Here is a 54197-nt window from a genome sequence, read left to right as displayed (position 1 = left end):
CCTACGGTGGCTTCATTGGTGGCGGCATGCACAATGATTATGGCGATAGCGACGAAGTGATGACCTACGGCTACATCGGCGCCGAGATTGCGGCAAAGACTTCATTCGGCAGCTACTACGGCCAAATCGGCTACCTCGACAGCTATGACGAACACGTTGAAGGCACCCGCGAAGCGCCATTCATCAATGTTGGTGGTGCTTTTGATATTTCCGACAACTATTCACTGACAGGTAGCCTTGGCTACGCGGGCGGGAAAAAGTACAGCAAAGACCTTGACAACCGCATCATCAACCTGAGCGTCGGCGTAGAACGCGCCGTGGGCGATTATTTGGTCAGTGTCGGCTACGAGGCGACCCAGATCAGCTATGAAGCTGCGGACCGCAACGGCGACACCTTTGGCAGCTTTGTCGTCGGGGCGACCTATGCGTTCGGCGGCACGGCAAACCATGGATCGCCACTGCCCAACCTTGCAAACTGGGTATCGTACAATGCCAACGAAATCGAATAATCGGTTTCGGTCCTGAGTTTTCGACAAAGCGTCCCTTTCGGGGGGCGCTTTTTACGTTCCGGGGGCGCAGTCACCCCAAATCATCGCGCGGCACATCAACCCGTGGTATCCCCGCCCTTTACGCCCCCCGCTACAAACCCTATATGTTTGGTCAGGAATAAGGGAAAAGGCATCATGGCAGACACCAACACCCAGCTTGAAGGCGCACCGCTCATCGCGCCATCCACCACCGACCATCCCTTGTACGAAGACATCGTGCAGGCCTGCCGGTCGGTATATGATCCCGAAATCCCCGTGAACATCTACGACCTTGGCCTGATCTACACCATTGATATCAGTGAAGATAACGCAGTCAACATAACCATGACACTGACCGCGCCCGGCTGTCCGGTTGCGGGCGAAATGCCCGGCTGGGTCGCCGATGCCGTCGAACCGTTGCCCGGTGTAAAACATGTCGATGTCGCGATGACCTTCGAGCCGCAGTGGGGCATGGACATGATGTCAGACGAGGCGCGCCTCGAACTGGGCTTCATGTAAAACCCGACGTCATGCCCGTGCTTTGGCAGACCGTCCTGTGACCTCCCCACGGCATAGGGCGTTACGTCGCAGGGCGGGCAGCCACTTGTGTCAGCCTCATGGCGCACCTATCTTTGGATAACAAAAGGAGAAACCCCCATGTTCGGCATTCCCGGTAAGCAAGCGGTCAGCATCACCTCCAAAGCGGCAGGTCAAATCGCCAAGCTTATGGCAAAAGATGGCCATCAGGGGCTGCGCATCGGCGTGAAAAAAGGCGGCTGCGCTGGCATGGAATATACCATGGACTATGTGACAGACGTGGACCCAATGGACGAAATCGTCGAAATCGACGGCGCCCGCGTCATGATCGCACCGATGGCGCAAATGTTTCTCTTTGGCACGGAAATCGACTACGAGACCTCACTGCTCGAATCCGGTTTCAAGTTCCGCAACCCCAATGTCGTTGACGCATGCGGCTGCGGTGAATCGATCAAATTCGACGAAAACCTGACGTCAAACGCCTAAGTCGTCCGTTCCGTGCGCAAGTGCACATAGGTTTCATCGAACCGCCTTTGTAAATGATCAACGGCCCGCACGGGCGGCGATCCGGCTGGCGACACATCGGTGTCGTGGTCGGGGTTGAAAAACAACGGCACAGAAATACGCGCCGCCGGGGTGCCCTTCACCCGATGCGGTGTCGCCTTGATCCGCCCGGCTGTCCACATTTCCAACATCTCACCGAAATTGATGATAAATTCCCCCGGCGGCGCTGATAATGGAATCCACCCACCACCGCGCTTGCGCACCTCAAGCCCCGACGATCCATCCGTGGCCAGCAGGGTCAGACACCCGTAATCGGTATGTGTGGCAATGCCAAAATCCTTCGCCCCCGCCCAGGCCGGACGCTCGGGGTAATGGTTGCCGCGCAAAAGAGCCATCGGAAGGTCAAATTTGTCACGAAAATATGCCCCGTCCTCTCCCGCGGCATCCGCAATGGCACACAGTAAATCGCGGGCGAAATCCGTGGCTGCCGCGTAATATGCCTGCAGCGTTTGCGCGAACCCCGGTGGGTTTTGGGGCCACTGGTTCGGCGCATAACAAGGCAAAGCCGTCAAAGGGTCACTCTTGGGCAGTTCCAGCCCGCAATCAAAAACCTGCTTGTAATCGGGGTTCGCATCGGGATCGACCTGTTCGGAACCCGGCGCGCCCCAGCCGCGGTTAGACCCGGTGCGTGCCATGTCAAAGCGGGCTTTTTCAGCGGCGGGCAGCGCAAAGAAATCGGCATATGCCGCAATGACAGCGCGCATATCCGGCGCCGTGACAGGTGTGTTGTAAACTGTCAGAAACCCGATATCCGTGGCACCAACCGCTGCGGCATCAACGGCTGCAGGTGCACCCGCCAACAATGCCTGCGCATCAATCCGTGGGATCATGTCGCCCTCCTCCCAAAACCAATGAAACCCTGATGCGCAATAACGCCCGTCAGGGCAAGACCCTTCCCCTACCGCCCGCAGGTTGCTACCTAACAGGCCAACGATCAGCCGAAAGGAAACAAGATGCGCCGTAAACTCGCCGCCGGAAACTGGAAAATGAACGGCCTGCGCGCCGATCTGGCAGAGCTGCAAACGCTCGCCGAACGGCATTCCGACGCCACCGTCGACATCCTCATCTGCCCACCTGCCACGCTGATTTGCGCGTGTCAGGAGACTCTTTTCGATATCGGCGGACAGGATTGCCACGCCGTGACCGCAGGGGCGCATACAGGCGATATCAGCGCCCAGATGCTGGCGGATGCCGGCGCAACCTACGTGATCACGGGCCATTCAGAACGCCGCGCCGACCACGCAGAAACAGACAGTATGATCGCTGCCAAATCCATGGCCGCCTATGCCGCCGGGCTTTCGACTGTGATATGCATCGGTGAAACCTTGGCCGAACGCGATGCAGGCACGACACTGGATATCATTGACCGCCAGCTTGCCGGCTCTGTTCCAGCCAACGCCACCGCCTACAATACCGTGATCGCGTATGAACCGGTCTGGGCCATCGGCACCGGCAAGGTCCCGACGCTTGCCCAGATCGGACAGGTCCACGCACATATACGCGCACGGCTGACCGCCCGTTTCACGGACGGCGATAATATGCGAATTCTTTATGGCGGCTCGGTCAAAGGCAGCAATGCCGCAGAGATTTTTGCCGTTCCGGAGGTCGATGGCGCGCTGGTGGGCGGTGCCAGCCTCAAAGCCGATGATTTCTCGCCAATTATCACGGCACTCGCCGCAAGCTGACGCTTCTTGTGTCCACCAAATACTCCCGCGCGGCGCGCATCAAATTTCCAGAAATTTGATCGACCCCACAAAAAAGGCGACGCTTTGTACAAAGCGTCGCCTTTCGTCGTTCCAACGCAGATCGCTTGGCTACCTCACGATAATTTCCGGCCCCATAAACAAGGTTGGCAAATAGGTCGAGATGATCGGGATATATGTAATCAAGATCAGGAAAACGAAGAGGACCGCCAGGAACGGCAGCGCCGCACGTACCACGGCCATCATCGGCATACCCGCCACACCCGAGGTCACGAACAGGTTCAACCCCACCGGCGGCGTAATCATCCCAATCTCCATGTTGACCACCATGATGATACCCAGGTGAATCGGATCAATGCCCAGCTGGATCGCAATCGGAAACACCAGCGGCGCGACGATCACGATCAGGCCTGACGGCTCCATGAATTGCCCGCCAATCAGCAGGATCACGTTCACCATCACCAAGAACATCACCGGGCCCAGACCCGCGCTCAGCATCGCACCTGCGATGTGCTGCGGAATCTGCTCATCCGTCAGCACATGCTTCAACAGCAAAGCGTTGGCGATAATGAACATCAGCGTGATCGTCAGCTTGCCACCCTCGAATAATGTTTCGCGGGTATCTTTGTGAAAGAACGCCGTGACCAAGACCCATGGCTTTTGCAGGACGGTCGCGCGCTGCGGCACGGCCGCCGCTGACAGACTCTGCGCGCCGACAGGCAAAGTCCCATCCTCCGCGCGTGCGGCCAGCGGCCCCATGTCACGATAGATGAATGTCGCCACGATGAAGGCATAAACTGCCGCAACGGCTGCCGCCTCAGTCGGGGTAAAGGCACCGCCTTGCCAGTAAAACAGGCTTAAACCTTCTTCGATGCGGATCCAAGGGTGGCCATAAATACCCGCCATGATGATCACGATCAGAAAAAGCCCCCAAAGCGCATCACGGAAACTGTCAAACACCTCGCCCCAGCCCAGCCATTCGCCCTTGGGCATATTCTTGAAGCGGGCAATCACATAGATCGTGATCATCAGCATCGCGCCTGCCATCAGACCCGGTATGACACCGGCCAGAAACATCCGGCCCACCGACACGTCAGTGGCCGACGCATAGACCACCATCACGATGGACGGCGGGATCAGAATACCAAGAGTACCCGCGTTACAGATCACCCCGGCCGCGAATTCCTTGGTATAGCCGACCTGTGTCATGGCCGCGATCACAATTGACCCGATAGCAACCACCGTCGCCGGGGATGATCCCGAAAGCGCCGCAAACATCATACAGGCAAAAACACCCGCAATCGCCAGACCGCCCTGCAAATGCCCGACACAGGCAATGGCGAAACGGATGATCCGCTTGGCCACGCCGCCGGTGGACATAAACGATGACGCCAGCACAAAGAACGGAATGGCCAGCAGCGTATAATGCCCGGCCATCGCCTGATACAGCGACTGCGCGACAGCGGCCAAAGACGTATCCGAAAACACCAGTTGAAAGATGATCGAGCTGATGCCAAGGGCCACCGCAATCGGCACCCCCAATAGCAGAAGGCTGATAATCATCATGAATAGCAGTGCAACTTCCATGACCCTCAGGCCTCCTTGTTCAGCTTGGCGGCTTCTGCGACCGCGTCTTCAGCTTCGTGGCTGACAATCAGGCTCTCGCTTTCGCCTGTCCAAATCCGCCAGACGGCCTGGCAAATCCGGAACAGGATCAACGCTGAAGCAATGGGCAGGATCATATAGGGGATCATCCGGGGCAGCTTGTTATAGCTTTCACCATAGTTGATCCAACCCTCCAGAAACCGCAGCCAGTCGGGCATCGGGATCTGGTCGGTTTCAAAGAAACTACGGCCACGTGCCGCAGTATCAAACCCAGTGGGAAACCATGTCCCGGTGGTCGGCGGCAGATCAGCAAAGGGGGCCCATTGGTCCCAGGCGCCTTTCATGATCAAAATGCCATAAAATATCGTAATGACCCCGGCGATCAGGGCGACCACCTTGCGCGGACGCGGTGCCAATATGTTGGTAATCGCGTCGACGCCCAAATGGGCCGTCACCTTGAAACCATAAGAAATGCCAAACAAAACCAGCCAGGCAAACAGAACCAGCACGACCTCAAGGCTCCAGATGATCGAGCTGTTAAAGCCATAGCGCAGGATAACATTCGCAAACGTCAGCATGGTCATCAGACCAAGCAACCCCGCAATGGCATTTTCCTCTAATCCGTGAACGGCACGGCCAACCGGCCCTTTGGGCGCATATTTACTGCTCATGGTCCCCTCCCCGGGATGGCAGGAATGCGGCCCGGAAATATGTCCGGGCCGCCCGTGTCAGCGACTTACATAGAGTCGTTGATCGCCTGTGCCGCGTCGATGTTGTCTTGACCGACTTCTTCCGCGAACTGCGACCAAACCGGCTTCATCGTCTCAACCCAGACCGTACGCTGCTCTGGCGTCAGCTCGACGATCTTGCCACCAGCGTCCAGAATGGACTGACGGGCAGCAAGGTCCACCTCTTTCACGGCCGCGTTCCGCGATGTTGTGACATCATTGAGGATCGTCAGGAACTGCTCGCGCACTGCCGGGTCAAGGCTGTCAAGGAAATCGACCGACGACACGACCATATAGTCGATGATACCGTGGTTGGTTTCTGTGATACCGTCCTGCACTTCAAAGAACTTCTGACCATAGATGTTCGACCAAGTGTTTTCCTGACCGTCCACAACGCCCGTCTGCAAGGCACCATATACTTCCGAAAAGGCCATCGGCTGCGGTGATGCACCCAGCGCTTGCATCTGTGCGACCAGCACGTCAGACGGCTGCACGCGGAACTTCAGGCCATTGGCATCAGACGGCGCGTTCAGCGGTACATTCGCACTGATTTGCTTCATGCCATTGTGCCAGTAGCCAAGGCCCTGCACACCGCGACGCTGCATGGCGTCCAGCATGTTTTGGCCAGTCTCAGACGCCTGAAACGCATCGACGGCATCAATGTTTTTGAACATGAACGGCAAGTCGAACAACCGGTATGCTTTGGTGATTGATTCAAACAGTGACAGCGAAGGTGCCGCCAGCTGCACGTCGCCGCGCAACATCGCTTCGATCACTTGCTCATCGGTGTAAAGCGTGGAGTTCGGAAAGACTTCCACGCACATCGTGCCGTCCATCTCGGTATTGACCCGCTCCATCAGCAGCGTGGCGGCGATCCCCTTTGGGTGACGGTCCGTGTTCGTCACATGGCTGAACTTCACGACGATCTCGCCGTCGTCACAGCCGCCGGTGTGGGCATCGGCCTGCGCCATTGTTGCAGTGATTGACAGTGCGGCCATTGCAGCTGCAGCTTTCAGAAATGTCATAGTATCTCCTCCCTAGAGAATGCTCGTCGCCCTGTGCGGACGGACGTGGACAACTGACAGCGGCAAACAGCCGCCCGCAAGCATTTTTAAGCGGCTCTGCGAAATGGGCGTATGTATCTGAAAAGGAACGGGAATTCCAAAAAGCGGCAAAACCATCGCCAAAATTGGGTGAAATCCCACACAAATGTTTACGCCATCAGTGCGGATCTCCGCACACTCTAGCCGGCAGCAGCATCCCCGATGACGCCTCTGAGTGTACTAACAGCCGTCTCGAGACTGGTAATGGTGCCATCAACGCCGGTGATCTCTGCCAGATTTGGTAGATGATTCAGGATTTTTCCCGCCACGACGATATGCGCCAGCGGTTGCGTGATGCGCAGTGCCACGATCAGCCGGGTCAGCGTGTGCAGCATCAGATCAGAATTCGCAACCAGCACAATCGCCCCGTAATTACGGTTCTCGCTTTTGTCGATCAATGCGTCATGCGACATGCCAACCGCCAAATCAACGTCCCAGCCTTCGCGCCGAAACAGATCCGTCGCGATCTCGATCCCCAGCGTGTGGGTTTCCCCGGGAACCAGCGCGAAAAGGGCGGGGTGGTCTTCGCGGCCCGCCGTGAAGTCGGATGCAATCACATGGCGCAGGCCCCGAATGATTCGGTACAGGCGCCCACAGGCGATTGTGACCTCGACAAACGATGCGGAATCTTCATTCCACATCTCACCAAGGCGGCGCGCGGCACCCGCAATATAGCCCAGATAAATCGTCTGATCTTCCAGACCCTCGCGTTGCGCGTCAAGAATGACCCGGTCACCGGCAGTGGAATCTGATGACAAAAGCGCGTGGCATAGCAGATCTATTTGCGCCACCGACGGCAGCCGTTTCGACGCCGATGACTTTGGCACGCGAAACGCAAGGCGTCTCACAACTTCGCGGGCAAGCCCTGACACGGCGTCTGGCGGTAATTCGCGCCCAACAAGCCGCAGCTGGTGACTGGCGCGCTCATACTCAGAACGATCAAACACGTCTTCGCTCAGTGGCGCTTGAGCCATGAACGCCCCTCCCCTTGTTCACGCATTGAACGTCCGGGTCCGAATACTTACCGGTTCGGTTACGGTATCCAACTGCATGCAGGCTAACACACAAAACCGTTAGATCTGCGCGGCAGAGTGTCGCGGTTTCACGTCTCGGTTGCTCGCCATCTAATTGCGAAAATCGTCAGGACGCAACCCGTATTTGTTCAGCTTGTCATAAAATGTTTTGCGCGGCAGTTGCAGATCACGGGCGACCTCGGACGCGCGGCCTTCGTGCCGCTGCAAGGCGGCCACCAGCAGCGACCGTTCCACCTGGGCCATCTGCGCCGCCAACCCAGCCCCGCGCGGCACATCGCTTTCGTCCAGACCCAGCGCAAAGCGCATCGCGACATTCATCAAGGCCCGCGCGTTTCCGGGCCAATCCTGCGCCATCAGCCGGGCTGTGTGTTCTGCGGTTACGATGGGCGGTGTCAGGTTCGCCTGTTCGCTCGCCTGTGCGACATAGTGCTGAAAAAGAACCGGAATATCGGCAGGGCGTTCGCGCAGGGCGGGAATACGGACGCGTATCAGGTCCAGACGATAGAACAATTCTGCATTAAAGCCGCCATCGGCCAACGCAGCCTTCAGATCGCGGGTCGTCCCCGCCAAGACCCGCGCCGCGCCGCCCTCCTCCAGCCGGTCCAGCAGATAAAGCTGGGTGGCCGGATCAAGGCCCGTGACCTCATCCAGATACAGCGTGCCATCCAACGCATCCGCGAATGCCCGCGCCAGCCCCGCCTCGTTCAGCGATGATGCTGCCCGTTTGACAAACGGACGTGACGCCTTGGATGACAGCAAATGGATCACCTCGGCGATCTTGGACGTACCCGACCCCTGCTCGCCGACAATCAGCGCCTCGGTGCCCGCACGGGCCGCCGCACGGGCCTGATTGCGCAACTCGTTGGCCAACCGTGACTCGCCAAACAACAAACGCGATGCGGCATCACCGGCTTGCAGTTCGTGTTTCAGACGGCGGTTTTCCAAAACCAGCGCGCGCGCCTGCAAGGCTCGCTCGACCACGGCAACAAAATCCCGCGGCGCACAAGGCTTTTCCAGAAAATCATAGGCACCTGCCGACATCGCACGCACCGCCATGGGGATATCCGCCTCGCCGGTCAGCAAGATAACGGGCAGGTCGACGTCCACATTACGCACAAAATCAAGCAGGAAAAATCCATCGCGCCCCGGCATCCGAATATCGGTCACCACCACGCCTGCGAAATCAGGGGTCAGATGATCCTTGGCTTCCACGAACGACCCCGCCACCGTCGGCAGCAGTTCGGCAAGCTCAAGCGTCTGCCCCAGCGCCTCGCGGATATCGCGGTCGTCATCCACCAAAAGAACCCGTCGGGTCATGCCGCCACCTTCCGCGCTACGGTGTCCAGCTCGACGGTAAACACCGCCCCACCATCATGATGGTTGCGGCCCCGGATCGCGCCACCAAAACTTTGCACCAAGCCATATGATATCGACAACCCCAACCCCATGCCCTCGGCAGCCCCCACCGCCTTTGTTGAATAAAACGGATCGAATATCTTTTCCGGCTCCGCAATCCCCGGCCCGGTATCGCGCACGGAAACGGTGGTGCGCGCACCAGCCTGCACGACCGCAAGGGTCACGATTTTGGGGTCGCTTTCCTCCATCGCATCCATCCCATTGGTGACCAGGTTAAGGATCACTTGCTGCAACCGGACCTCTCCACCGCGCACGATCACCGGAACGTCAGGACGATCCCAATGCAGGGTCACACCATCCTGCGCAGCACGCGGGCCGATGATCTCCAGCACCGCATCAATGACCGCGACAATATCAACATCCATCGGTGGTTCCGCCTCTTGCCGCGCAAAGGCGCGCAGGTTGCGGATGATGCGACCCATCCGGCGGGCCAGTTCCGAAATCCGTCCCAAATTCTGGGCCGCAATCTCGGGCTTGCCTCGCTCCAGGAAACCTTGCGCGTTTTCAGCAAATGACCGGATCGCGGTCAGCGGCTGGTTCAGCTCGTGACTGATCCCCGCAGACATCTGCCCCAATGCCGACAGCTTGCCCGCCTGCACCAGATCATCCTGCGCTTTTTGCAGGCGCAGCTCCGCCGTGGTCCGCTCAGCCACCTCGCGGCGCAGATCTTCATTGAGCTTTGACAACTCGGCCGTGCGGTCCCGGACCCGCGCCTCAAGTCTGGCATTCAGCGCGGCAAGCGTGCGCCGCCGCCCTGTCGCCAAAAACAGCAGCGCCCCAAAGGCCAGACAGACAGCCGCCACGACAGCCGCCTGCAGTGACGCAAGCTGCCGCGCTGGCGCGGTATCCACCAATACCTCGCCCGTCATCCCGATCACCGGCAAATCCAGCGTCAGATGCAACGCATGCGCCGGCAAATAACGGCCCCCGTCCACATCCCAGACTTCATAGCCGTTCAAAGCGCCTTCGGTATGCGCGACAAAGGGGGCGATCTGACCCACAGGATACCCGACAATCTGGGGCACTTGCGACGGATCGGTCATCCGGGATCGGAACACCAACTCGGACCTGCTCGACAGAAAAATAACCCCCTGATCGTCGGTAAAGAACAGTGCCGGGCGGGCGCCGCGCCATGATGCTTCGACCGCTTCGACGTCCGCATAAACCACCAGAGCGCCCAGCACCGGCCCGGCTTTTGAAAACACCGGGGCCGCAAATACAAACGTCCGCCGCTTGTACGCCGCGCTGTAAAAATGACCCAGCCCCAAGGCCCCGTCCATCGCCCGCTCAAAATAGTCACTGCCCGCATGTTCAATATCCGGCGCACCACTGGTCGTCACGATGGAATGGCCATTGGCATCAACCAGCATCATGTCCAGCGATCCGGTCTTGTCTGCGATCTGTTGCAGCACGGGGCGGCCCATCACGGCCGGCGTCAGCCCCGCCAACAGTGGCGGCACAATCGGGTGATCCGCCGTCAGCACCGCCAATTCACGAAACCGGCGCAACTCTCCGGTCAGACTATCCGACGCCAGCGCAAGGTCCGCCCGCGCGCGCTGCTCAAGGGGGGCAAGCGCGGCCAGATAGCCATACCACCAAACCGCCCCGGCAAAGCCCAGCACAGCCGCCAGAAACCCGGCAACGACCAATAGACGAGGCTGAAAAAAACGTCCCATGACCGCTTGTTTATCCACCCGCGCTTGCATTGGCCAGACAGGCCGGTCAAAGCTGCGATCATGCAACGCCTGTCTCAATCACCCACTGACCCCGCCTTTGTCCAAAACCCCTACCCGTTTTATGATCGGGCGCGGGCAGCGGGCGATTTCATCTGGTGGGACGACTACAACATGGCCTGCGCGGTATCGCATCACGCGGTGCACGCGGTCCTGCGTGATCGGCGCATGGGCCGCGAATGCCCAGCCGAACGGGCCCCCGACATCCCCGACCACCTCGCACCGTTCTATGCGGTCGAAGCGCACTCGATGCTCGAACGCGAACCCCCGGTCCACACGCGCTTGCGGTCACTGGTGCTGCGCGCCTTTACCAGCCGCACGATTGCCGCACTGGACCCCCAGATCACCCAGCTTTGCCATGACCTGATCGACCGTTTTCCCGATGCGCCCTTCGATCTCCTGACCGCCTACGCCCAGCCGGTGCCCGTCGTCATCATTTCCCGCCTGCTTGGTGTGCCCGAAGATCGCGCCGATGATCTGCTGCGCTGGTCAAACGCGATGGTCGCCATGTATCAGGCCCGGCGCACCCCCCAAATCGAAGCCGCCGCCATCGCCGCCACAAACGATTTCACGGCCTTCATGCGCAGCTATATCGCCAAACGCCGCAAAACGCCCGCCGATGACCTCATCTCGACGCTGATCGCCGCCGAACAAGACGGCGACCGCTTGACCGAGGACGAGCTGATCACCACCTGCATCCTGCTTCTGAACGCCGGACACGAGGCCACGGTGCATACGCTGGGCAATGGAACCAAAACCCTGCTGGAACAAAATATCCGCACCATAACCGCCCCCTGCATCGAAGAGATCATACGCCACGACCCGCCGCTCCATATGTTCACCCGCTGGGTTTACGACGATGTGACGCTGGGCGCGCACGGCTTCAAACGCGGCGATCAGATCGCCTGCCTGCTGGGGGCCGCCAACCGGGACCCAGCCGCATATCCAAACCCCGACGTCTTTGATCCGGCCCGCAAAGGCCCCCAAAACACCAGCTTCGGCGGCGGTATCCATTTCTGCGTCGGCGCACCACTGGCCCGGCTGGAATTGCGCATCGCACTGCAAATCCTGTTCGCCCGCTGCCCGACCCTGCGGCTGGTCCAGCCCCCCCAATATGGTGACGTCTATCACTTCCACGGGCTCAGCCGGTTGATGGTCCGCACGTAAATTCGCAGGCCGCACCGACAGCCACGTTTTCGCTTGAACTTCCCCCGCGACCAGCTACCCAGCGCGCAACGGCCATGCCGCAATTCCGGTGGCATAGGGTCAATTGCCAGGTCAAACCAATCACCCCTCCAGGAGGCATCCGACAGTGCAAGATTTCAAACTCGGCTGGGAAGAGTGGCTCGCCCTGCCGCAATTGGGCCTCCGGGCGATCAAGGCAAAGGTCGACACCGGCGCAAAGACATCCGCGCTGCATGCCTCCGTGATCGAACCCTTTGGCTCGCATGCCAAGCCACAGGTCAGGTTTTTGATTCAGCCCAACCCCGAACAGCCCAGCTATGAAATCACATGCTCCGCCCCCGTGATCGACCGGCGCAGCGTGACCAGTTCGAATGGCGAAACAGAACTGCGCTATGTCATTGAAACGCAAATAGAAATGGCCGGTCGCCGCTGGCCAGTCGAGGTCACGTTGACCAACCGTGAAAACATGACCTATCGGATGCTGTTGGGGCGCGCGGGCATTGCCGACGACATGATCGTCGACCCCAACCATTCCTTTCTGCAACCGCAGTTGTCGTATGACCTTTATAAAAACGTCCCCACCGGCCCCGCAATCGACCGCCCGCTGCGTATCGCACTTCTCACGCGGGAGCCGACCAATTACAGCAGCACCCGCATCATGGAAGCCGCGCAAAAACGCGGCCACACGATCGAGGCGATCAATACCCTGCGCTGCTACCTGAAAATGGGTGGAATCGACCCAGAGATCCACTACGACGGCGCGCCCCTGCCGCGATACGATGCGGTTATTCCCCGGATTGGCGCCTCGACCACGGCCTATGGCATGGCGGTTCTGCGACAGTTCGCCAACACCGGCGCCTACTGCGTGAACACCGCCGACGCCATCGGCGCATCGCGTGACAAACTGCTGGCCCACCAGATCCTTGCGGGGGCTAATATCGGCACCCCCGTCACCGCCTTTGCCCATTCGCCCAAAGACACCAAACACCTGATCGAACTGGTCGGCGGCGCGCCCGCCGTCGTCAAACTGCTGTCCTCAACCCAAGGCCGCGGCGTCGTGCTCGCCGAAACCAGGAAAGCCGCCGAAAGCCTTGTGGATGCGTTTCGCGGCCTTGACGCAAACTTCCTGATCCAAGAGTTCGTGAAAGAGGCCGCAGGCGCCGACACCCGGTGCCTTGTGATCGGCAACAAGGTCGTCGGCGCGATCAAACGCCAGGCCGGCGACGGCGAATTCCGCTCAAATCTGCACCGTGGCGGCACCGCAAGCAAAGTGCGCATCTCAAAAGAGTTGCGCGACGTCGCACAGCGGGCGTCCCGGACCCTGGGGCTGTCTTTCGCAGGCGTCGATATTCTGGAAAGCAGCACCGGCCCCAAAGTGCTCGAGGTAAACTCCTCTCCCGGTCTCGAAGGGATAGAAAAGGCGACCCGCAAAGATATCGCCGATATGCTGATCGCCTATGTCGAAACCCGGGTCAGGCCGCTGGCCCGCAACCGATGATCCCCGGATCGGGCTAAAGCGGCAGCGCGACCGTCGATTTGATCTCTTCCATCGACAAAAGTGCGGTCACATTATGCACCTTCACCTCTGAAATCAGCGCCTGATAAAAGGCGTCATAGGCCCGCGCATTCTTGACCCGCACTTTCAGGATGTAATCAATATCCCCCGCCAGCCGATGCGCCTCCTGGACTTCTGCACGCGATTTCAACGCCTTAAGAAACCGCCCTTGCCAGTCCGCATCATGTTCCGATGTGCGGATCAGCACGAAAAAACACGCCTCGAACCCCAGCGCCTCTGCATCCAGCAAGACCGTCTGCTGGCCGATGATACCCGCCTCGCGCAGCTTGCGGATTCGGTTCCAAACCGGCGTCTTTGATGACCCGACAGTCTTGGCAATTTCATCCAGTGACTGCGCCGCATCCGCCTGCAAGGCCGCTAAAATCTTCCGATCCGTGGCATCAATGCGCACTGACATTCTCATTTCTCCAATTTCACAGGACGGGCAGTCCAAATTCACGCCAAGTCAGAACAATCATCCTTACTTAGCCGCAGGGGGCAGCAAGTAACAGAATAATATTCTATATTGAAGAGAAGAAATCAGAGGTTCGTCATGCAGCACTTTCCAATTTTCCTCGCCGTAGCAGGCCGCCGCATTGTCCTGTCGGGCGGTGGCGATGCCGCCATGGCCAAACTGCGCCTGCTGATGAAGACGCAGGCGCACCTCACTGTTATTGCAGCGCAAATCGCGCCTGAAATTCACCGCTGGGCGGCCCAGGGCAAGCTGCGGATCATCACCCGCGCCATGGAACCCGGCGATGCGCTTTGTGCTGCACTGTTTTATGCGGCCAACGAAAACGCCACCGAAGACGCCCGCGCCGCCGCCATCGCCCATGCCGAAGGTGCGCTGGTGAATATCGTCGATAACCTTGCCGACAGTCAGTTCATCACCCCCGCCATCGTGGACCGTGACCCCGTCACCATTGCGATCGGCACCGAAGGTGCGGCCCCGGTTCTGGCCCGCGCCATCAAGGCCGACCTAGAAGCGCGCCTGCCGACATCACTTGGCGTGCTGGCGCGCATCGGCAAAACCTTCCGGCACGCGGTGGACGTGCTGCCGATGGGTCGCAAGCGGCGCGATTTCTGGTCGGAATTTTACTTCAATACAGGACCAAAAGCACTTGAAAATGATGGGGAAAGTGGCGTTCAAAAAGCGTTGGAAATCCTTCTCGACACCCATACCACGGCCACTCACACCGCCGGACATGTTGACCTTGTCGGCGCAGGACCGGGGGACCCAGAGTTACTGACACTCAAAGCCCGCAACGCGCTCGACAAGGCCGACGTCGTTATCCACGACCGCTTGGTCACCCCCGAAATCCTAGAACTGGCCCGCCGCGAAGCCATCATCATTGACGCCGGCAAGGAAGGGTTCGGCACCGCCATGGCCCAATCCGACATCGACGCGCTGATCGTTGAACATGCCCGGAACGGGGCCTATGTGGTCCGCCTCAAGGCCGGTGATCCCACCGTCTTTGGCCGCCTCGACGAAGAAATTGCCGCGATAGAAGCCGCTGGTCTGACCTACCGCATCATTCCCGGCATCACCGCCGCCTCGGCCGCAGTCGCCAACATTGGGCAAAGCCTGACAAAGCGGAACCGCAACTCTGCCGTCCGCCTAATCACCGGCCACGACACCAAAGGCTATGCGGATCACGATTGGAAAGCACTGGCGCAACCCGGCGAAGTTGCCGCGATCTATATGGGCAAGAAATCCGCCCGCTTCATTCAGGGCCGCCTGCTGATGCACGGCGCCAATCCCGCGACCCCCGTGACGATCATCGAAAATGTCAGCCGGGCCGATCAACGGGTCATCGCCACGACCCTGGTCGAAATGGAACCCACCATGAGCCGCGCCAATCTCACGGGTCCTGCCATCACATTCTACGGCCTCGCCCCGCGTCATGCACAGCAGGCCGCGCGCCAAACACCCCTGACCCAACCGCTGGAGGCCACATCATGAGCCGCGCATTCAAGCCCAAAGTTGTCACCGCAAACGCATTGCTCGAAGGCGATGCCGTCTGGCTGACCATTGACGACCGCTGGACCCGCGATATCGCCGAGGCGGAGCTGATGACCGACGAAGCCCACGCCGACCTGCGCCTACTCGAGGCACTGTCCCGGCAAAGCGAAATTGCAGGGGCCTATCTGGCCGATGCGGCAGCTGGCGCTAACGGCCCCCAACCCACCCACTTCCGCGAGGCGTTCCGCACGCGCGGCCCCTCAAACTATGCTCACGGCAAACAGGTAGACCTTTAATCATGTATGTTTACAACGACTTCGACGAAGCTTTTGTGCGCAACCGCGTGGCCCAGTTCCGTGGCCAGGTGGAACGCCGTATCGACGGGTCCCTGACCGAGGACGAATTCAAGCCGCTGCGCCTGATGAACGGCCTTTATCTGCAACTGCACGCCTATATGCTGCGCGTCGCTGTCCCTTATGGCACGCTCAACGCGGTCCAGATGCGTCAGCTGGCCTATATCGCCGACCGTTGGGACAAGGGCTATGGCCACTTCACGACCCGCCAGAACATCCAGTACAACTGGCCCGAACTGCGCGATGTGCCTGACATGCTTGCGGCGCTGGCCGATGTGGGCATGCACGCGATCCAGACGTCCGGCAACACGATCCGCAATGTCACCGCCGACCATTTTGCGGGTGCTGCCGCCGACGAAATCGAAGACCCGCGCGCCATCGCCGAACTGCTTCGCCAGTGGTCGACCGACCATCCTGAATTCCAGTTTCTGCCGCGCAAATTCAAAATCGCCGTGACCGGTGCCACCGAAGACCGCGCCGTGACGCGCGCCCATGACATCGGCCTGCGCATGGTCCGCAACGCCGCAGGCGAACCGGGGTTCGAGGTGATCGTCGGCGGTGGCCTTGGCCGCACGCCTATGGTCGGCAAGGTCCTGCGGGATTTCCTGCCCAAGGCTGATCTATTGCCCTATTGCGAGGCGATCGTCAGCGTCTACAACCTGCTGGGCCGCCGCGATAACAAATACAAGGCGCGGATCAAGATCACCGTGCATGAAAATGGGCTCGAGAAAATTCAAACGCTGGTCGAAGACCGTTTTGCCGCGATCCGTCCCACGTTTACCGGCCATGATCAGGCGCTGCTGGCCGTGATCGAAACAGCCTTCGCCCCGCCCGCTTTTGCCGTGAAATCCAGCGATGGATATCAGGCCGCCCGCCTTGCGAACCCCGCCTTCCGGTCATGGACCGACACGAACCTCGCCGCCCACAAGGCGCCCGGCTACGCCATCGTGTCGATCAGCATCAAGAAACACGGCGCCACACCCGGCGACGCGACATCCGACCAGATGCGCGCCATGGCCGATATCGCCGAACGCTACGGGCACAATGAACTGCGGATCAGCCACGAACAGAACGTGATCCTGCCGCATGTGCATCAATCGGACCTGCCCGCCGTCTACGCCGCCTTGCGCGCCGCCGACCTTGCGACCGCGAACATCGGGCTGGTCAGCGATATCATCGCCTGCCCCGGTATGGATTACTGCGCGCTGGCCACGGCCCGTTCCATCCCCATTGCCCAGGACATCGCGACCCGCTTTGACGCTCTCAAGCTCGAACATGAAATCGGCCCGCTCAAGATCAAGATCAGCGGCTGCATCAATGCCTGCGGCCACCACCATGTCGGCCACATCGGTATTCTAGGGCTGGACCGGGCGGGCGTGGAAAATTATCAGATCACGCTTGGCGGCGACGGCACCCAAACGACAACCATCGGCGAACGCGCCGGGCCCGGTTTTAGCGCCGCCGACATCGTGCCCGCCATCGAACGGCTGGTCACCGGCTACCTCGACCTGCGCACGGATGCCAACGAGACATTTCTACAGGCCTATCGCCGTCTTGGCATGGCGCCTTTCAAAACCCTTCTCTACCCTGCCGAGGACCAAGCAGATGCCGCTTAAAGAAATCGCAGACCGCCGCAACCTGCTGCACCGCCACAGCGATGCGCAAACCGTGCTGCGCCACGCCCTTGACGACACCGAAATCGCCAAGATCGCACTCGTCTCCTCTTTCGGCGCCGAAAGCGTTGTGCTGTTGCACATGGCCGCCCAAATCGACACATCCGTGCCCGTGATCTTTCTTGATACCGAAATGCTGTTTCCTGAAACGCTGACCTACCAGCGTGATCTGTCCGAACAGCTTGGGCTCGGGGACGTGCGCGTGATCACGCCGTCGCGCGATGCGCTGCTGACGATGGATGTGGACGGCTTGCTGCATCAGGCCGATACCGACGCCTGCTGCGATCTGCGCAAGACCCGCCCCTTGGAAGACGCCCTGCAAGGGTTTGATGGCTGGATCACCGGGCGCAAACGCTATCAGGGCGGGCAACGTGCCGCCCTGCCCCTGTTCGAAAAGGAAGCCCGCCGGATCAAGATCAATCCGCTGGCCAACTGGGACCGCGACGACCTTCAGTCCTATATCACCGCCCACAACCTGCCCCGGCATCCGCTGGTCGCCAAAGGGTATCCCTCGATCGGCTGCATGCCCTGCACCACCCGCGTCGGCGAACACGAAGACCCCCGGTCCGGGCGCTGGCGGAACAGTGAAAAAACCGAATGCGGCATCCATTTTGAAAATGGCGCGATGGTCCGTGAAGGAAAAGCAGCATGAGCGTGATTGTCACCGACACCGGCTTTGCCGCCGACGATTGGACCGGCGGCTTCATAGGCCATGCCGCAAATGACTGCGGCTATGGCGTCGATCTGCCTTCTGACACGGACCCTGCGACCTTGGGTCAGCTCGCCAATGCCCCCATGATCCGCATCGACTTTCCGTCCTCCGCCGATGGGCGCGGCTTTACGCTGGCAAACCTGCTGCGGCGTCTGGGCTACACGGGGCGCCTGCGGGCGCGCGGCCACGTGCTTGCCGACCAATACGCCATGGCGCGCCGGTCTGGCTTTGACGAGGTCGAAATAACCGACGCCCTTGCCGCACGCCAACCCCAAAACCAATGGCTCGCCCGGTCGGATTGGCAAAACCACAACTATCAGGCCCGCCTGCGCGGCTAGCCCCTTTCGCAATTCCCCATCAAAGACTAAGACAGAGGGCGGCCCAAGAGGGCTGCAATGACACTATGACAAAGCAGACACCCGTGACCCAAGCCAACGCCAAACCCGTGCCGACCCTGCCAGACGCGCAAACCGTGACGCAGGTCCAGCACTATACCGACCGTCTTTTCTCGTTTCGGGTGACCCGGCCGCAATCCCTGCGATTCCGATCCGGCGAATTTGTCATGATCGGCCTGATGGGCGATCCGAACCCCGACACAGGCAAGCAAAAACCGTTGCTGCGGGCCTACTCCATCGCCTCGCCCAGTTGGGACGAGGAACTGGAATTCTACTCGATCAAGGTCCCCGACGGGCCGTTGACATCGAAATTGCAGCACATACAGGTCGGCGATGAGATCATCCTGCGGCCAAAACCCGTGGGCACGCTGGTGCATGATGCGCTGCTGCCGGGCAAGCGGCTTTATTTCTTTGCGACCGGAACCGGCTTTGCCCCCTTCGCATCATTGCTGCGCGAACCGGACACCTATGAAAATTATGACGAAGTCATCATCACCCACACCTGCCGCGACGTGAACGAACTGACCTACGGGCGCGATCTGATTGCGGGCATCAAACAAGACGACATGATGATTGAACTGCTGGGTGTCGAAAACTTGGCCAAGATCAAATATTACCCGACCACGACCCGCGAACAAAGCCCCAAGATGGGCCGGATCACGACCCTGATCGAAAACGGCGACCTGTTCACCGATCTTGGCGTGCCGCCCCTGAACCCCGCAACTGATCGTGCAATGGTCTGTGGCTCGCTGGCGTTCAACAAAGACATCAAGGCGTTGCTGGAAAAGGCAGGCCTGCACGAAGGCGCCAACTCAGAACCCGGCGAATTCGTTATCGAAAAAGCATTCGTCGGCTAAGCACCTGCCGCAAAATGCAAAAAGGGCCGCGTCACAACTGACGCGGCCCTTTTTTTGTTCTACTCGCCCAACACCGTACGCAGTTGCTCCAGCACGGGTGCCAATAGCTCAGGATTGTCCTTGGCGGCGGTGACCGCACTGCCCAGCGTGGTCTTTTCCAGCATCGAAATATCGGCGTTCTGGATCACTTCCATCACCTTATCGACATCGAACCCGTCCACAGTCAGCAGCGCCATCGGTGCATCATCGGTCGCGTCCTCGGGCGCGGCGGCGGTGACCTCTGGCTCTGCCACGGTAACCTCAGCCTCGGCAGCAACGTCGCCGGTTGCGGCCTGTGTTGCATCTTGCACGGCCTCTGCGGCGCTATCCATTGCGGCTTGCGCAGCGGCAGCGGCAGCCTGTGCCGCGGCCTCAACTTCGGCAGCCGCCGCTGCAGCGGCCTCTTGCGCAGCAGCAACCGCAGCGGCGGCAGCTTCCTCGGCGGCTGCGGCCTGTGCGGCAACCGCGTCTTGTGCGGCAATCGCTGCGGCTTCCGCTTCGGCAGCCGCCGCCGCTTCGTCAGCGGCGGTCTGTCCGGTCAACACGCCGATAGCTTCGGCGGGCGAACGTCCATTGGCAGCATACTCGTAGCCGAAAAAGCCCAAAACGGCCAAAACGATCAAGATGGCAATAGCTCTCATTTTTATATCCTTCAAATATATGCGCATATGGCCCCCAAGGACCTTGGCTTTGCTATGCCAGATTGCGTGTAGAAGGGGAAGCGCACACCGTTTTGAAATTGGCGGAAAACCGCATCTTTTGCGGGTTGAAGCCGCATCGTCAGCGGTCTAGTTTAGCTGCTACGCACACGGAATAATTTAAGGATAAAGACCATAGGACGCAGACCCCACAACGCGCCACCACCGCGCGAAACAGGCCCCCGTATTAATGACCGTATCCGCGACAGCGAGATCCGTCTGATCGGTGCTGATGGCGAAAACGTTGGTGTTGTGACACCCGAACGCGCAATGATCATGGCCGAAGAAGCCGGTCTGGATCTTGTTGAAATTTCGCCTAATGCAACGCCGCCGGTCTGTAAGATCATGGACTTTGGCAAGTTCAAATACGAGACTCAGAAAAAAGAAGCTGAGGCCCGCAAGAAGCAGAAGATCATCGAAATCAAAGAGGTCAAGTTCCGTCCGAACACTGACATCAATGATTACCAGGTCAAAATGCGCAATGTTTTCAAATTCTTAGAAAACGGCGATAAGGTCAAGATCACCCTGCGTTTCCGGGGCCGCGAGATGGCACACCAAGAACTGGGGCGTCAACTTCTGGAACGCGTGGCCGAAGATACCAAAGAGACAGGGCGCGTCGAAAACTTTCCCAAGATGGAAGGCCGTCAGATGGTCATGTTGATCGGGCCGTTGCCGAAATAGCGACTTCGCCCAGCCGCAGCCGGTTTGGTTCCTGCCAGATCGCGCTGCCGCTCCGGCATCAGCGTGATCGTGAAACCACCTGTTTTCGGGTGCGGGCCGCAGCAAAGACACCGCACCGCACCCCAAAATCGCGATTAACGCAACGAGACGCCGCAGCGCATAGCCGTGGCCGGACGCGAATCATGCGCCCTTCAGCATCGCCAAGAAATCACCCTACATTTCGACGGGTAAAACCGGCCCATGTCGCTGCGCGGACCGGTTTTGTTGCAATATCAACCGGCTGCGGTTACGGCACGGCCTGTCATCACTTTGACCAAATGCGCCCGATACGCCGGCGTGCCGTGCAGATCGCCGATCATACCTTCTGCGCTGACGCCAAGATCGCCCAGTGCCGCAGCCGAGAAATCGGCAGACAACGCAGCCTCTGCCTCGGTCCAACGGAAAACACCGCTTTCCGATGCGCCGGTGACGGCCACACGGACACCATCGGCATATTTTGCAACATAGACACCTACCAAGGCAAAGCGCGATGCGGGTTGCACAAATTTCTGGTAATTTGCCGCCTGCGGAATTGGCAACCGCACTTCCGTAATCACTTCCCCCGCGTCCAGCGCCGTGGCGAACATGCCCTGAAAGTAATCGTCGGCAGCAATCGTGCGGGCATTGGTGATGATCGTCGCGCCCGACCCAAGGGCCGCCGCCGGATAGCAGGCCGATGGATCATTATTGGCCAAAGACCCCCCGATGGTGCCCCGATTGCGGACCGCCGGGTCCCCGATATGCCCCGCCAACGCCGCCAGCGCGGGGTAAAGCGCAGCCGCCTCTTGGGCGACCGTGCCATGGGTCGTGGCACCGCCAATGCAAAGCGCGCCTTCATCGCTCAGACACACGCCTTTCATCTCGCCAATGCCGGTCAGGCTGACCAATGTCGCGGGCATCGCCAGCCGCGCCTTCAGCGTCGGGATCAGCGTTTGCCCCCCACCCAACGCCTGCGCATCTTCGTCCTGCAACGCAGCCACGGCATCGGCGATGGTCGCAGGCCGTTCAATCTCAAAAGCATACATATCGCTTCTCCCTTACGCGTTGTTCATCGCTTCCCAGACGCGCACAGGCGTCAGGGGCATATCAATATGAATGACGTTCTTGCCGCCAGATTGCAGCGCATCAATCACAGCGTTCACAACCGTCGGCGGCGACCCGATCGCCCCCGCCTCGCCACAGCCCTTCACGCCCAGCGGATTGTGCGTGCAAGGTGTGGCACACGAATGATCGACCGTGTAAAATGGCAAATCATCGGCACGCGGCATCGTGTAATCCATATAACTGGCTGACAAAAGCTGCCCGTCGCTGTCGTATTGCGCCTTTTCAAGTAGGGCCTGCCCAATCCCTTGGCCCAGCCCGCCATGCACCTGCCCGGTCACAATCATCGGGTTCATGACATTGCCGAAATCGTCCACCGCCGTGAACCGATCAATGCGCACCTTGCCGGTTTCGGTATCCACCTCTACCTCGCAGGCATAGGCCCCCGACGGATATGTGAAATTGGCCGGATCATAAAACGCGGTCTCTTCCAGACCCGGCTCAATATCCTCAATCGGGAAATTATGCGGAATATAGGCCTTCAGCGCGACCTCGCCAAAGCTCACCGAACTGTCGGTCCCTTTCACAGTGAACTGACCATCCACGAAATCCAGATCATCCACTGCCGCCTCAAGCATATGGGCGGCAATCTTTTTCGCCTTCACGATGATCTTTTCCGTGGCACGCACCACGGCAGACCCACAGACCGCAAGGCTGCGCGACCCATAAGTCCCCATTCCAAAAGGAATTTTCGATGTATCGCCATGCACGATATCAATAGACAGCGGATCAATACCAAGCATCTCTCCGACGATCTGCGGGAACACGGTTTCATGTCCCTGCCCGTGACTATGCGCGCCGACCATCACGCTAAGATTGCCGGTGGCATTCACCCGCACGGTCGCGGCGTCATACAGACCAACCCGGCTGCCCAAAACCCCAATCAGGTTCGACGGAGCAATCCCGCAAGCCTCGATATAGGCATTCACGCCAAAACCGCGCAGCAGACCCTTTGCTTCGCTTTCACGGCGACGGGCGTCAAAACCGCCGCGATCGGCAAGCGTCTCCATCTTGTCCATCAACGCATCATAATTGCCGGAATCGTACTCCAGTCCTGCGGCGCTGGCGAATGGATACTGATCGGGCTTCACAAAGTTCTTGCGCCGCATCTCGACCGGGTCGATCCCCAGTTCGCGGGCGGCCATGTCAATGACGCGCTCGATGGAATAGGTGGCCTCGGGGCGGCCAGCCCCGCGATACGCATCCACCGGGGCCGTGTTCGTGAACACCGTTTTGACGTTCACATAGACATGGGGCACGGTATAGTTGCCCGCCATCAGCGTCCCATGCAGAAACGTCGGCGTTACCGTCGAAAAATTCGACAGATAGGCACCGACATTGGCAAGGGTTTCGGTGCGGAAGGCAATGAAACTGCCATCCTTTTCACAGGCCAGTTCGATCTTGGTCACATGGTCACGACCATGGGCATCGGTCAGAAACGCCTCGCTCCGGTCCGCCGTCCACTTCACCGGACGGCCCACCTTCTTGGCGGCGGCCAGTACCAATGCTTCTTCGCCATAGTGATAGATCTTAGACCCGAAACCGCCGCCCACATCGGGGGCAATCACCGTCAACTTGTTCTCGGGAATCCCCATCACAAACGCCGAAATCAACAGCCGCGTCAAATGCGGGTTCTGCGAGGTGGTGTGCAATGTATAGGCATCGGTGCCCTGATCATAAGACGCCGTCGAACAACGTGGTTCCAACGCGTTGGGCGCCAAGCGGTTGTTGACCAACTCCAATGTGGTGACATGCGGTGCCGCCTTGATTGCGGCGTCTGTCGCAGCGCGGTTATCCTCGATCCAGCCCCAGTCAAAACACTGGTTGGTGCCAATCTCATCATGGACAAAGTGGTCGGCCTTCAGCGCGGCGGCCATATCGACAAGCGCGGGCAGTTCTTCAATATCTGCGATAATTTCTTCAGCCGCATCGCGGGCCTGCTTTTCCGTTTCGGCAACCACCGCGGCATAGGCATCGCCCACATGGCGGACCTTGCCGTGGGCCAGCACAGGGCGTTTTGGCTCCTTCATTGGCGTGCCGTCGCGGCTGTTGATCAGCCAACCTGCGGGGTTGCCGCCCACATCCACGAAATCCGCGCCCGTAAAAATAGCCAGAACACCGGGCATGTTTTCGGCGACAGAGATGTCGATCCCGTTAATCTTGCCATTCGCCACGTTTGAACGCACGAAAACCGCCGTCGCCTGACCATAGGTATTGATGTCGTCCGTGTAGTGCCCTTGCCCCTTCAGAAACCGCAGGTCTTCGCGCCGCTTTGTGCTGGCACCTATTCCACTATTCTTTGGCATTTTTTCCTCCCTGGAGGGTGGGTCAAGACCCACCTCGAACATCACGCAGCCGCAATGGCGCTCACATCCTGGCCCGATGCGGCCATGATCGCCTTGACGATGTTATGGTAGCCTGTGCAGCGGCAAATATTCCCTTCAAGATATTCACGGATTTCGGCTTCCGTGGGCGTAGGGTTTTCTTGCAGCAATGCCGCCGCCGACATCACCATGCCCGGCGTGCAGAAACCGCACTGCAACCCATGATGGTCCTGAAACGCCTGCTGGATCACGTTCAACGACCCGTCGGCATTCGCCTGCCCTTCAATCGTGCCCACCGCAGCGCCATCCGCCTCGATCGCAAACATCGTACAGGCCTTTACGGCGGCACCATCCACATGCACCACGCACGCCCCGCATTGGCTGGTATCACAGCCCACATGCGTGCCTGTCATCCGCAGATCGCTTCTTAGAAAATCGACAAGCAGCGTCCGGCCTTCGACATCGCCAGACACGGCTTTGCCGTTCACGGTCATTGTGACCTTTGTCATGAAATTCCTCCCGGTTTCGATGTGCCTTGGCCCGAGTAAAACATGACTGACTTGATATGAGAACCATAATTTTTCGCGCAACAATCAAATCGCGCGCCGATCAGCCCCCGACATCCGCACGTGGTCTGGGCCGGGTCGGGATCTCCTTCAGCAACCCGCCCACGCCCATGAGCGCAAAATCTGCAGGGGTCAGTTCCATGCCGCAAATCACCCGTTCCAGCACCCAATCAGCCCCATTCAGCGCTAGGGACCGCGCGCAACCCGGCAATCCAATCACCGGCTTCGCCCCCAAATACCCCAGGAAAAGCAGGTTCCCCGGATCAACAGGCATCCCAAATTGCGTCAGCCGACCACCCGCGCGACATAGCGCCGCAGGCCCGACATCTGCGGCATCAGACGTGGCCGAAGCAGTGAGGACAAACACGACATCACCGGTCGCCTGCCCAATCGCATCGGCAAGATCGGTGACCGCGTGGGCGACGACAACCCGGTCGTCCAGCACCATGGCCAAACGATCCAGCCGCCCACGCAACGCATCCCGGCCCTTGACCGTTGGCATGTCGTCAAACCGCGTCTCAATCAACGTGGCCGTTTTGTACTGCGGTGGTGCCACGCCCAAAAGATCGCGCCCGGCGGCACAGGCCTGCGCCAAATCCGCCTTTGGGACACCATATGCGATGATCTTTATCGTGGCGATCATCGTGCCACGGTCCACCCGATGATACGGTGGCACCGTGGCGACCGTGATCATCGGATTGACCGCATTCACCGCATTGATCCCCGCGACAGCGATCCGGGCAATCCCCGGCCCTTGGGCCATCACATTCACCCGGCCCGTCGCCGCGGCCGTCAAACGGACACCGCTGCCCGCAATCGCCGCCGCCAGACGCGCCGCCGCGTGGTCTTCATCGACGTCACCGGGACCCAGCTGTGCGACGGTCACGACATCATGACCACTGGCCATCAGCAGGCCCAGATCGTCAGCCTGCAACACCTGCCCCTTGCGCAACCGTCCACCGGCGATCACGACCGAATGCGCCAGAATGGCGCCCAGGGCATCCGCCACCGGAACCGATCCGAATTTCATGCGCCATGTCGCAAGATATAGGTGATTTCGGCCATGATGCTGACCGCAATTTCACCCGGTTGCCGCCCACCAAGGTCCAACCCGACCGGGGCATGGATCCGGCCGATCTCAGCCGTCGAAAACCCCGCATCCTGCAGCCGCACCACCCGCTTGGCATGTGTCCGCGTGGACCCAAGACAGCCCAGATAGAACACATCGGATCGCAACGCGGTCATGATCGCGGGATCATCCAGCTTGGGGTCATGGGTCAATGTGATCACCGCAGTGCGCGCATCGGGCATCAGCGCCGCCAGCGCCGCATCGGGCCAATCATCCACGATTGTCTCACCGGGGAAACGCTCAGCCGAGCCGAACGCACCGCGCGGGTCAATGATCACCGGGGCGTAGCCGCACGCGCGCGCCATGCCAACCAAAGGCTGCGCGATATGCACGGCCCCTACGATAATCATACGCAAGGGTGGTTTGTGGACCGCCACAAACGTCCGACCGTCATCTTCCACACCCGACCGATCCAACCGAAAGCGCTCCGGATACGCGCTGGCCCCAGCCAGCCGCGCGCCCCCGCCCTGCAAATCCGTGACACAAGCAACGGGCTCCGCGCGGCCGCGTGCATCGACCAACTGCTCGAGCAACGCCACCGGCATCGCGGTGCCCACCGGTTCGACCAAAACACGTATCCGCCCGCCACAGGCAAGCCCGACGGCAAAAGCCGCGTCATCGCTCACGCCATAATCCAGCAACCGTGCCTTGCCATCCGCCAAGGCGTCAATCGCCTCGATGATCACGGCGCCTTCGACGCAGCCCCCGGATACCGACCCTTCCATCGCGCCATCGGCATCAATCACCAGCTGACTGCCCACCGCCCGCGGCGCCGACCCCCACGTCTCGACGACGGTCGCCAATGCCACGCCGCGCCCCGCGCGGTGCCATTCCAGTGCCAGCTTGGGCAAATCGACGATTATTTCGGCCATTTACTGTCCTTCCAACCCGTAAGGTGGATTAAAATCCACCCTACCCCAACATTGCCATAAAACGCGCCTTTTGTCCGGTATCATCGGGCCGTGACAGCGCCGCCGCCAGCCCTTCGAGCGAGGCGATATTATGCCCCGCATGCAAACTACTGCAACGGGGCAGCATCTGCATGATCCCTCGGGCCTTGGGCGCAAACCCATCCCAGCGCAACAAAGGATTGAGCCAGATCAACTGCCGTGACGCCAGCCGCAGCCGTTCCATCTCGTGGCCCAAATCAGCGTCACTGTCCCGATCAAGCCCATCGGTAACCAGCAACACCACAGCACCCTGCCCCATGACCCGGCGCGACCAGTCGCGGTTGAAATCATGCAGACAGGCCGCGATCCGGGTGCCGCCTTCCCAATCCTGTGCCTCCGCGCCGGCCGCGCTCAGGGCGGCATCGACATCGCGGGTCCGCAGGTGGCGCGTGATATTGGTCAACCGGGTGCCGAAGGTAAATGCCTGGACCTGCGCCCACCCCTGCCCTTCGCGGTTCGCGACAGCGTGCAGAAAATGCAATATAGCACGTGAATACTGCGACATTGACCCCGATATATCGCAAATTACCACAAGATTTGGATAACGCAGGCGCCGCCGCTTTGTCGCAAAGTCGGTGACCTCACCGCCCCGGCGCATGGCGGCGCGCATGGTCCCCGGCCAATCGGGCAAACGCCCCGGCAGGCGCTGTGTCCGGCGGCTCAGGATGGGGGGGACCGGCAAACGCAAGCGCGCCAACATCCGCTTGGCCGCCGCCATTTCAGCCGTGCTCATCTGTTCGAAATCCAATGTGCGCAGCCGCTCCTGGCTGGACATCGTGCGCGCGGCGTCAATCTCGATTTCGACCTCATCGTCCGCGTGTTCGGGCACCGGCAAATCCCGATCATGGCCATCCAACAACGCCTCAGCAGCGCGCCGTTCGGCAGCCTGCGCGGCGCGTTCTTGCTGCACCCCACGCACCATGGGCGACAGCAGTGACATCATCTGCTCGAGATACTGTGGATCGCGCCAATACAGGCGGAAAAGCTGCGCAAATACCGCGTGTTCCTCGGGCCTTGAGACAAAACAGGCGTGCAGCGCCCAGAAAAAGTCCGCCCGCGCCGTGAACCCGGCCTCCTGCACCGCGCGGATCGCGTCGATCACCCGGCCGGGGCCAATCGGCAACCCTGCCGTGCGCAGGGCCCGTGCGAAATATGTGATGTTCTGCACCAGTCTAGGATGGTCGGGCAGCTCCAGATCAGGAAGTGCGGCCATCATTGCCACCCAAAGACCGGGGATTTCACATCCCCGGACCCCTGTGGGATATTTCCACTCGGAAGATGCATCGGGCTACACAAGGCCAGCCTTTGCCGCATCCAATATCCGCTTTGCCTCGGAGCCTTCCAGCTTTTGAATGTCGTCTTGGTATTTCAGGATCGCGCCCAGCGTATCGGCGATGACAGCAGGCGACAGGCTGATCACATCCAGCGCCAGCAGGCACTTGGCCCAGTCGATCGTTTCGGCGACACCGGGTTTTTTGAACAGATCCTCGGAACGTAGTTTTTGCACGAAGGCCACGATTTCACGCGATAGCGCCGCAGACGCTTCGGGCGCGCGGGCGTGCAGGATTTGGATTTCGCGGTCGAAATCGGGATAATCGACCCAATGATACAAGCACCTCCGTTTGAGCGCGTCATGCACCTCGCGGGTGCGGTTGGATGTCAGAATGACAATGGGCGGTGCCGGGGCTTTGATGGTTCCCAGTTCGGGGATGGTGACCTGAAAATCCGACAGCGCCTCGAGCAGGAACGCCTCGAAGGGGGCATCTGTCCGGTCGATTTCATCAATCAGCAATACCGGCGCGCCGCCCGGCTGAGGGCGCATCGCCTGCAGCAGCGGGCGTTCGATCAGATAGTCTTCGGTGAACAGTTCGGATTTGAGCGTGTCACGGTCGGCACCACCCGCCGCCTCTGCGGCACGGATCGCGATCATCTGTTCGACAAAGTTCCACTCGTAGACGGCCGAGGCCGAATCCAGCCCCTCGTAACACTGCAACCGGATCAGCCGACGGCCCAACGCCGCCGCAATCGCCTTGGCTATCTCGGTTTTGCCAGTCCCGGCTTCGCCTTCCAGAAACAAGGGCCGCCCCAGCCGCAGCGCCAAGAATACCACCGTCGCCAGCGGCCGCCCGCACACGTAGTCCTGTGCCGCCAGCGCCGCTTGGACCTCATCAATATCTGCAAATGCCATGCTGACCTCCAACAGATTGTATTGCTGCATCCCCACGCGCCCGCGTCAAGCCGCGCGTTGCCCATTTCCGACCAAAGGCCTAGGCTTCCCGCGAAACAGGAGGGTGCACCATGAATGATTCCACACCGATCAAAGCGGCCGGATTTGGCCCCGACCTCGGGCCTTTCGACTGGGCTGATCCGCTGCGCCTCGAAGATCAGTTGACCCAGGATGAGCGGATGCTGCGTGACGCGGCCCGCACCTTTGCCCGGGATGTGCTGCAACCAAAGGTCAAAGAAGCGTATCGCGACGCCATCGTCGACCCCGGCATTTTCGCCCAGATGGGCGATGCAGGGCTGCTTGGCATCACCATCCCCGAGGAATTGGGCGGGCTGGGTGCCGGCTATGTCACATACGGCCTTGTCGCGCGTGAAATCGAACGGGTCGACAGTGGCTATCGGTCCATGATGTCGGTGCAGTCGTCGCTGGTCATGTACCCGATCCACGCCTACGGGTCAGATGCCCAGCACCAAAAATACCTGCCCGGACTGGCCGCCGGCACGTTGATTGGCTGCTTTGGTCTGACCGAACCGGACGCGGGCAGCGATCCCGCAGGCATGAAGACCACGGCCAGGAAAACCGCCGATGGCTATGTGCTGAACGGGTCTAAGATGTGGATTTCAAATGCGCCCATCGCAGATGTCTTTGTGGTCTGGGCGAAATCCGATGCGCACGGCGGCAAGATCAGGGGCTTCGTTCTCGACAAGGGGACCAAGGGGCTGACCGCGCCAAAGCTGGGTGGAAAGCTATCGCTGCGGGCGTCCGTGACCGGCGAAATCGTCATGGATAATGTTGCAGTCGGCGAAGACGCGCTGTTGCCCGGCGTGCAGGGTCTCAAGGGGCCTTTTGGCTGTCTGAACCGTGCGCGCTATGGCATCGCATGGGGTGTGATGGGCGCAGCCGAGGCGTGCTGGCACGCGGCGCGGCAATATGGGCTGGACCGCAAGCAGTTCGGCAAACCGCTGGCCGGAACCCAGCTTTTTCAGAAGAAGCTTGCCGATATGCAAACGGAAATCGCCCTTGGCACGCAAAGCGCGCTGCAACTGGGGCGGCTGATGGATAGTGGCAAGGCGGCACCGGAAATGATCAGCATGATGAAACGCAACAACTGCGGCAAGGCGCTTGATATCGCGCGGGCCTCGCGGGATATGCACGGCGGTAACGGCATCAGCGAAGATTTCCAGATCATGCGCCATATGGTCAATCTTGAGACGGTGAACACCTACGAAGGCACCCATGATGTCCACGCACTTATTCTTGGCCGTGCACAAACCGGGATTCAGGCGTTCTTTTAATCCAATATCAGTCCAATAACGCGGGGCCTCGCGCCTAATTTTGCCGTAAAGTCTGCCTATGGATTTCTCAGGCGCGGGGGCTGACCCCGCGTGGAGCGTAGTGATGCAAGACCCCCAGTTAACGATTGATACAGACCTGACCGACCTTGAAGCCAACGCATGGTTTGCGCAGGTGGATGATATCTGTGACGAGCACGGCTTTTTCGAACAGCTCGGCGCAGAACACTGCGTCGGGTTCTTGGAAGCGGGCAATAACCTGCTTGTCACCTTCGAGAATGCGCAGACCGTTCGCGCCCACAATACCGACGCCGAGCCGCGCGGCTTTGCCTATGCGCGCCATGATGGCTGGTCGCATCTGGCGCTGATGTCATTTGGCGAAAGCTGGTTTCGGGACGACGCGGTGTTCGATTTCTTTGACCGCATGATCGACGACGGGTTTTTTGATGATTTTGAACGGATCGTCTTTCATGGGGCCGATGGCGGCGGCTATGCTGCGGCGGCGTTTTCGGTTGCAGCGCCCGGTGCCACGGTCATCGCCCTGCGCCCTCAGGCGACGCTGGACGCGGGCATGGCCGGGTGGGACCCGCGCTATAAAATGCACCGGCGGGCCAATTTTACCGGGCGCTACGGCTATGCCCCCGAAATGATCGACGGGGCCCGCAAGGTTTTTATCGCCTATGATCCGATCCAACGGCTTGACGCGATCCATGCGGCGCTGTTTCGCAAGCCGCATGTCACGCCTCTGCCCTGCCCGCTGCTGGGCAGCCAATTGGACCGTGCGTTTGACCGGCTCGGCATCCACGACGTGATGATCAAGCTGGCGATGGACGGCTCGCTTGACGCGCGGCGTTTTGCCCAGCTTCTCCGCGCGCGTCGCTATGACCAAACCTATGCGCGCAATCTTGTGCACCGCTTGATATCGACCAACCACAAAAGCCTGGCGCGGATCATCTGCACCTACATGCTGCAGCGTGGAAAGGACGCGTTTTTCGCCAAAAAGCTGCAAGAATTGTCAGGCGCGCGCAGCGCGCCGTCGCAAATCGACAGCTAACGCAACGGTGCTATCGTTTGCTGTTGCGCGCGTCGATCAGCTTTTGGCCAGCCGCCATGATGCGCGTCGCAAAATAACCAAGCACGCCGCCGACGATCATCCAAAAGGGTGTGCCGCTGTCAAGCAGTGCCGCAGCAACGCCCGCCCCCAGCATGGCCACCATGAAGGCGATCAGCCGCTTTTCGCTGGCCTCGACGGGGATGCGCCCCTGCAATGCCTTCACGATCGGCTCCGCAACCGGACCTTCGATATGTGGGGTCAAAAATCCGGCCACTGCGGCGATGATAAAGCCAAGCATAATGTCTCTCCGACGAATGATCATGTCAGTGCGTTAATATCGGCATCCCGGGCATGATCTGCAAGCGCAATCACAGGCCCTATGGTCACGCGGCCCGCAAACGTGTAATCGGGCAACATGAGCGATAAAGACATCACCCGCCTGACAATCCGCCGGCCCGACGATTGGCACCTGCACCTGCGTGACGGGTCCATGCTGCAGGCCGTGCTGCCAGAGACCGCGCGTCACTTTGCCCGCGCGATCATCATGCCCAATCTGGTCCCGCCGGTGGTCACCGCAGCACAGGCCGCCGACTACCGGTCGCGGATCATCGCCGCCCTGCCGCAAGGCATGGATTTCACCCCGCTGATGACGCTGTACCTGACCGAAGGGACCGACCCGGAGGACGTGCGCCGCGCCCATGCCGCCGGTATCGCCACCGCCGTCAAACTGTATCCTGCCGGGGCCACCACAAATTCCGCCTCGGGCGTGCGCGACTTTGAAAAAGTGCGCCCCGTGCTTGAGGCGATGGCCGAAATCGGCATGCCGCTGTGCGTTCATGGAGAAGTCACGGACAGCGATATCGACATTTTCGACCGCGAGGCGGTGTTCATCGACAAGGTGCTGAAACCACTGCGCAAAAAGGTCCCGGACCTGAAAATCGTGATGGAACATGTGACCACCCAAGACGCCGTGGATTATGTCCGCGACAGTCACAAACAACTGGCCGCGACCATCACGACGCACCACCTGATCATCAACCGCAACCACATCTTGGCGGGTGGGATCAAACCGCATTACTACTGCCTGCCCGTCGCCAAACGCGAGGCCCATCGCATTGCGCTGGTTCAGGCTGCCGTGTCGGGTGACAAGCGGTTTTTCCTTGGCACCGACAGCGCGCCGCACACCGATCCGGCAAAGCTTCAGGCCTGCGGTTGTGCGGGGATATTCACCGCCCCCAATACCATGTCGTGTCTGGCCGAAGTCTTTGAGGCCGCGGGCAGACTCAAAAAGCTCGAATCGTTCACATCGGTGAACGGTCCGCTGTTTTATGGGCTGTCACCGAACGAGGCGACGATCACGCTGCAAAAAGGTGATCCTGTCACCTACCCCCGCCACGTCACCACGCCGGATGGGCCGGTGACAGTGTTTGATCCCGGGTTCGAACTGCACTGGCGTGTCGAGGATTGAAACTGCGGCCCCTCCGGGGGGAGAATTTTTTGGACATAAGAAACAGTAGGTCAAAGCGATGATTCCCACCTCATTCCCCACAAAAGAAGAAATGGCACGGCTGACGGCTGGTATGCTGATCGAAATCGGGGCGATTGATTTTAACGCAACAGAGCCGTTCACCCACGCATCGGGCAAGCAGGCGCCAACCTATGTGGATTGCCGCAAGCTGATCTCTTATCCGCGTATCCGGTCCACTTTGATGGACTTTTTGTCGGTGTCCATCATGCGCGAAGCCGGGTTCGAGGCGTTTGACAATATCGCCGGCGGCGAGACAGCAGGCATTCCGTTCAGTGCGCTGGTCGCGGAACGGCTGGCCCTGCCAATGACGTATGTGCGCAAGAAGCCCAAAGGCTACGGCCGCAATGCCCGCATCGAAGGCGTGATGACCGAAGGCCAGCGCGTGCTGCTGGTCGAGGACCTGACGACCGATGGCGGATCAAAGCTGTCGTTTGTCGATGCGATCCGCGAGACCGGCGCGACCTGCAATGCGACTGCCGTGATCTTTTTCTACGGCATCTTCGACGGTGTCGAGCAGACGCTGGCCGATCATGGTGTGAAATTGATCCATCTGTGTACCTGGTGGGATGTGCTGGCCGAAGCCCGCGCGCGCGGGGCCTATGACGCCGCCACACTGGCAACGGTCGAGACGTACCTACGCGATCCGGCGGGATGGAAGCCGCAGTAACCACGAATTCTTATCCACAGCTGTGGATAAGATAGCGCATATCTGGTAGAATGACTGCGCGTTGCCACCAGCTATGGATGCGCCATGACTATCTTGCGGATCGCGCCGAAAGTTATCCGCAGATATCCACAGGAACGGCTGTGGTATGCAGCCCAGAACAACTGCTAGAACCGCCGTGGGACTGGTGAGAGATAAACATGAACGAAATCGCTGCATTCAATGCAACCGGCGTGGCCGAAGCCTCTGCTGATCTGATGCCTCATTCGATCGAGGCCGAGCAGCAATTGCTTGGCGCGATCCTGACGAACAATGATATCTTTGACCGTGTTGCTGCGATCATCGGGCCCAAGCATTTCTACGACCCGGTGCATGCGCGGATTTTCGAAACCGCCGCCAGCCGCATTTCAAAGAACATGCTGGCAAGCCCTGTCACCCTCAAGACCTTCATGGAGGATGACGAAGGGCTAAAAGAGCTGGGCGGCCCGCCTTACCTCGCGCGGCTGGCAGGCGCCGCGATATCGGCCTTTGCCGCGCGCGACTATGCCCAGATGATCTATGATCTGGCAACGCGGCGCGAATTGATCCAACTGGGGCGCAACATCGCCGACAAGGCCGCAAAAATTGATGTTCACAGCGAACCGAAAGAGCAAATTGTCGAGGCCGAGCAGGCGCTTTATTCCCTTGCGGAACAAGGCACGTCCGAACAGGGTTTCCAAAGTTTCCTGCGCGCGGTCACCGAGGCGGTCAATGTCGCGAACTCTGCGTATCAGCGCGAAGGGGGTCTTGCCGGGATTTCGACCGGGCTTGTGGATCTGGACAAGAAACTGGGTGGGCTGCACAAATCTGACCTGCTGATCCTGGCCGGGCGTCCATCCATGGGCAAAACATCGCTGGCCACCAATATCGCCTATAATGTCGCCAAGGCCTATCAGCGCGGCACGCTGTCTGACGGATCTGAGGGGGCGGTTGATGGTGGCGTCGTGGGCTTTTTCTCGCTTGAGATGAGCGCCGAGCAGTTGGCGGCACGAATTCTGGCGGAAGCCTCTGAAATTTCGTCGCATAAGATCCGTCAGGGCGACATGACCGAAAGCGAGTTCCGGCGCTTTGTCGATGCCGCCAAAAAGCTCGAGTCCTGCCCGCTTTTCATTGATGACACCGCCGCGATCCCGATCTCGCAGCTTTCTGCACGGGCGCGGCGCCTGAAACGGACCCATGGGTTGGACGTTCTGATCGTGGACTACCTGCAGCTGGTGCGCGGCACATCCGAAAATCGCGTTCAGGAAATCGGTGAAATCTCGATGGGCCTCAAGGCGATTGCAAAAGAGCTGAACATTCCGGTTATCGCCCTGTCGCAGCTATCGCGCCAGGTGGAAAACCGCGAGGACAAGCGCCCGCAATTGTCTGACCTGCGCGAATCCGGGTCGATCGAGCAGGACGCCGACGTTGTCATGTTCGTCTATCGCGGTGAATATTATGCTGAGCGTGAAAAGCCCGATGATGCCAACATGGACGCTATCGCCGCCTGGCAAGAAAAAATGTCCAACCTGCATGGCAAAGCTGACGTGATTGTTGGCAAACAACGCCATGGCCCCATCGGCACGATAGAACTGTCATTCACGGCAGAGTTCACTCGCTTTGGCAACCTGATCAAACCGTGGCAGCAAGGCGAAGATTCGCAATTCTAACCTTCGCGGATACCTACCGTCACGCGAAACATTGACACAATCAGCGCGGTTGCATCAAGGCGAAGTCGCCACAACAGCATGACTTTGCACAAAAAAATATAAAATATGACTGTAACATAGCCCGCGACGTGATCGACTGTAACATTGGAATTTGAAACAAATGCGTCGGGCAATTGTAACATTGGTTGCATCGCGACAGCCGCGCGCGGGCACCCCCAATCAGCATCGCGTGAAACACGCACATTTTGCCGCATATCGCGGCTCACGCGAGCACACGGCAAACGTGGAAAACGTGAATTTCCCTTCAGCCCCAATCGCACTAGCAAAGGGGCATCTCTGGTTTCAGGGACTAACAAGGAGAAGACATTGATGAAGTATTTTGCATCCGTTCTGGCACTGGCGCTTGGCACAACAGCCGCATTCGCCGACAGCTATACGGTCACAGTGACCAACAACATGACCGAAGAACTGTTTGCGCCCATTGTCGTAACTGATGCAGCCAATGATGGCGCACTGTTTACCATGGGTTACGTCACCGACGCCGCCGAGGCACAGATCCTGACAGGCGATCCTAAAACCGTGGTCGCGGCCATCGGCATGGACATGGTCACGGTCGCCCACGGCGAAGACGGACCTCCGGGCGTGCTGCTGGCACCGGGCAAATCGATCACCTTTACCGTTGATACCAATGCCACCGCGCTGCGGGTTCTGGCCATGGTTGCGCCCACGATGGTGCCCGACAACTACGTCACCGCTTTGGTCGATCTGAACGCTGGCGGCATCACTGTCGACCTGCCCCGTTTTGACATCGGCCACGACGAAGGCACAAAAACCAACAGCCCCGTCGCGGCCAGCGCGGGCACGATCAGCTTTGTCAAAAACTAATTACGGATAACGCCCCCGATCCGTTCGAGGGCCGCCTATCGCGGCCCTCGAAGAACATCGCCTACTTCACCAGCTTACGAAACGGATGGATGAACTGCTTCCAATAGCCTTTGGGTACCGTGTCGCCGATCACCCCATAGGCTTCTGGCCAGTCTGCCTGCGGCAAATGATGGGTCCCGAACAGCCAGTCATAAATCGGAAAATGGCTGGCATAGTTGATATCAATCGCCGCCCGGTCCGACCCATGATGCCAATGATGAAACCGGGGCGTGACCAAGAACCGCTCAACAAACCCCAGACGCCAGCCGATATTGGCGTGGATAAAGCTGGAATAGAAATACACCACCAGCAGATACCCCTGTATCGCCGCCGGATCGAACCCCAGCGTGAACATCGGCACCGCCGTCAGACTGCGCAGCACGGCGATTTCGACGAAATGCATCCGGGCGCCGGCCAGCCAGTCCATCTTTTTGGTGGAATGGTGAATGGAATGAAACCGCCACAAAACCGGAAACGTATGAAACGCGCGGTGGACCCAGTATTGCACGAAATCCGTGGCCATCATGATGATCACGACCTGCACCAAGAACGGCAGCGTCACGATATAAATCTGCACATCATCCAGTGGGATCTGGGCGTTCACGTAATTGGAAGGCGCCAGCGTGATGAACCCCAAGACCTGCACCAGCATCGAACTGACCAGATAATAGAACATATCCTCCTGCCATTCGGCCCGAAACACGGTCTGTTCGGCCCGTGCGGGGAAAAACCGTTCCAGCGGCACGAACAGGAACCCGACAATCAACACGTTGATGATAAAATAATCGAGGCCGAAATAGAAACTTTGCGGCGCATCCCCCGCGATCTGCGGCTGCGTTGTCGCCATCAGCGACGCGACGACGGACACCGCCAAAGCCGTCCAACCCAGCGATTTGCGCGCGCTCAGGATCAGACTGAGCAATGACAGCGCATAGCCTGACAGCAACACGAACCGCAGCGCGGCCGTTACGATGCCGCTGTCCTGAATGAACGCGATTTCGGGATAGGAAAATGTCTCTGGAAACCAGCGTAGCAGCACGATCAACAGACCGGCCAGTCCGGCCAGCAAAGCCAACGCCCCCGACAACCAGCCACTTCCGAACGGGCGCTCTGCGCGGGGGGTTTCCAACTGTGTGACGACTTTTTTCAAAATGCCCAAAACGAACCTCATCAATGCATCTGACTGCCATAAACCCACAAACCGGGCAATAAAATGGCGTTTGTTAACGCGCCAGTCGCGCACGGGGTATTAATACCCCGCGTGGCGGCACTCTGTACGTACGGGTTATCTACGCCATCTGCACACAGTATTTCAGCGCCAAAACCCATGCCTGCCCTGATATTAAACACCATGGCAATCACGTCACGGTTGCGACACGCCAAACACCGTGCGCCGCGTTAAGGTCTTGCCGCTACCCGCAGCCCCTGCCAAAAGAGAAAAATGAGTACAGGACGCCTCACAATTGATCTCGACGCCGTCGTCGCCAACTGGCGCGCACTTGATGGCATGACGCAATGCAAAACCGCTGCGGTGGTCAAGGCAAACGCCTACGGCCTCGGCGCTGAAAACGTCGCCAAGGCCCTGTTCAAAGCGGGCGCGCGCAAGTTCTTTGTCGCCGTCGCCGAAGAGGCCGCCGTCATCCGCCAGGCATTGGGCCAAGGCCCTGAAATATTAGTGTTTTCCGGACATATGCGCGGCGATACCGACATGATCCGCGAACTCAATCTGATCCCCATGCTGAACGCGATTGATCAGATGGCGCAGCATTTCGAAACGCTGCCCGGCCACCCCTTTGGCATCCAGCTTGATACCGGCATGAACCGGCTGGGCATGGAACCGCAGGAATGGGCCGCCGTCGCCGAACTGGTCCTTGACCAAGGTCCCGTTCTGGTGATGAGCCACCTTGCCTGCGCCGATGAACCCGATCACCCGATGAACCCCCATCAACTTGATGTCTTTAGACAATTAACCGATGGGATCAACGTGCCCCGGTCCCTTGCTGCCACTGGCGGCATCCTGCTGGGCCCCGACTATCACTTTGATCTGACCCGCCCCGGCATCGGTCTTTACGGCGGTCATCCTTTTGAACAGGCCACTCCGGTCATTGAAATTGACCTGCCGGTTGTCCAAGTCCGCGATCTGGCCGCTGGCGAAGTTGTCGGTTACGGCAATAGCTGGCAGGCCGAACGCCCGTCAAAAATCGCAACGGTTTCAGGAGGTTACGCCGATGGCATCTTCCGGGCATTTTCCGACCGGGTGATGTTGTTTCATGGCGACCAGCCCTGCCCGCTGGTTGGGCGCGTGTCGATGGACCTGTTGACCGTCGACATCACCGACCTTGCTGAAACGCCGGACAGACTGACACTGGTCGGCCCACATCAAAGCGTCGATGATCTGGCAAAAGCGGGGAAAACAATCGGTTACGAGGTCCTGACCCAGCTTGGCGCACGCTATGGCCGCCGGACCTACGGAAAATAGCATGATGACTATCCTGCGGGTCGCAAACCTGTCGCTGTTGGTCCTTTTCCCGATCGCATGGTTCGCGCCGTTGATGCGGGCGGGCCTGCTGCCCCTGTTCGGCCTGCATGAAATCAGCGTTATTTCCGGCATGCAAAGCCTGTGGGAAAGCGATGTGGCCCTCGCCCTGCTGGTCACTGCCTTCGCGCTATTCGCGCCCTACCTGAAAACCATCGGGCTGGCATTGATCCACTTCAACCTATTGAAACGCAAGGTTTTACCGATCCTGTCGTGGTTGGGGAAACTGGCAATGGCGGATGTGTTCCTGATCGCGCTTTACATCGTCGTGGCCAAGGGCGTCGGCATCGGAAAAGTCGAAACCGCGTGGGGGCTGTATTTCTTCACCGCCTGCATCCTTGCCTCGATCGTGATCTCGACCCTGACGGCCAAACGGATGTAGCGTGCCGGTGTGCATGCCCATTGCGCAAAGCCCGTGAATAGTCCAAAAGGTGAACATGGCCAAAGACCTGACCTTTTCCTGCAATGAATGCGGCGCCTCTGTCGGTAAATGGTCGGGGCGCTGTGACGCCTGTGGCGCCTGGAATTCCATCACCCAAGACAAGGCATTGTCCAGCGGCCCCAAGGGCAAGACCTTGGGCGGCATGCGCGGCAAGCCGATCCCCCTCACTGACCTGTATACGCAGGAACCGGAACCGCCGCGCACTCTGGCAGGTGTTGGCGAACTCGACCGCGTGCTGGGCGGTGGTCTGGTCAAGGCGTCGGCCCTGCTGGTCGGCGGCGATCCCGGCATCGGCAAGTCCACGCTGCTGTTGCAAGCGGCCGCACGTTTCGGCCGTAACGGCTTGAAAGTCATCTATATTTCCGGCGAAGAATCAAACGCGCAGATTCAAATGCGCGGGCGCCGTCTGGGGCTTGAAAAAAGCCCCGTCATGCTCGCCTCTGAAACGAACCTGCGCGATATTCTGACCACGCTTGAGACCGAAAAGCCCGATCTGGCGATCATTGATTCCATCCAGACCATGTGGGCCGACAACGTCGATTCAGCCCCCGGCAGCGTCAGTCAGGTCCGCTCATCCGCGCATGAATTGACGACCTTTGCCAAACGCAACGGCATGTCCGTCATCATGGTCGGCCACGTCACCAAGGACGGCACAATTGCAGGTCCGCGCGTCGTCGAACACATGGTCGACACGGTGCTATATTTCGAAGGCGAACGCGGGCACCAGTTCCGCATCCTGCGGTCCGTCAAAAACCGTTTCGGCCCCGCTGACGAAATCGGGGTGTTCGAAATGACCGGCAAAGGCTTGGCAGAGGTCAAGAACCCCTCGGCGCTCTTTTTATCCGAGCGTGGGGCCCCCGCTCCCGGTTCAGTCGTCTTTGCCGGCTTCGAAGGCACCCGTCCGATGCTGTGCGAGATACAAGCACTTGTGGCTCCTTCGCCACACAGCCAACCGCGCCGATCAGTCGTCGGATGGGACGGCGGACGCCTTGCAATGATCCTTGCAGTGCTTGAATCGCGTTGTGGTGTTCCGTTCACCGGATTGGATGTTTACCTCAACGTAGCAGGGGGTTTGCGCATCTCCGAGCCCGGCGCAGACCTTGCCGTTGCAGCAGCTTTGGTGTCAGCCCGCGAGGACGCAACCCTGCCCACCGATGCCGTTGTGTTCGGGGAAATCAGCCTGTCAGGCGCACTGCGTCCTGTCGTGCAAACCGAAAATAGATTGAAAGAAGCCCAGAAACTTGGTTTTACAACCGCTATCATACCGCAGCAGGCCAAACTGGTCGCGGTCCCGGGCATCGCCCTGCGGCAAACGCAGGATCTGGCCGGGTTTGTAGAAGCGATATTTGGCGCCCGATAGCGCCAGTGCAGGAGAAGACGGACCATGGAAGGTTTCACACTCGTTGACGCGGGCGTCGCAGTCATCATCCTATTGTCGGGCGTGCTGGCCTATAGCCGCGGTTTCGTCCGCGAGGCGATGGCAATTCTGGGATGGATCGGCGCGACAGTCGTTGCATTCATCTTTGCGGATCAGGTCGAACCGCTGATCCGGCAGGTCCCCGTCTTGGGTGACTTTATCGGCGACAGCTGCGAACTGGCGATCATCGCGGCATTCGCTGCGGTTTTTGCGGTCGCCCTTGTGGTGGTCTCGATCTTTACGCCGCTGTTTTCCAGCATCGTTCAGCGGTCTGCGTTGGGCGGGCTTGATCAGGCTGCGGGTTTCTTGTTCGGCATCCTGCGTGGCATTTTGTTGATCGCCGTGGCGTTTTTCGTCTACCAAACTGTCTTTGCCGCACAAGAGGTCGCGATCATTGACGACAGCCGCGCGGCGCAGGTGTTTGGACAAATGACGGACCGGATCGAAGAGCAGAACCCTGAACAGGCGCTTGGCTGGATCACCGAACAGTATCAGCAGTTGGTCGGGACCTGCGGCGCACCCGCAGAATAATACAATTGTACAAAGCCACCGCCCCGCGCGGTGGCTTTTGCGCTGGTGATATACGTGTCTTGGGCATTTGATCGCCCAAAATACACGCTTAAGCTGCGAAACCCCTTGGCAAACAGTTTTCAGACCGTCGAATCATGATCGTTTCGTGACACCCCCGTCTGAACCCACTAAGACGAGGGCAACGAAACCCCTCGGATTCGGAGCCTCCAGCTTGTCCAACCAAATGCCCCCCGCCCATCCCTTTGACGATGATAAACTGCGGGAGGAGTGTGGCGTATTTGGCGTTGTCGGCGTGACCGATGCATCCAACTTTGTCGCCCTCGGTCTGCACGCCCTGCAACACCGCGGCCAAGAGGCGGGCGGGATCGTCACCCACGACACCGAAACCGGCTTTCATCAGGCGCGCCGTATGGGACTGGTACGCGACAACTTCACGTCAGCTGACATGATGGCGATGTTACCCGGCAGCATCGGAATCGGCCACGTACGCTATTCCACGGCCGGCAGCAAAGGCCAGCAGACAGCGATCCGCGACGTGCAGCCGTTTTTTGGTGAATTTTCGATGGGCGGTGCCGCAATCGCCCATAATGGTAATATCACCAACGCCCTGGCGCTGCGCCGTGAACTGATTGAACGCGGCTCGATCTTCCAAAGCTCATCTGACACCGAATGCATTATCCACCTGATGGCCCGATCCATGGGCCGCACCATCCCCGACCGGATGGAAGAGGGGCTGCGCAAAGTCGAAGGGGCATTTTCCATCGTCGCGATGACCCGAACCAAACTGATCGGCTGCCGCGATCCGCTGGGCGTCCGCCCGCTTGTGCTGGGCCGGATCGGCGAAGGTTGGGCGCTTGCGTCGGAAACCTGTGCGCTGGATATCATCGGTGCAGAGTTCGTCCGCGAGATCGAACCGGGCGAAATGGTCGTCGTCACCGAAAAGGGTGTCTCAAGCCACTTCCCATTCCGCCGCGCCAAATCGCGCTTTTGCATTTTCGAGCATGTCTATTTTAGTCGGCCGGACAGCATCTTGGGTGGTCGCTCGGTCTATGAAACCCGCGAAAACATCGGGCGCGAACTGGCGAAAGAAGCCCCGGTCGACGCAGACCTTGTCTGCCCGGTGCCCGACAGCGGCACCCCCGCCGCGATCGGCTATTCGCTACAGTCGGGTATTCCTTATGCGATGGGCATTATCCGCAACCAATACATGGGCCGGACATTCATCGAGCCCAGCGAAAGCATTCGCAACATGGGTGTGCGTCTGAAATTGAACGTCAACCGCGCACTGATCAAAGGCAAACGTGTCATCTTGGTTGACGATAGCGTCGTGCGCGGCACCACCAGCCGCAAGATCAAGGAGATGATCCTTGATGCTGGTGCCGCCGAGGTGCATTTCCGCATTGCCAGCCCACCGACGGCGTGGCCCTGCTTTTACGGCGTCGACACGCCCCAGCGCGAAAAATTGCTGGCCGCCACAATGACTGAAGATCAGATGCGCGAACATCTTGGGGTGGATAGCATCAAATTCATCTCAATCAACGGACTTTACCGGGCTGTGGGGCAGGCCAAGGGCCGCGACAAAAAGAACCCGGCCTATTGCGACGCCTGTTTCTCGGGGGAATATCCCATTGCGCCTTCCGACATGATCGAGCAAGGGTTTAAGGCGAAAACCGCCGCAGAATAGGCCGCAGACGACAACCGCAGCCCATCATAAACCCGACTGCGGGACGTCGCGCAACGTGGTGGCGATCATCCGTTCAACCGGGGAGGACCCCACTGTCACCGCCTACCGCAAAACTGGCTGGACCCGTCCGCTGCTGCGGGCTTTCTTTGCCGCAGCCAGGCTGACGCGGCAGACTCAGCCCCGTATCGGCGACGAAGCGCTCTTTGATGCCACAGGCGCCAGACCAGCGGCGGACTAACGCCCATTAGCCCGCACGCCAGGAGGTGACGCTACGTCAACGGCCTGTCCCGCGCCTGAGTACTCTGCCATACAACGGCAAAATAACATCAGGCAGTAGGACACAATGACCGAGACAACCCCCGCAGCCGTGGCAGAACAGGCAACAATGGTCGCAGCCTTGCCCCTTGATCGGCTGACGCTGATCGGGATCATGACCACAGGTGACGGACAAGCCGCGCTCTTGCGGTCGCCGCGCGGGGATATTCTGCGGGTGATACCGGGCACACAAACACTGGGGCTGACCATCACCGGCATCAGCGACAGCACCGTGACGCTGGTCGATAAGACCGGCACGGCCTACGCGCTTGCCGTACCGGGAAATTAGGCTCCTCCCTCTTGACGTTGGCAAAGGTTCGGCACAAACCGCGTCCATGATAAAAACAGCTTTGATCACCGGCGCATCACGCGGCCTTGGCGCGGCCTTGGCCAAGGCGCTTGCCCCTACGCACCACATCATCGCCGTCGGCAAGACAGTCGGCGCGTTGGAAGAGCTTGACGATGCCATTCAAGGTGTCGGTGGGCAGATGACACTGGCGCCGATGGACATCACCATTGATGCCGCCATGCAGCAGCTATGCCGTGGGATATTTGACCGCTGGGGTGGGCTTGATCTTTGGCTGCACACAGCCGTTCATGCGGCCCCTCTTGCGCCTGCCGGGCACATCGGCCCCAAGGACCTGACCAAGTCCATATCCGTGAACATCGAGGCCACGGCGCGTTTGATCAGCTATGTTTCCCCACTTCTGGGACAAGACGGGCAAGCGGTGTTCTTTGACGACCCGCGTGCGGGGCGTCAGTTTTTTGGAACCTACGGTGCCACCAAAGGCGCCCAAATCGCGCTTGCCCGCAGCTGGCAGGCCGAAAGCGCCAAAACCGGGCCGAAGGTGCATATCCTGACACCGCAACCCATGCCCACGGCCACACGCGCGCGGTTCTACCCCGGCGAGGACCGCAGCGCGCTGACAGACCCCAATACAGAGGCCGCGCGCCTTGTCCCGCTTATTCTGGGCTGACAATTTGCACGAACCGTTGCGCATCCTCTACGGTATTTGACAACCTGCGCGCAGAACACACTGCACGCCTTGCTGCCTTTTGCCCTCTGACATAGGAAAGGGCGCAAGCGGCAAGGGGTATTCATGCGCATTCTCATCACCAATGACGACGGGATCAACGCCCCGGGCCTGAAGGTTCTGACTGATATCGCCCACGAAATTGCGGGCCCTGAAGGCGAGGTTTGGACTGTGGCGCCCGCGTTTGAGCAGTCTGGCGTGGGTCATTGCATCAGCTACACCCACCCCACCATGATCGCGCAACTATCAGAGCGTCGCTTTGCCGCCGAAGGATCACCGGCGGATTGCGTCATCGCCGGCCTGTATGACGTCATGCAAGATGCACGGCCCGATGTGGTGCTTTCGGGCATCAACCGCGGCAACAACGCTGGTGAAAACGCGCTCTATTCAGGGACCATCGGTGGCGCTATGGAAGCTGCCCTGCAAGGCATCCCCGCCATCGCGATGTCGCAATATTATGGCCCGGACAACAAAGATCTCGATAACCCGTTCGAGGCCGCCGCGACCCACGGTGTATCCGTGGTGCGCCGACTGCTCGAAAAAGCCCCTTGGGACGAGGCCGATTACCGGCTGTTCTACAATGTGAATTTCCCCGCCCTGCCCGCCGCCAGTGTCAAAGGGACGCAGGCGACAACCCAAGGCTTCCGTCCCAACACCCGCTTTACCGCCGAAGCGCAAATATCACCCACCGGGCGACGTTTCTTGTGGATACGCGGCGGTGCACAGCACGAAATGACCGCCCCTGGAACCGATGTGGCCGCCAATCTGAACGGCTATATATCCGTCACGCCAATGCGCGCTGACTTGACCGACTATGCCGTTATGGACCAACTGACAGAGGCACTCGGGTGACACAGGACGCCGACACCAAAATGCGTTTCCTTTACGCCCTGCGTAGCAAGGGCGTCACCGACGCCCGCGTACTGACGGCGATGGAGCAGGTCGACCGGGCCGATTTCGTCAAAGGCACCTTTGCCGATCGCGCCTACGAAGACATGCCGCTGCCGATTGCCTGCGGGCAGACGATCAGCCAGCCGTCGGTAGTGGGCATCATGACGCAGGCGCTCAAGGTCAGCGCCCGCGATAAGGTTCTCGAAATCGGAACCGGATCTGGCTATCAGGCCGCAATCCTGAGCAAACTGGCGCGGCGGGTCTATACGGTGGACCGTTACCGCAGGCTTGTTCTGGCCGCGCGGCTTATATTTGACGCGCAAGACATCACCAACATCACCAGCTTCATCGCCGATGGCAGCTTTGGGTTTGCTGATCAGGCACCGTTTGACCGCATCCTGCTGACCGCCGCAGCCGAGGACCCGCCCGGCCCCCTCTTGGCGCAACTGCGCGTTGGGGGTATCATGGTTCTGCCGGTCGGCCAGTCCGACACCGTGCAAAGCCTGATCAGGGTGACGAGGCATGAAACCGGCTATGATTATGACGAATTACGCCCTGTACGCTTTGTACCCTTGCTTGAAGGGCTCGGACAGGACTAGACAGACACAAGATGTAGTACGGCCCCGGCAACAAGGGGCGGCTGGAAAAGAGGAGCGGTAAAGATGGCCCAAGATAAAATCCCGGCGATACGTCTATTGATGACAGGTGCAGCTTTGGCCGCACTCAGCGGCTGCGCTGACTTTGATTATGACATGCGCGATATCGGCAATGGCTTTGATACCAGCAGTGCGGTCAACGGCGTGCCGAACCGACCCAGACCAGACGAGCGCGGCATTATTTCCTATCCCAATTATCAGGTCGTTGTCGCACAGCGCGACGACACGATCCGGGGGATCGCCATCCGCCTTGGCCTCGATGCATCCGAATTGGCCGCGTATAACGGGATTGAACCCGATGTGATCCTGCGCCGCGATGAAATCATCGCCCTGCCGGGCCGTGTTGGCGATCCGACGGCTGTGATCGGCAATAGTCCCGCTCAACCGTTTGACGTCACCGCCGTGGCGACGACCGCGCTGGACCGGGCCGATGCAGGCAACGCCGTAAGCACGACTGCGCTCGATCCCGTCGCACCGGCAGCGAATGTGACACCCACTGCGCCGACCGGAGCCGAACCGATCCGGCATCAGGTTGTGCGTGGCGAAACGGTGTTTGGCATCTCACGGCTTTATAATGTGCCCGTGCGTGCCATTGCAGAATGGAACGGTCTGGATTCCGAATTTACCGTGCGCGCGGGTCAGTTCTTGCTGATACCGCAGGGACAGGCGACGCCCCCCACAGTACAGGATGTGACACCTCCCGGTGTCGGGTCTGTAGCACCGCCGCCACCCAGTGCGGCAACGCCGCTGCCCAATGAAACACCTTCGGTTCCGCTGCCCCCCGCCGCGACCCCGGCGGCACCCGATCTGGGCACCGCCACGGCAACCCAAAGCGCGCGGCTTAGCCCGCCGGTCCAAGGCAGCATTGTCCGCGCCTATGCACCGGGGACCAATGAAGGGATCGACATTGCCGTGCCCGCAGGAACAGCCGTTAAGGCCGCCGACGCCGGGACCGTTGCGGCGGTCACCACCAATACAAGCGGCGTCGCGATTGTGGTGATCAAACACAGTGATGGCCTGCTGACAGTCTATACCAACATCGACAGCCTGACGGTCAACAAAAACGATTCCGTAACGCGTGGGCAGACAATTGGCAAAGTCCGCGCCGGAAATCCCGCTGTTCTGCACTTTGAAGTGCGGCGCGGATTGCAAAGTGTAGATCCAACCGATTTCTTGCCATGAGCGAAACCAAACCGTAGGGTGGATTTCAATCCACCTTACGACAGGCGAACGCCGCGCCTACCGGCCAAATCTGTGAAATATTGCCATGCAACGCGCCCCGAACGGCTGCCACGGGTTGCCTGCCATTCGATTGCCTCGGCGCGCAAGGTCACATCATCAATCGCAACCTCATGCGCATCGCAATAACCCCGGATCATGTCCAGATACTGATCCTGATCGCACGGATGGAACCCCAGCCACAGGCCGAAACGATCCGACAGTGAAACTTTCTCTTCGACGGCCTCCGCCGGCGAAATTGCTGTGGATCGTTCGTTTTCAATCATGTCGCGGGGCATCAAATGGCGGCGATTGGATGTCGCATAAAGCACGACATTCTCGGGCCGCCCTTCGATCCCACCATCCAGAACGGCCTTGAGCGATTTATAGTGCGCGTCATCATGGCCAAAAGACAGATCGTCGCAAAACAGTATAAAGCGTTCGGGCACACCGCGCAGCAGGTTCAGACAACGCCCTATACTGGGCAAGTCCTCGCGTTGGACCTCGACCATCTTCAGACTGGGATGATCGACCGTCAGCGCACCATGAACCGCTTTGACAAGGCTTGATTTCCCCATGCCACGCGCGCCCCACAACAGGGCGTTGTTGGCAGGCAGTCCGCGTGCAAACTGCGCGGTATTGGCGATCAGCGTATCGCGCGCCCGATCCACCCCAACAAGCAAACCAACCGCGACCCGGTTCACGCGGGCCACAGGGGCAAGCCGGTCAGGGTCGGTATGCCAGACAAAGGCGGCGGCGGCGCCAAGATCAGGGGCTTGGACCGGCACCGGGCTCATCCGCTCTAGCGCATCGGCGATCCGGCGCAAGTTTTTCCTGCTCACGCTTTTGGATCCTCATCATCCGCCACGGTATCACCGTGCAGGTCGTCGTCCCACAGACCTTCGGCCCGCAGCTTGGCTTCGCGCTTGCGCTCTACACGGGCCACCAGCTGAATGGAAATTTCATAAAGTCCGTAGACGACAACAAACAGGATCACCTGCGAAATAACGTCCGGCGGGGTGGCCAGTGCAGCGACGATCAAGATACCAACCACCGCATATTTCCGTGTCCCCCGCAGGCCGCGCGCAGACACAAGCCCGGCCTTGCCCATCAACGTCAGCAGAACCGGCAGCTGAAAGCACAAACCAAAGGCCACAATGAATTTGATCGTCAAATTCAGATAGGCTTTGGCGGAACCCTGAAACAGTATGCCAGCGGCGGCTGTCGTCGCGCCATCGCCCTCGAGCAGCATGTTCTCTTGCTGAAACCCAAGGAAAAAGCCAAATGCCAACGGCGTGATCACGTAATATGCAAAAGCGGCACCAAGAAAGAACATGAAAGGTGAGGCCACCAGAAAAGGGAGAAACGCGCCCTTCTCGTTTTTGTACAAGCCCGGCGCCACGAAACGCCACAACTGATAGCTGATCATTGGAAACGAAAGGAGCAGGCCACCCAAAAGAGATATCGAAATCGCGACAAAGAAACCTTCTTCCAATGCAATGAATTGCAAATCGCACGATTGCCCGCGACTGGCCAGTGCATCACACAACGGCAGGGTCAAAAAGTTAAAGATCGGGTTCCACACCATAAAGCAAATGACCATGCCCACGATGAACGCCAAAAGTGATCGTATCAGGCGCGACCGCAATTCGGTCAGATGCTCAATCAGGGGCGCGGCGCTGTCTTCCAACTCGTCTGCGGCACTCATACGTCACCTTTTGGCGTCTCGGGCGCAACTTCCGCTGCTGCCTCTTTGGCTTTTCGGTCTGTCGCGGCTTTGGCCATTGCTTCGCTCATCTTATCCTTGGCAGCCTGCCGTTCTTCGGACAATGCCTGGGTTGCTGGGCCTTTGGTCATGCCGGTCGCCTCCTTGACCTTATCGACGCCGAACTTCTGCGGGTTGGCTGCGGCCTTGATGGTTTTGGAGATGTCCTTCACCCCGGCTTCGTCGGCAGCAGCCTCCATCGCGCGGGAAAACTCGCGGGCCATGCCCTTGGCCTTGCCCGTGAACTGCCCCAGCGTGCGAAACATGCCGGGCAGATCTTTTGGCCCGATCACGATCAGGGCCACGATGCCAATCAGCACCATCTCACTCATGCCAAGGCCAAACATTGTCGGACTACCTTATCAGGGCCTTTTTCAGGCTTTGTCTTTTTCTTCTTCCGGCGTCACGTCGCGGGCAGCAGTCACGCTATCATCAAGCTCTTTTTTGCTGTCATCAACGCCACGCTTAAAGGCTGTGATGCCCTTGCCGACTTCGCCCATCAGGCTTGAAATCTTGCCGCGCCCAAACAGGACCAGCACGACGACTGCGATCAAAAGAAGGCCGGGAAGGCCGATGTTATTGAGCATTTTTCTCTCCTCTGGCCGGGTCGAACCCTGCGCGCATTAATCTCTCTTGCACAGAGATAGGGCGGGATCGCCACCAATGGAAGCGCCAAAACGCATGAGGCCGACCCTTCAAATGCCTTTTTTGCATAGGAAATTCAATTTTTGTGACAAATACTTGTCAGTTGCCATAAAAATGGCAAAACTTGGTCGAATCACCCGGAGATTTCCATGCGCCGCGCCGACCGTCTGATGAGTTTGATCCAGATCCTGCGCGACGGGACGCTGCACAAGGCGGCCAATCTTGCGGCGGCCACGGACGTATCCTTGCGCACGATCTACCGGGACATGGAAACGCTGGCGGCCTCGGGGGTCCCGATTGAAGGCGAACGTGGCATCGGCTACCGCGTCACCGCAGCCATCACCCTGCCCCCCCTTAATCTGACCATGACCGAGGTCGAGGCCCTGCATCTGGGCCTGCTCGCCGTTCGTGAGGAAGGAGACAGCGAACTGTCAGCGGCGGCGGCCAGCCTTTCGGCCAAACTGGACGCGGTACTGCCTGAAAACCGGGCGCGCGCGCCGCAGGGTTACGGCTTTGCGATTTACCCTTTTGCCGATGCCGCCCGCGGTTTTCAACATCTGCCCGCCCTACGCCAAGCGATCCGGACACGTCAAAAGCTGGCGCTGACCTTGCACGGCGAAGAACGGACGGTACGCCCGTTACAACTCGACTATTGGGGGCGACTTTGGACCTGCGTCGTTTGGTGCGAGCGCAAAAAGAATTTCGACGAAATCCGGGTCGATACCATAGCAAAGCTACGGATCCTGCCCAGCCTGTTTGTAGATGAAGCCGGTAAATCGCTGACCGACTTCAACGCCCTGATCTAACGCAACCGCAGATTATTCCGCTCATCGCCGGCGCCTACCACCCGGCCACTTTTCGCAGCATATTCAATGCAACCAGGATCAGAAAAAACCCGAACACCTTCTTCAACGGCTTTGGGTCCATCCGATGCGCCAACGCGGCACCCCATGGTGCGGTAATCAGCGTCATCGCAATCACCAGAGCAAAGGCCACAAAATTGACCGCCCCAATCGTGAATGGTGGTGCAACCTGCATGTCAACCAAAAGGAAACCTGCCACGGAAGGCACCGCGATAATCACGCCAAACCCAGCCGCAGTGGCGACCGCGCGGTGAATTGGCACGTTATACAAAGTCATCGTCGGCACGCCGAATGATCCGCCACCGATGCCCATCAGCACCGACAGAAAGCCCAGGATCGGCGACAGTATCGCCCGGACCACGCCCACAGGCATGTTGTTGCCCAGCCGCCAATGGCTTTGGCCAAATGTCATGTAAAGGCCGACAATGATGGCCAACCCACCGAAAATCGCCTGCAATGCAGCGGACCGCAGTGAAGATGCGATAAAGACACCGACCAAGGCACCGACAGCGACCCCCAAAGCCCAGGTCCTCAGGATATCCCAGTCGACGGCGCCTTTCTTATTGTGGGCCAACACCGACCGCATCGACGTCACGATGATCGTGGCGAGCGACGTCCCCAGGCACATTTGCATCAGTTGCGGGCTGTCATATCCCAGCACACTGAACGCATAGAAAAACGCAGGGACCAAGATAATGCCGCCGCCGACACCAAGCAGTCCGGCCAACACACCTGCAAAAGCGCCAATGACCAGAAGCATCGCGCCCATGGCCAGCAACAACGTCATATCTTCCATGATTTTTCCTAATCGGCCAAGCGCGTCACATGTTCAAGCGCAGCTAGCACGACATCCGGGCCAGCGCCATCTGCATGTACGTGCTCTGACAGGTGCCGCCGCCAGCCACGCGCACCGGGTCGGCCCTGAAACAGGCCAAGCATATGGCGGGTGATTTGGCCCAACCTGCCACCTTCTTGCAGATGTGCCGCGATGTAGGGCAGCATCAGATGCACGACGTCTTCGGCGGTTCGGTCCAGACCTCCGTCGAAAATCTTGCGGTCCGCACCCAACAGTATTTCGGCAGGCGTATGATACGCGGCCCTGCCAATCATCACGCCATCCAAACCCTGCGCCAGAAATGCGGCTGCCTGATCAAGCGTCGCGACACCGCCATTCACTGACAAATGCAGATGGGGAAACATGCCCTTCATCGCCAGCACAAGATCATAGTCCAGCGGCGGAATGTCGCGATTTTCCTTGGGCGACAGCCCCTGCAACCACGCTTTGCGGGCATGAATGGTGAAACGATCCACGCCCGCCGCTGCGACGCGGCTCAGAAAATCTGGCAAGATCACGGCGGGATCCTGATCGTCCACCCCAATCCGGCATTTCACCGTAATCGGCACCTCGGCGGCGTCGCGCATCGCAGCGACGCAATCGGCGACAAGCTGGGCATTTTCCATCAAGACCGCGCCGAAACTGCCCGATTGCACCCGATCAGAGGGACAGCCACAATTGAGATTGACCTCAACATAGCCCAAATCGGCGGCAATCCGCGCCGCCTGCGCCAATTGCGCCGGGTCCGATCCGCCCAATTGCAGCGCGACCGGCTGCTCTGCCGGATCAAACCGCAACAGCCGATCACGATCACCATGCACGACCGCCGCAGCAGTCACCATCTCGGTGTAAAGCAATGCATGCTTCGACATCAGTCGATGCAAAAATCGGCAATGCCGATCCGTCCAATCCATCATCGGCGCGCAGGATAATCTAGCGTTTTGATTTATATGCATTTTTCTTGTATCTTCAAACTGTTGGCGGCGATTGCTGCTACGCTGGACTACGTCCCAATATCCCCGAATTTGCCCCTCTACGACTCATTGCACACCCAGCGCACACGAAAATGGCCTCAATCATCAAACTCCCCTCCGGTGCCTGACCTGAGTTCAGATCAGACGAAAGGGCCGCTTTGCCGCGCGAGACGTTTCTCCGTCGCGACGATGCCCATCGCTGGGCCCGCCAGGCGGAGACCCGGGTGGATCAGGGGTTGGCGCCGAACAAGTCGTCCGTCTCCCGCCTGACCACCGCTCGCGCGATCTCATCGACCTCCACATAGTCGATATGTGCGAGGTAGGCAAACCGCCGCGTCGCGAGCCAAGGCCGCCACGCTCACGACGCTCAAGCGCGATCTGGGCAAGGAGAAGATCGGGCACCTCGACCGGCAAAAGCTGATCAACTACGGCAAGATGCGCGCCGATCAAGGCGCGGGTCCGGTGACCCTCAGCATCGATATCGGCGTGATCACGATGATCATCACCCATGCAGCCGCCGTGCACGGCCTCGACATCTCTCCGGAACCCGTTGATCTGGCGCGTGTCGCGCTCAAGCGGCTCGGCCTCATCGGCAAAGGCACCGAGCGGGACCGCCGCCCCACCACGGACGAGCTGAACCGCCTCTTCCGTTACCGCGTGCCTCAGCCCGCCACTTGTGCAGTGTCGCCTCGGAAATCCCTTCCTCTTGCGACAACTGCCGAATGGCCATGTTGTTCGGCGGTAACATCCGCTTCAGCACTGCCGATTTTCGTTCCAGTGAATATCCCAAATCATCGTCCTATCCCGCCCTCCTGAAAATTAGATAAAAATAGAGCAGCGGACAACTTCCCTGACACAGGGAGCTTGCAATGCATAGCTTTCTCGCGCAGCCTTTCCGACATTGGACAAGCCCTAATTTTCGAACTTGGCGCAGTCCCATTTTTTAAATAGAGTCCCACAATGTCAAAAAAGCAATTCTTTTACGCAATTCTTTTCGGGTTCATGACGGCGCAAGTTGCGGCCGCACAAGATCAGCCCGCCAAAAAGACTTTCGCCGAGCAAATGGCTGAATCCGTCGCAGAACAACTCGCAGAAGAAGAAGCGCAAAGACTGGCGATAGAGGCCGCGAAGCCGACCGATGATAGCATTGCCGCCGAATGTGATGCCCAAGGCGATTTGTGGGTGAGGGCGTTGAGCCTTAACCAAAAAGGTATCCCGTTGGACGAGGCCAAAACAATGATCTTGGAATCGCCCGAGGGTATCGGCCAGATGCTGCCCGCAGCAGCGGTTTATATGGTCGAGGTCGTCTACAACTATTTTTCGAAAAGGACGCCAGAGAGCTTGAAAGCTAGGATCGTGGAACAATGCCTGATCAGATGAAGGCCGCAGTTTTGGTAGGCGCTCAAATCAAAATCCTAATCCGCCTGCCGTGACCAATCCTAGCCATTTGCTGGATCACAATTTGAAAGAAGCATCATGAGACATCCAATTTGCCTTTCGTTTGCCGTTTGCGCCGCGCTTTTGACTGGCACCATGACGTATGCGCAAGAACCTGCATTGCAGCTGATGCCCGAAGACGAATTGCGATCCTTCTTTGTTTTTGGTCCTGAAGACGGCCTGAAATATGCCGAGTGCGACGGAAAACGCGCTTTCACATGCACCTACATTTGGGGCGCGCCCGACGAAGCCGATGCTTTGCGGATTAAAATGGGCGGCAAACCAGACGGCAAAAAGCTTCTTGTAATTGCGGACCGTGCAGCCAATCCCTCTGATTTCGACCGCGTGCTTGGGTAATCCCCCCATTTGTGGGGCTGTTTGAAACTAGAGTTACGCGGCCATTTGGT

At 59.3% G+C, this 54197-nt stretch carries 57 protein-coding genes; 32 read left to right on the top strand and 25 right to left on the bottom strand.

What is annotated here, in order from left to right; all coding sequences use genetic code 11:
* The 3 genes from QZ196_RS10795 to QZ196_RS10785 form a co-directional block, all read left to right on the top strand.
* Positions 1–509 (top strand): hypothetical protein (locus tag QZ196_RS10795; RefSeq protein ID WP_296426285.1); only part of this gene is annotated, 509 nt, incomplete at its 5' end.
* A 174-nt stretch (positions 510–683) separates the two neighbouring features.
* Positions 684–1046 (top strand): SUF system Fe-S cluster assembly protein, encoded by a 363-nt coding sequence (locus tag QZ196_RS10790; RefSeq protein ID WP_296426284.1) that lies wholly within the window; start codon positions 684–686, stop codon positions 1044–1046.
* Between the two features lie 138 nt (positions 1047–1184).
* The gene (locus tag QZ196_RS10785; RefSeq protein WP_296426283.1) at positions 1185–1550 is read left to right on the top strand and encodes an iron-sulfur cluster assembly accessory protein; all 366 of its coding nucleotides are present in this window, start codon (positions 1185–1187) and stop codon (positions 1548–1550) included.
* Here the strand turns inward: QZ196_RS10785 and QZ196_RS10780 are convergent.
* A complete protein-coding gene (locus QZ196_RS10780) occupies positions 1547–2458 on the bottom strand; it encodes a 2-oxoglutarate and iron-dependent oxygenase domain-containing protein (protein WP_296426282.1) in 912 nt (303 codons plus the stop codon). The two genes, QZ196_RS10785 and QZ196_RS10780, sit on opposite strands and share 4 nt — an antisense overlap.
* Before the next feature lie 123 nt (positions 2459–2581).
* Between QZ196_RS10780 and tpiA the strand changes: the two genes are divergently transcribed.
* Positions 2582–3313, top strand: a complete 732-nt coding sequence (gene tpiA / locus QZ196_RS10775; RefSeq protein ID WP_296426281.1) for a triose-phosphate isomerase — start codon at positions 2582–2584, stop codon at positions 3311–3313.
* 129 nt (positions 3314–3442) lie between these two features.
* On the opposite strand, the gene QZ196_RS10770 is transcribed toward tpiA, so the two are convergent.
* From QZ196_RS10770 to QZ196_RS10745, 6 genes are all read right to left on the bottom strand, one after another.
* Positions 3443–4918, bottom strand: coding sequence for a TRAP transporter large permease (locus tag QZ196_RS10770; RefSeq protein WP_296426278.1), 1476 nt, complete (start codon positions 4916–4918; stop codon positions 3443–3445).
* Positions 4919–4923: 5 nt separating this feature from the next.
* Entirely contained in the window at positions 4924–5607 is a 684-nt protein-coding gene (locus tag QZ196_RS10765; protein WP_296426276.1) for a TRAP transporter small permease, read from the bottom strand.
* 65 nt (positions 5608–5672) lie between these two features.
* Positions 5673–6689, bottom strand: a complete 1017-nt coding sequence (locus QZ196_RS10760) for a DctP family TRAP transporter solute-binding subunit (RefSeq protein WP_296426274.1) — start codon at positions 6687–6689, stop codon at positions 5673–5675.
* A 218-nt stretch (positions 6690–6907) separates the two neighbouring features.
* A complete protein-coding gene (locus tag QZ196_RS10755) occupies positions 6908–7741 on the bottom strand; it encodes a cobalamin-binding protein (RefSeq protein WP_296426271.1) in 834 nt (277 codons plus the stop codon).
* A 150-nt stretch (positions 7742–7891) separates the two neighbouring features.
* Positions 7892–9118: a sigma-54 dependent transcriptional regulator gene (locus QZ196_RS10750; RefSeq protein WP_296426270.1), complete on the bottom strand. Its 1227-nt coding sequence runs from the start codon at positions 9116–9118 to the stop codon at positions 7892–7894.
* Positions 9115–10893: an ATP-binding protein gene (locus tag QZ196_RS10745; RefSeq protein WP_296426268.1), complete on the bottom strand. Its 1779-nt coding sequence runs from the start codon at positions 10891–10893 to the stop codon at positions 9115–9117. The genes QZ196_RS10750 and QZ196_RS10745 overlap by 4 nt, the downstream gene beginning before the upstream one ends.
* A gap of 60 nt (positions 10894–10953) precedes the next feature.
* Here QZ196_RS10745 and QZ196_RS10740 point away from each other — a divergent pair, with 60 nt between their 5' ends.
* Positions 10954–12117 carry a cytochrome P450 gene (locus QZ196_RS10740; RefSeq protein WP_296426266.1) on the top strand — a complete coding sequence of 388 codons (1164 nt, stop codon included), beginning with the start codon at positions 10954–10956 and terminating at the stop codon, positions 12115–12117.
* Positions 12118–12262: 145 nt separating this feature from the next.
* Positions 12263–13633 (top strand): 30S ribosomal protein S6--L-glutamate ligase, encoded by a 1371-nt coding sequence (gene rimK / locus QZ196_RS10735; protein ID WP_296426262.1) that lies wholly within the window; start codon positions 12263–12265, stop codon positions 13631–13633.
* A 13-nt stretch (positions 13634–13646) separates the two neighbouring features.
* Here the strand turns inward: rimK and QZ196_RS10730 are convergent, their stop codons facing one another.
* Positions 13647–14108, bottom strand: coding sequence for an Lrp/AsnC family transcriptional regulator (locus QZ196_RS10730; RefSeq protein ID WP_296426261.1), 462 nt, complete (start codon positions 14106–14108; stop codon positions 13647–13649).
* 135 nt (positions 14109–14243) lie between these two features.
* On the opposite strand from QZ196_RS10730, the gene cysG reads away from it, so the two are divergent.
* The 6 genes from cysG (at position 14244) to QZ196_RS10700 (ending at position 19643) form a co-directional block, all read left to right on the top strand.
* Entirely contained in the window at positions 14244–15653 is a 1410-nt protein-coding gene (cysG, locus tag QZ196_RS10725) for a siroheme synthase CysG (RefSeq protein ID WP_296426258.1), read from the top strand.
* Positions 15650–15949 (top strand): DUF2849 domain-containing protein, encoded by a 300-nt coding sequence (locus QZ196_RS10720; protein WP_296426257.1) that lies wholly within the window; start codon positions 15650–15652, stop codon positions 15947–15949. The genes cysG and QZ196_RS10720 overlap by 4 nt, the downstream gene beginning before the upstream one ends.
* A 2-nt stretch (positions 15950–15951) precedes the next feature.
* On the top strand, positions 15952–17622 hold the full coding sequence (locus tag QZ196_RS10715; protein WP_296426254.1) for a nitrite/sulfite reductase: 1671 nt from the start codon (positions 15952–15954) through the stop codon (positions 17620–17622).
* Positions 17612–18331, top strand: coding sequence for a phosphoadenylyl-sulfate reductase (locus QZ196_RS10710; RefSeq protein ID WP_296426253.1), 720 nt, complete (start codon positions 17612–17614; stop codon positions 18329–18331). Before QZ196_RS10715 ends, QZ196_RS10710 begins: the two co-directional genes overlap by 11 nt.
* A complete protein-coding gene (locus QZ196_RS10705; protein ID WP_296426250.1) occupies positions 18328–18729 on the top strand; it encodes a DUF934 domain-containing protein in 402 nt (133 codons plus the stop codon). The genes QZ196_RS10710 and QZ196_RS10705 overlap by 4 nt, the downstream gene beginning before the upstream one ends.
* 65 nt (positions 18730–18794) lie before the next feature.
* The gene (locus QZ196_RS10700) at positions 18795–19643 is read left to right on the top strand and encodes a ferredoxin--NADP reductase (RefSeq protein ID WP_296426249.1); all 849 of its coding nucleotides are present in this window, start codon (positions 18795–18797) and stop codon (positions 19641–19643) included.
* Positions 19644–19702: 59 nt separating this feature from the next.
* On the opposite strand, the gene QZ196_RS10695 is transcribed toward QZ196_RS10700, so the two are convergent.
* Positions 19703–20323: a hypothetical protein gene (locus QZ196_RS10695; RefSeq protein WP_296426248.1), complete on the bottom strand. Its 621-nt coding sequence runs from the start codon at positions 20321–20323 to the stop codon at positions 19703–19705.
* A gap of 192 nt (positions 20324–20515) precedes the next feature.
* On the opposite strand from QZ196_RS10695, the gene infC reads away from it, so the two are divergent.
* On the top strand, positions 20516–21061 hold the full coding sequence (gene infC, locus QZ196_RS10690) for a translation initiation factor IF-3 (protein ID WP_366510970.1): 546 nt from the start codon (positions 20516–20518) through the stop codon (positions 21059–21061).
* 272 nt (positions 21062–21333) lie between these two features.
* Here infC and QZ196_RS10685 read toward each other — a convergent pair whose 3' ends face one another.
* The 7 genes from QZ196_RS10685 to QZ196_RS10655 all read right to left on the bottom strand — a co-directional run bounded on the left by QZ196_RS10685 (position 21334) and on the right by QZ196_RS10655 (position 29358).
* Complete coding sequence (locus QZ196_RS10685; RefSeq protein ID WP_296426245.1) at positions 21334–22125, bottom strand: FAD binding domain-containing protein; 792 nt, start codon at positions 22123–22125, stop codon at positions 21334–21336.
* Between the two features lie 12 nt (positions 22126–22137).
* Positions 22138–24507: a xanthine dehydrogenase family protein molybdopterin-binding subunit gene (locus tag QZ196_RS10680; RefSeq protein ID WP_296426244.1), complete on the bottom strand. Its 2370-nt coding sequence runs from the start codon at positions 24505–24507 to the stop codon at positions 22138–22140.
* 41 nt (positions 24508–24548) lie between these two features.
* Complete coding sequence (locus QZ196_RS10675; RefSeq protein ID WP_296426242.1) at positions 24549–25034, bottom strand: (2Fe-2S)-binding protein; 486 nt, start codon at positions 25032–25034, stop codon at positions 24549–24551.
* A gap of 100 nt (positions 25035–25134) precedes the next feature.
* The gene (locus QZ196_RS10670) at positions 25135–26121 is read right to left on the bottom strand and encodes a molybdopterin-binding protein (RefSeq protein ID WP_296426241.1); all 987 of its coding nucleotides are present in this window, start codon (positions 26119–26121) and stop codon (positions 25135–25137) included.
* The gene (locus QZ196_RS10665) at positions 26118–27092 is read right to left on the bottom strand and encodes an XdhC family protein (RefSeq protein WP_296426239.1); all 975 of its coding nucleotides are present in this window, start codon (positions 27090–27092) and stop codon (positions 26118–26120) included. Before QZ196_RS10665 ends, QZ196_RS10670 begins: the two co-directional genes overlap by 4 nt.
* A gap of 40 nt (positions 27093–27132) precedes the next feature.
* The gene (locus tag QZ196_RS10660) at positions 27133–28383 is read right to left on the bottom strand and encodes a VWA domain-containing protein (RefSeq protein ID WP_296426287.1); all 1251 of its coding nucleotides are present in this window, start codon (positions 28381–28383) and stop codon (positions 27133–27135) included.
* A gap of 75 nt (positions 28384–28458) precedes the next feature.
* Positions 28459–29358 (bottom strand): MoxR family ATPase, encoded by a 900-nt coding sequence (locus tag QZ196_RS10655; RefSeq protein WP_296426237.1) that lies wholly within the window; start codon positions 29356–29358, stop codon positions 28459–28461.
* A 110-nt stretch (positions 29359–29468) separates the two neighbouring features.
* Here QZ196_RS10655 and QZ196_RS10650 point away from each other — a divergent pair, with 110 nt between their 5' ends.
* Positions 29469–30692: an acyl-CoA dehydrogenase gene (locus QZ196_RS10650; protein WP_296426235.1), complete on the top strand. Its 1224-nt coding sequence runs from the start codon at positions 29469–29471 to the stop codon at positions 30690–30692.
* Positions 30693–30795: 103 nt separating this feature from the next.
* A complete protein-coding gene (locus tag QZ196_RS10645) occupies positions 30796–31743 on the top strand; it encodes a phosphoadenosine phosphosulfate reductase (protein WP_296426233.1) in 948 nt (315 codons plus the stop codon).
* A gap of 10 nt (positions 31744–31753) precedes the next feature.
* Here the strand turns inward: QZ196_RS10645 and QZ196_RS10640 are convergent, their stop codons facing one another.
* Positions 31754–32041, bottom strand: coding sequence for a hypothetical protein (locus tag QZ196_RS10640; protein WP_296426231.1), 288 nt, complete (start codon positions 32039–32041; stop codon positions 31754–31756).
* 117 nt (positions 32042–32158) lie between these two features.
* On the opposite strand from QZ196_RS10640, the gene pyrC reads away from it, so the two are divergent.
* The 4 genes from pyrC (at position 32159) to QZ196_RS10620 (ending at position 36508) form a co-directional block, all read left to right on the top strand.
* Complete coding sequence (gene pyrC, locus QZ196_RS10635) at positions 32159–33211, top strand: dihydroorotase (protein ID WP_296426230.1); 1053 nt, start codon at positions 32159–32161, stop codon at positions 33209–33211.
* A gap of 58 nt (positions 33212–33269) precedes the next feature.
* Positions 33270–33938, top strand: coding sequence for an orotate phosphoribosyltransferase (locus QZ196_RS10630; protein WP_296426228.1), 669 nt, complete (start codon positions 33270–33272; stop codon positions 33936–33938).
* Positions 33939–34135: 197 nt separating this feature from the next.
* On the top strand, positions 34136–35623 hold the full coding sequence (locus tag QZ196_RS10625) for a replicative DNA helicase (RefSeq protein ID WP_296426226.1): 1488 nt from the start codon (positions 34136–34138) through the stop codon (positions 35621–35623).
* Positions 35624–35992: 369 nt separating this feature from the next.
* Complete coding sequence (locus tag QZ196_RS10620; protein WP_296426224.1) at positions 35993–36508, top strand: hypothetical protein; 516 nt, start codon at positions 35993–35995, stop codon at positions 36506–36508.
* 61 nt (positions 36509–36569) lie between these two features.
* On the opposite strand, the gene QZ196_RS10615 is transcribed toward QZ196_RS10620, so the two are convergent.
* Entirely contained in the window at positions 36570–37718 is a 1149-nt protein-coding gene (locus QZ196_RS10615; RefSeq protein ID WP_296426222.1) for a sterol desaturase family protein, read from the bottom strand.
* A gap of 270 nt (positions 37719–37988) precedes the next feature.
* Between QZ196_RS10615 and alr the strand changes: the two genes are divergently transcribed.
* From alr to QZ196_RS10560, 10 genes are all read left to right on the top strand, one after another.
* Entirely contained in the window at positions 37989–39026 is a 1038-nt protein-coding gene (gene alr / locus QZ196_RS10610) for an alanine racemase (RefSeq protein WP_296426220.1), read from the top strand.
* 1 nt (position 39027) lies between these two features.
* Entirely contained in the window at positions 39028–39465 is a 438-nt protein-coding gene (locus tag QZ196_RS10605) for a paraquat-inducible protein A (RefSeq protein ID WP_296426218.1), read from the top strand.
* Positions 39466–39520: 55 nt separating this feature from the next.
* Positions 39521–40885: a DNA repair protein RadA gene (radA, locus tag QZ196_RS10600; protein WP_296426215.1), complete on the top strand. Its 1365-nt coding sequence runs from the start codon at positions 39521–39523 to the stop codon at positions 40883–40885.
* A 24-nt stretch (positions 40886–40909) separates the two neighbouring features.
* A complete protein-coding gene (locus tag QZ196_RS10595) occupies positions 40910–41473 on the top strand; it encodes a CvpA family protein (RefSeq protein ID WP_296426211.1) in 564 nt (187 codons plus the stop codon).
* Positions 41474–41696: 223 nt separating this feature from the next.
* Positions 41697–43157, top strand: a complete 1461-nt coding sequence (gene purF, locus QZ196_RS10590; RefSeq protein ID WP_296426210.1) for an amidophosphoribosyltransferase — start codon at positions 41697–41699, stop codon at positions 43155–43157.
* 343 nt (positions 43158–43500) lie between these two features.
* A complete protein-coding gene (locus QZ196_RS10580; protein ID WP_296426209.1) occupies positions 43501–43761 on the top strand; it encodes a hypothetical protein in 261 nt (86 codons plus the stop codon).
* A gap of 46 nt (positions 43762–43807) precedes the next feature.
* Positions 43808–44449 (top strand): SDR family NAD(P)-dependent oxidoreductase, encoded by a 642-nt coding sequence (locus tag QZ196_RS10575; RefSeq protein ID WP_296426208.1) that lies wholly within the window; start codon positions 43808–43810, stop codon positions 44447–44449.
* Positions 44450–44572: 123 nt separating this feature from the next.
* A complete protein-coding gene (surE, locus tag QZ196_RS10570; RefSeq protein ID WP_296426207.1) occupies positions 44573–45358 on the top strand; it encodes a 5'/3'-nucleotidase SurE in 786 nt (261 codons plus the stop codon).
* Positions 45355–45996: a protein-L-isoaspartate(D-aspartate) O-methyltransferase gene (locus QZ196_RS10565; RefSeq protein ID WP_296426204.1), complete on the top strand. Its 642-nt coding sequence runs from the start codon at positions 45355–45357 to the stop codon at positions 45994–45996. Before surE ends, QZ196_RS10565 begins: the two co-directional genes overlap by 4 nt.
* Before the next feature lie 99 nt (positions 45997–46095).
* On the top strand, positions 46096–47235 hold the full coding sequence (locus tag QZ196_RS10560; RefSeq protein WP_296426203.1) for a M23 family metallopeptidase: 1140 nt from the start codon (positions 46096–46098) through the stop codon (positions 47233–47235).
* A gap of 35 nt (positions 47236–47270) precedes the next feature.
* On the opposite strand, the gene QZ196_RS10555 is transcribed toward QZ196_RS10560, so the two are convergent.
* Genes QZ196_RS10555 through QZ196_RS10540 form a run of 4 tightly spaced genes read right to left on the bottom strand, consistent with a single transcriptional unit; the run spans position 47271 to position 49623 of the window.
* Positions 47271–48068 (bottom strand): ATP-binding protein, encoded by a 798-nt coding sequence (locus tag QZ196_RS10555; RefSeq protein ID WP_296426286.1) that lies wholly within the window; start codon positions 48066–48068, stop codon positions 47271–47273.
* Positions 48069–48109: 41 nt separating this feature from the next.
* Positions 48110–48979, bottom strand: a complete 870-nt coding sequence (tatC, locus tag QZ196_RS10550) for a twin-arginine translocase subunit TatC (RefSeq protein ID WP_296426201.1) — start codon at positions 48977–48979, stop codon at positions 48110–48112.
* Positions 48976–49383, bottom strand: coding sequence for a Sec-independent protein translocase protein TatB (tatB, locus tag QZ196_RS10545; protein WP_296426199.1), 408 nt, complete (start codon positions 49381–49383; stop codon positions 48976–48978). The genes tatC and tatB overlap by 4 nt, the downstream gene beginning before the upstream one ends.
* A 27-nt stretch (positions 49384–49410) precedes the next feature.
* Positions 49411–49623 (bottom strand): twin-arginine translocase TatA/TatE family subunit, encoded by a 213-nt coding sequence (locus QZ196_RS10540; RefSeq protein ID WP_296426198.1) that lies wholly within the window; start codon positions 49621–49623, stop codon positions 49411–49413.
* A 207-nt stretch (positions 49624–49830) separates the two neighbouring features.
* Here QZ196_RS10540 and QZ196_RS10535 point away from each other — a divergent pair, with 207 nt between their 5' ends.
* Positions 49831–50487: an HTH domain-containing protein gene (locus tag QZ196_RS10535; RefSeq protein WP_296426196.1), complete on the top strand. Its 657-nt coding sequence runs from the start codon at positions 49831–49833 to the stop codon at positions 50485–50487.
* Positions 50488–50521: 34 nt separating this feature from the next.
* On the opposite strand, the gene QZ196_RS10530 is transcribed toward QZ196_RS10535, so the two are convergent.
* From QZ196_RS10530 to QZ196_RS17580, 3 genes are all read right to left on the bottom strand, one after another.
* A complete protein-coding gene (locus QZ196_RS10530) occupies positions 50522–51340 on the bottom strand; it encodes a sulfite exporter TauE/SafE family protein (protein ID WP_296426194.1) in 819 nt (272 codons plus the stop codon).
* A gap of 8 nt (positions 51341–51348) precedes the next feature.
* Positions 51349–52335, bottom strand: coding sequence for a tRNA dihydrouridine(20/20a) synthase DusA (dusA, locus tag QZ196_RS10525; protein ID WP_296426192.1), 987 nt, complete (start codon positions 52333–52335; stop codon positions 51349–51351).
* A 604-nt stretch (positions 52336–52939) separates the two neighbouring features.
* Positions 52940–53083, bottom strand: coding sequence for a hypothetical protein (locus tag QZ196_RS17580; RefSeq protein WP_366510969.1), 144 nt, complete (start codon positions 53081–53083; stop codon positions 52940–52942).
* 230 nt (positions 53084–53313) lie between these two features.
* On the opposite strand from QZ196_RS17580, the gene QZ196_RS10515 reads away from it, so the two are divergent.
* Positions 53314–53733, top strand: a complete 420-nt coding sequence (locus QZ196_RS10515; RefSeq protein WP_296426188.1) for a hypothetical protein — start codon at positions 53314–53316, stop codon at positions 53731–53733.
* A gap of 186 nt (positions 53734–53919) precedes the next feature.
* Positions 53920–54147 carry a hypothetical protein gene (locus QZ196_RS10510; protein WP_296426185.1) on the top strand — a complete coding sequence of 76 codons (228 nt, stop codon included), beginning with the start codon at positions 53920–53922 and terminating at the stop codon, positions 54145–54147.
* The last annotated feature ends 50 nt before the right edge of the window (positions 54148–54197 follow it).

The organism is Yoonia sp. (genome assembly GCF_017854565.1).
In the GTDB taxonomy this organism is placed as follows: domain Bacteria; phylum Pseudomonadota; class Alphaproteobacteria; order Rhodobacterales; family Rhodobacteraceae; genus Yoonia.
Note: the sequence above shows the minus strand (reverse complement) of the source record. Positions and strands in the feature narration are given on the sequence as shown.

Bases quoted from the DNA above. Each gene is read 5' to 3' on its own strand.
- dusA (WP_296426192.1), bottom strand. From the start codon at position 52,335: ATGCATATAAATCAAAACGCTAGATTATCCTGCGCGCCGATGATGGAT.
- QZ196_RS10630 (WP_296426228.1), top strand. From the start codon at position 33,270: ATGATTCCCACCTCATTCCCCACAAAAGAAGAAATGGCACGGCTGACG.
- QZ196_RS10720 (WP_296426257.1), top strand. From the start codon at position 15,650: ATGAGCCGCGCATTCAAGCCCAAAGTTGTCACCGCAAACGCATTGCTC.
- QZ196_RS10715 (WP_296426254.1), top strand. From the start codon at position 15,952: ATGTATGTTTACAACGACTTCGACGAAGCTTTTGTGCGCAACCGCGTG.
- QZ196_RS10655 (WP_296426237.1), bottom strand. From the start codon at position 29,358: ATGGCATTTGCAGATATTGATGAGGTCCAAGCGGCGCTGGCGGCACAG.
- QZ196_RS10755 (WP_296426271.1), bottom strand. From the start codon at position 7,741: ATGGCTCAAGCGCCACTGAGCGAAGACGTGTTTGATCGTTCTGAGTAT.
- QZ196_RS10535 (WP_296426196.1), top strand. From the start codon at position 49,831: ATGCGCCGCGCCGACCGTCTGATGAGTTTGATCCAGATCCTGCGCGAC.
- purF (WP_296426210.1), top strand. From the start codon at position 41,697: ATGCCCCCCGCCCATCCCTTTGACGATGATAAACTGCGGGAGGAGTGT.
- pyrC (WP_296426230.1), top strand. From the start codon at position 32,159: ATGAGCGATAAAGACATCACCCGCCTGACAATCCGCCGGCCCGACGAT.
- tpiA (WP_296426281.1), top strand. From the start codon at position 2,582: ATGCGCCGTAAACTCGCCGCCGGAAACTGGAAAATGAACGGCCTGCGC.
- QZ196_RS10625 (WP_296426226.1), top strand. From the start codon at position 34,136: ATGAACGAAATCGCTGCATTCAATGCAACCGGCGTGGCCGAAGCCTCT.
- QZ196_RS10695 (WP_296426248.1), bottom strand. From the start codon at position 20,323: ATGAGAGCTATTGCCATCTTGATCGTTTTGGCCGTTTTGGGCTTTTTC.
- QZ196_RS10740 (WP_296426266.1), top strand. From the start codon at position 10,954: ATGCAACGCCTGTCTCAATCACCCACTGACCCCGCCTTTGTCCAAAAC.
- QZ196_RS10580 (WP_296426209.1), top strand. From the start codon at position 43,501: ATGACCGAGACAACCCCCGCAGCCGTGGCAGAACAGGCAACAATGGTC.
- QZ196_RS10780 (WP_296426282.1), bottom strand. From the start codon at position 2,458: ATGATCCCACGGATTGATGCGCAGGCATTGTTGGCGGGTGCACCTGCA.
- QZ196_RS10770 (WP_296426278.1), bottom strand. From the start codon at position 4,918: ATGGAAGTTGCACTGCTATTCATGATGATTATCAGCCTTCTGCTATTG.
- QZ196_RS10765 (WP_296426276.1), bottom strand. From the start codon at position 5,607: ATGAGCAGTAAATATGCGCCCAAAGGGCCGGTTGGCCGTGCCGTTCAC.
- QZ196_RS17580 (WP_366510969.1), bottom strand. From the start codon at position 53,083: ATGGCCATTCGGCAGTTGTCGCAAGAGGAAGGGATTTCCGAGGCGACA.
- QZ196_RS10540 (WP_296426198.1), bottom strand. From the start codon at position 49,623: ATGCTCAATAACATCGGCCTTCCCGGCCTTCTTTTGATCGCAGTCGTC.
- QZ196_RS10790 (WP_296426284.1), top strand. From the start codon at position 684: ATGGCAGACACCAACACCCAGCTTGAAGGCGCACCGCTCATCGCGCCA.
- alr (WP_296426220.1), top strand. From the start codon at position 37,989: ATGAGTACAGGACGCCTCACAATTGATCTCGACGCCGTCGTCGCCAAC.
- QZ196_RS10660 (WP_296426287.1), bottom strand. From the start codon at position 28,383: ATGGCCGCACTTCCTGATCTGGAGCTGCCCGACCATCCTAGACTGGTG.
- QZ196_RS10640 (WP_296426231.1), bottom strand. From the start codon at position 32,041: ATGCTTGGCTTTATCATCGCCGCAGTGGCCGGATTTTTGACCCCACAT.
- QZ196_RS10665 (WP_296426239.1), bottom strand. From the start codon at position 27,092: ATGGCCGAAATAATCGTCGATTTGCCCAAGCTGGCACTGGAATGGCAC.
- QZ196_RS10785 (WP_296426283.1), top strand. From the start codon at position 1,185: ATGTTCGGCATTCCCGGTAAGCAAGCGGTCAGCATCACCTCCAAAGCG.
- cysG (WP_296426258.1), top strand. From the start codon at position 14,244: ATGCAGCACTTTCCAATTTTCCTCGCCGTAGCAGGCCGCCGCATTGTC.
- QZ196_RS10620 (WP_296426224.1), top strand. From the start codon at position 35,993: ATGAAGTATTTTGCATCCGTTCTGGCACTGGCGCTTGGCACAACAGCC.
- QZ196_RS10670 (WP_296426241.1), bottom strand. From the start codon at position 26,121: ATGAAATTCGGATCGGTTCCGGTGGCGGATGCCCTGGGCGCCATTCTG.
- QZ196_RS10510 (WP_296426185.1), top strand. From the start codon at position 53,920: ATGCCCGAAGACGAATTGCGATCCTTCTTTGTTTTTGGTCCTGAAGAC.
- QZ196_RS10750 (WP_296426270.1), bottom strand. From the start codon at position 9,118: ATGACCCGACGGGTTCTTTTGGTGGATGACGACCGCGATATCCGCGAG.
- QZ196_RS10675 (WP_296426242.1), bottom strand. From the start codon at position 25,034: ATGACAAAGGTCACAATGACCGTGAACGGCAAAGCCGTGTCTGGCGAT.
- QZ196_RS10650 (WP_296426235.1), top strand. From the start codon at position 29,469: ATGAATGATTCCACACCGATCAAAGCGGCCGGATTTGGCCCCGACCTC.
- radA (WP_296426215.1), top strand. From the start codon at position 39,521: ATGGCCAAAGACCTGACCTTTTCCTGCAATGAATGCGGCGCCTCTGTC.
- QZ196_RS10730 (WP_296426261.1), bottom strand. From the start codon at position 14,108: ATGTCAGTGCGCATTGATGCCACGGATCGGAAGATTTTAGCGGCCTTG.
- QZ196_RS10515 (WP_296426188.1), top strand. From the start codon at position 53,314: ATGTCAAAAAAGCAATTCTTTTACGCAATTCTTTTCGGGTTCATGACG.
- tatB (WP_296426199.1), bottom strand. From the start codon at position 49,383: ATGTTTGGCCTTGGCATGAGTGAGATGGTGCTGATTGGCATCGTGGCC.
- QZ196_RS10615 (WP_296426222.1), bottom strand. From the start codon at position 37,718: ATGAGGTTCGTTTTGGGCATTTTGAAAAAAGTCGTCACACAGTTGGAA.
- surE (WP_296426207.1), top strand. From the start codon at position 44,573: ATGCGCATTCTCATCACCAATGACGACGGGATCAACGCCCCGGGCCTG.
- QZ196_RS10530 (WP_296426194.1), bottom strand. From the start codon at position 51,340: ATGGAAGATATGACGTTGTTGCTGGCCATGGGCGCGATGCTTCTGGTC.
- QZ196_RS10700 (WP_296426249.1), top strand. From the start codon at position 18,795: ATGACAAAGCAGACACCCGTGACCCAAGCCAACGCCAAACCCGTGCCG.
- QZ196_RS10705 (WP_296426250.1), top strand. From the start codon at position 18,328: ATGAGCGTGATTGTCACCGACACCGGCTTTGCCGCCGACGATTGGACC.
- tatC (WP_296426201.1), bottom strand. From the start codon at position 48,979: ATGAGTGCCGCAGACGAGTTGGAAGACAGCGCCGCGCCCCTGATTGAG.
- QZ196_RS10760 (WP_296426274.1), bottom strand. From the start codon at position 6,689: ATGACATTTCTGAAAGCTGCAGCTGCAATGGCCGCACTGTCAATCACT.
- QZ196_RS10560 (WP_296426203.1), top strand. From the start codon at position 46,096: ATGACAGGTGCAGCTTTGGCCGCACTCAGCGGCTGCGCTGACTTTGAT.
- QZ196_RS10575 (WP_296426208.1), top strand. From the start codon at position 43,808: ATGATAAAAACAGCTTTGATCACCGGCGCATCACGCGGCCTTGGCGCG.
- QZ196_RS10645 (WP_296426233.1), top strand. From the start codon at position 30,796: ATGCAAGACCCCCAGTTAACGATTGATACAGACCTGACCGACCTTGAA.
- QZ196_RS10685 (WP_296426245.1), bottom strand. From the start codon at position 22,125: ATGTATGCTTTTGAGATTGAACGGCCTGCGACCATCGCCGATGCCGTG.
- QZ196_RS10745 (WP_296426268.1), bottom strand. From the start codon at position 10,893: ATGGGACGTTTTTTTCAGCCTCGTCTATTGGTCGTTGCCGGGTTTCTG.
- QZ196_RS10605 (WP_296426218.1), top strand. From the start codon at position 39,028: ATGATGACTATCCTGCGGGTCGCAAACCTGTCGCTGTTGGTCCTTTTC.
- QZ196_RS10595 (WP_296426211.1), top strand. From the start codon at position 40,910: ATGGAAGGTTTCACACTCGTTGACGCGGGCGTCGCAGTCATCATCCTA.
- QZ196_RS10710 (WP_296426253.1), top strand. From the start codon at position 17,612: ATGCCGCTTAAAGAAATCGCAGACCGCCGCAACCTGCTGCACCGCCAC.
- QZ196_RS10680 (WP_296426244.1), bottom strand. From the start codon at position 24,507: ATGCCAAAGAATAGTGGAATAGGTGCCAGCACAAAGCGGCGCGAAGAC.
- QZ196_RS10555 (WP_296426286.1), bottom strand. From the start codon at position 48,068: ATGAGCCCGGTGCCGGTCCAAGCCCCTGATCTTGGCGCCGCCGCCGCC.